The 56,648-nt window shown below is 53.1% G+C and carries 50 protein-coding genes, 1 other RNA gene, 1 pseudogene and 1 riboswitch; of the genes and pseudogenes, 33 read left to right on the top strand and 19 right to left on the bottom strand.

Annotated elements, in window-relative coordinates:
- The first annotated feature begins 395 nt into the window (after positions 1 to 395).
- From ABD892_RS08190 to ABD892_RS08180, 3 genes are all read left to right on the top strand, one after another.
- On the top strand, positions 396 to 1,568 hold the full coding sequence (locus tag ABD892_RS08190) for an efflux RND transporter periplasmic adaptor subunit (protein WP_345194997.1): 1,173 nt from the start codon (positions 396 to 398) through the stop codon (positions 1,566 to 1,568).
- Positions 1,569 to 1,571: 3 nt separating this feature from the next.
- Positions 1,572 to 4,730, top strand: coding sequence for an efflux RND transporter permease subunit (locus tag ABD892_RS08185; RefSeq protein WP_345194996.1), 3,159 nt, complete (start codon positions 1,572 to 1,574; stop codon positions 4,728 to 4,730).
- A gap of 197 nt (positions 4,731 to 4,927) precedes the next feature.
- A complete protein-coding gene (locus tag ABD892_RS08180; RefSeq protein WP_345194994.1) occupies positions 4,928 to 6,424 on the top strand; it encodes a carboxypeptidase M32 in 1,497 nt (498 codons plus the stop codon).
- A 17-nt stretch (positions 6,425 to 6,441) separates the two neighbouring features.
- On the opposite strand, the gene ABD892_RS08175 is transcribed toward ABD892_RS08180, so the two are convergent.
- Positions 6,442 to 6,777, bottom strand: a complete 336-nt coding sequence (locus ABD892_RS08175) for a c-type cytochrome (protein WP_345194993.1) — start codon at positions 6,775 to 6,777, stop codon at positions 6,442 to 6,444.
- Positions 6,778 to 6,877: 100 nt separating this feature from the next.
- Here ABD892_RS08175 and ABD892_RS08170 point away from each other — a divergent pair, with 100 nt between their 5' ends.
- Positions 6,878 to 7,822 carry a TIGR01777 family oxidoreductase gene (locus ABD892_RS08170; RefSeq protein ID WP_345194990.1) on the top strand — a complete coding sequence of 315 codons (945 nt, stop codon included), beginning with the start codon at positions 6,878 to 6,880 and terminating at the stop codon, positions 7,820 to 7,822.
- Between the two features lie 4 nt (positions 7,823 to 7,826).
- Here the strand turns inward: ABD892_RS08170 and ABD892_RS08165 are convergent, their stop codons facing one another.
- A complete protein-coding gene (locus tag ABD892_RS08165) occupies positions 7,827 to 8,510 on the bottom strand; it encodes an NUDIX hydrolase (RefSeq protein WP_345194989.1) in 684 nt (227 codons plus the stop codon).
- A 175-nt stretch (positions 8,511 to 8,685) separates the two neighbouring features.
- Between ABD892_RS08165 and ABD892_RS08160 the strand changes: the two genes are divergently transcribed.
- From ABD892_RS08160 to recR, 7 genes are all read left to right on the top strand, one after another.
- Positions 8,686 to 9,336, top strand: coding sequence for a nicotinamidase (locus ABD892_RS08160; protein WP_345194988.1), 651 nt, complete (start codon positions 8,686 to 8,688; stop codon positions 9,334 to 9,336).
- Between the two features lie 41 nt (positions 9,337 to 9,377).
- Positions 9,378 to 10,556: a nicotinate phosphoribosyltransferase gene (gene pncB / locus ABD892_RS08155; RefSeq protein WP_345194986.1), complete on the top strand. Its 1,179-nt coding sequence runs from the start codon at positions 9,378 to 9,380 to the stop codon at positions 10,554 to 10,556.
- Between the two features lie 30 nt (positions 10,557 to 10,586).
- Positions 10,587 to 10,714, top strand: a riboswitch (yybP-ykoY riboswitch).
- A gap of 6 nt (positions 10,715 to 10,720) precedes the next feature.
- Complete coding sequence (locus ABD892_RS08150; RefSeq protein ID WP_425559204.1) at positions 10,721 to 11,365, top strand: TMEM165/GDT1 family protein; 645 nt, start codon at positions 10,721 to 10,723, stop codon at positions 11,363 to 11,365.
- An 85-nt stretch (positions 11,366 to 11,450) separates the two neighbouring features.
- Positions 11,451 to 11,547: signal recognition particle sRNA small type (ffs, locus tag ABD892_RS08145), an RNA gene on the top strand.
- Between the two features lie 249 nt (positions 11,548 to 11,796).
- Positions 11,797 to 13,728, top strand: coding sequence for a DNA polymerase III subunit gamma/tau (gene dnaX / locus ABD892_RS08140; protein WP_345194985.1), 1,932 nt, complete (start codon positions 11,797 to 11,799; stop codon positions 13,726 to 13,728).
- 74 nt (positions 13,729 to 13,802) lie between these two features.
- Positions 13,803 to 14,129 (top strand): YbaB/EbfC family nucleoid-associated protein, encoded by a 327-nt coding sequence (locus tag ABD892_RS08135; protein ID WP_345194984.1) that lies wholly within the window; start codon positions 13,803 to 13,805, stop codon positions 14,127 to 14,129.
- A gap of 13 nt (positions 14,130 to 14,142) precedes the next feature.
- Complete coding sequence (gene recR / locus ABD892_RS08130) at positions 14,143 to 14,745, top strand: recombination mediator RecR (RefSeq protein WP_345194983.1); 603 nt, start codon at positions 14,143 to 14,145, stop codon at positions 14,743 to 14,745.
- A 50-nt stretch (positions 14,746 to 14,795) separates the two neighbouring features.
- Here the strand turns inward: recR and ABD892_RS08125 are convergent, their stop codons facing one another.
- The 3 genes from ABD892_RS08125 to ABD892_RS08115 form a co-directional block, all read right to left on the bottom strand.
- Positions 14,796 to 15,797, bottom strand: a complete 1,002-nt coding sequence (locus ABD892_RS08125; protein WP_345194981.1) for a hypothetical protein — start codon at positions 15,795 to 15,797, stop codon at positions 14,796 to 14,798.
- 158 nt (positions 15,798 to 15,955) lie between these two features.
- On the bottom strand, positions 15,956 to 16,558 hold the full coding sequence (locus ABD892_RS08120) for a peptidylprolyl isomerase (RefSeq protein WP_345194979.1): 603 nt from the start codon (positions 16,556 to 16,558) through the stop codon (positions 15,956 to 15,958).
- A gap of 68 nt (positions 16,559 to 16,626) precedes the next feature.
- The gene (locus ABD892_RS08115; protein WP_345194978.1) at positions 16,627 to 17,154 is read right to left on the bottom strand and encodes a hypothetical protein; all 528 of its coding nucleotides are present in this window, start codon (positions 17,152 to 17,154) and stop codon (positions 16,627 to 16,629) included.
- Positions 17,155 to 17,285: 131 nt separating this feature from the next.
- Between ABD892_RS08115 and ABD892_RS08110 the strand changes: the two genes are divergently transcribed.
- Positions 17,286 to 18,656: a substrate-binding domain-containing protein gene (locus ABD892_RS08110; RefSeq protein WP_345194977.1), complete on the top strand. Its 1,371-nt coding sequence runs from the start codon at positions 17,286 to 17,288 to the stop codon at positions 18,654 to 18,656.
- A 67-nt stretch (positions 18,657 to 18,723) separates the two neighbouring features.
- On the opposite strand, the gene ABD892_RS08105 is transcribed toward ABD892_RS08110, so the two are convergent.
- A complete protein-coding gene (locus ABD892_RS08105) occupies positions 18,724 to 19,308 on the bottom strand; it encodes a YecA/YgfB family protein (protein WP_345194975.1) in 585 nt (194 codons plus the stop codon).
- 174 nt (positions 19,309 to 19,482) lie between these two features.
- On the opposite strand from ABD892_RS08105, the gene recQ reads away from it, so the two are divergent.
- Entirely contained in the window at positions 19,483 to 21,330 is a 1,848-nt protein-coding gene (gene recQ / locus ABD892_RS08100) for a DNA helicase RecQ (RefSeq protein ID WP_345194973.1), read from the top strand.
- 8 nt (positions 21,331 to 21,338) lie between these two features.
- Here recQ and ABD892_RS08095 read toward each other — a convergent pair whose 3' ends face one another.
- Positions 21,339 to 21,866, bottom strand: a complete 528-nt coding sequence (locus ABD892_RS08095; RefSeq protein ID WP_345194972.1) for a SprT-like domain-containing protein — start codon at positions 21,864 to 21,866, stop codon at positions 21,339 to 21,341.
- Between the two features lie 184 nt (positions 21,867 to 22,050).
- Positions 22,051 to 22,653: a Yip1 family protein gene (locus tag ABD892_RS08090; protein WP_345194971.1), complete on the bottom strand. Its 603-nt coding sequence runs from the start codon at positions 22,651 to 22,653 to the stop codon at positions 22,051 to 22,053.
- Positions 22,654 to 22,844: 191 nt separating this feature from the next.
- Here ABD892_RS08090 and ABD892_RS08085 point away from each other — a divergent pair, with 191 nt between their 5' ends.
- Positions 22,845 to 23,678, top strand: a complete 834-nt coding sequence (locus ABD892_RS08085; RefSeq protein ID WP_345194970.1) for a glucosaminidase domain-containing protein — start codon at positions 22,845 to 22,847, stop codon at positions 23,676 to 23,678.
- Positions 23,679 to 23,722: 44 nt separating this feature from the next.
- Positions 23,723 to 24,535, top strand: coding sequence for a DUF547 domain-containing protein (locus ABD892_RS08080; RefSeq protein ID WP_345194969.1), 813 nt, complete (start codon positions 23,723 to 23,725; stop codon positions 24,533 to 24,535).
- 41 nt (positions 24,536 to 24,576) lie between these two features.
- Here ABD892_RS08080 and ttcA read toward each other — a convergent pair whose 3' ends face one another.
- Complete coding sequence (ttcA, locus tag ABD892_RS08075; RefSeq protein ID WP_345194998.1) at positions 24,577 to 25,509, bottom strand: tRNA 2-thiocytidine(32) synthetase TtcA; 933 nt, start codon at positions 25,507 to 25,509, stop codon at positions 24,577 to 24,579.
- 361 nt (positions 25,510 to 25,870) lie between these two features.
- On the opposite strand from ttcA, the gene ABD892_RS08070 reads away from it, so the two are divergent.
- Positions 25,871 to 26,200, top strand: a complete 330-nt coding sequence (locus ABD892_RS08070) for a TraR/DksA family transcriptional regulator (protein ID WP_345194966.1) — start codon at positions 25,871 to 25,873, stop codon at positions 26,198 to 26,200.
- A gap of 23 nt (positions 26,201 to 26,223) precedes the next feature.
- Here the strand turns inward: ABD892_RS08070 and ABD892_RS08065 are convergent, their stop codons facing one another.
- The 4 genes from ABD892_RS08065 to hemN form a co-directional block, all read right to left on the bottom strand.
- Positions 26,224 to 26,724, bottom strand: a complete 501-nt coding sequence (locus ABD892_RS08065; RefSeq protein ID WP_345194965.1) for a hypothetical protein — start codon at positions 26,722 to 26,724, stop codon at positions 26,224 to 26,226.
- Positions 26,725 to 26,791: 67 nt separating this feature from the next.
- On the bottom strand, positions 26,792 to 27,325 hold the full coding sequence (locus ABD892_RS08060) for an adenine phosphoribosyltransferase (RefSeq protein WP_345194963.1): 534 nt from the start codon (positions 27,323 to 27,325) through the stop codon (positions 26,792 to 26,794).
- Between the two features lie 23 nt (positions 27,326 to 27,348).
- Entirely contained in the window at positions 27,349 to 28,107 is a 759-nt protein-coding gene (gene fnr / locus ABD892_RS08055; RefSeq protein WP_345194962.1) for a fumarate/nitrate reduction transcriptional regulator Fnr, read from the bottom strand.
- A gap of 179 nt (positions 28,108 to 28,286) precedes the next feature.
- Positions 28,287 to 29,669 carry an oxygen-independent coproporphyrinogen III oxidase gene (gene hemN, locus ABD892_RS08050; RefSeq protein ID WP_345194960.1) on the bottom strand — a complete coding sequence of 461 codons (1,383 nt, stop codon included), beginning with the start codon at positions 29,667 to 29,669 and terminating at the stop codon, positions 28,287 to 28,289.
- A 437-nt stretch (positions 29,670 to 30,106) separates the two neighbouring features.
- On the opposite strand from hemN, the gene add reads away from it, so the two are divergent.
- Entirely contained in the window at positions 30,107 to 31,129 is a 1,023-nt protein-coding gene (add, locus tag ABD892_RS08045; protein ID WP_345194959.1) for an adenosine deaminase, read from the top strand.
- A 140-nt stretch (positions 31,130 to 31,269) separates the two neighbouring features.
- Here add and ABD892_RS08040 read toward each other — a convergent pair whose 3' ends face one another.
- A complete protein-coding gene (locus ABD892_RS08040) occupies positions 31,270 to 32,463 on the bottom strand; it encodes an MFS transporter (protein ID WP_345194957.1) in 1,194 nt (397 codons plus the stop codon).
- Between the two features lie 136 nt (positions 32,464 to 32,599).
- Between ABD892_RS08040 and ABD892_RS08035 the strand changes: the two genes are divergently transcribed.
- Both ABD892_RS08035 and ABD892_RS08030 read left to right on the top strand, forming a co-directional pair.
- Positions 32,600 to 33,511: a LysR family transcriptional regulator gene (locus ABD892_RS08035; RefSeq protein WP_345194956.1), complete on the top strand. Its 912-nt coding sequence runs from the start codon at positions 32,600 to 32,602 to the stop codon at positions 33,509 to 33,511.
- Positions 33,512 to 33,605: 94 nt separating this feature from the next.
- Positions 33,606 to 35,306, top strand: coding sequence for a hypothetical protein (locus ABD892_RS08030; protein WP_345194955.1), 1,701 nt, complete (start codon positions 33,606 to 33,608; stop codon positions 35,304 to 35,306).
- A 1-nt stretch (position 35,307) separates the two neighbouring features.
- Here the strand turns inward: ABD892_RS08030 and ABD892_RS08025 are convergent, their stop codons facing one another.
- From ABD892_RS08025 to ABD892_RS08015, 3 genes are read right to left on the bottom strand one after another with little or no spacing between them, the layout of a single operon-like run.
- Positions 35,308 to 35,604 (bottom strand): PAAR domain-containing protein, encoded by a 297-nt coding sequence (locus ABD892_RS08025; protein ID WP_345194954.1) that lies wholly within the window; start codon positions 35,602 to 35,604, stop codon positions 35,308 to 35,310.
- Positions 35,601 to 36,188: a DUF6931 family protein gene (locus ABD892_RS08020; protein WP_345194953.1), complete on the bottom strand. Its 588-nt coding sequence runs from the start codon at positions 36,186 to 36,188 to the stop codon at positions 35,601 to 35,603. The genes ABD892_RS08025 and ABD892_RS08020 overlap by 4 nt, the downstream gene beginning before the upstream one ends.
- 2 nt (positions 36,189 to 36,190) lie before the next feature.
- Complete coding sequence (locus tag ABD892_RS08015; protein ID WP_345194951.1) at positions 36,191 to 38,221, bottom strand: type VI secretion system Vgr family protein; 2,031 nt, start codon at positions 38,219 to 38,221, stop codon at positions 36,191 to 36,193.
- Positions 38,222 to 38,406: 185 nt separating this feature from the next.
- Here ABD892_RS08015 and ABD892_RS08010 point away from each other — a divergent pair, with 185 nt between their 5' ends.
- From ABD892_RS08010 to ABD892_RS07945, 14 genes and pseudogenes are all read left to right on the top strand, one after another.
- The gene (locus ABD892_RS08010; RefSeq protein ID WP_345194950.1) at positions 38,407 to 39,807 is read left to right on the top strand and encodes a type VI secretion system protein TssA; all 1,401 of its coding nucleotides are present in this window, start codon (positions 38,407 to 38,409) and stop codon (positions 39,805 to 39,807) included.
- A 44-nt stretch (positions 39,808 to 39,851) separates the two neighbouring features.
- Positions 39,852 to 40,376, top strand: coding sequence for an Hcp family type VI secretion system effector (locus tag ABD892_RS08005; RefSeq protein ID WP_345194949.1), 525 nt, complete (start codon positions 39,852 to 39,854; stop codon positions 40,374 to 40,376).
- 75 nt (positions 40,377 to 40,451) lie between these two features.
- Positions 40,452 to 40,991, top strand: coding sequence for a type VI secretion system contractile sheath small subunit (gene tssB / locus ABD892_RS08000; RefSeq protein WP_345194948.1), 540 nt, complete (start codon positions 40,452 to 40,454; stop codon positions 40,989 to 40,991).
- On the top strand, positions 40,988 to 42,469 hold the full coding sequence (gene tssC / locus ABD892_RS07995; RefSeq protein ID WP_345194947.1) for a type VI secretion system contractile sheath large subunit: 1,482 nt from the start codon (positions 40,988 to 40,990) through the stop codon (positions 42,467 to 42,469). The genes tssB and tssC overlap by 4 nt, the downstream gene beginning before the upstream one ends.
- 25 nt (positions 42,470 to 42,494) lie before the next feature.
- Positions 42,495 to 43,871 (top strand): type VI secretion system contractile sheath domain-containing protein, encoded by a 1,377-nt coding sequence (locus ABD892_RS07990; protein WP_345194946.1) that lies wholly within the window; start codon positions 42,495 to 42,497, stop codon positions 43,869 to 43,871.
- 43 nt (positions 43,872 to 43,914) lie between these two features.
- Positions 43,915 to 44,322, top strand: coding sequence for a hypothetical protein (locus ABD892_RS07985; RefSeq protein WP_345194945.1), 408 nt, complete (start codon positions 43,915 to 43,917; stop codon positions 44,320 to 44,322).
- Between the two features lie 31 nt (positions 44,323 to 44,353).
- Complete coding sequence (tssF, locus tag ABD892_RS07980) at positions 44,354 to 46,168, top strand: type VI secretion system baseplate subunit TssF (protein ID WP_345194944.1); 1,815 nt, start codon at positions 44,354 to 44,356, stop codon at positions 46,166 to 46,168.
- Positions 46,150 to 47,109 (top strand): type VI secretion system baseplate subunit TssG, encoded by a 960-nt coding sequence (locus tag ABD892_RS07975; protein WP_345194943.1) that lies wholly within the window; start codon positions 46,150 to 46,152, stop codon positions 47,107 to 47,109. The genes tssF and ABD892_RS07975 overlap by 19 nt, the downstream gene beginning before the upstream one ends.
- Positions 47,110 to 47,248: 139 nt before the next feature.
- Complete coding sequence (locus ABD892_RS07970; protein WP_345194942.1) at positions 47,249 to 48,292, top strand: type VI secretion system-associated FHA domain protein; 1,044 nt, start codon at positions 47,249 to 47,251, stop codon at positions 48,290 to 48,292.
- Positions 48,292 to 48,774 (top strand): type VI secretion system lipoprotein TssJ, encoded by a 483-nt coding sequence (gene tssJ / locus ABD892_RS07965; protein ID WP_345194941.1) that lies wholly within the window; start codon positions 48,292 to 48,294, stop codon positions 48,772 to 48,774. The genes ABD892_RS07970 and tssJ overlap by 1 nt, the downstream gene beginning before the upstream one ends.
- Positions 48,775 to 48,828: 54 nt before the next feature.
- Positions 48,829 to 50,151, top strand: coding sequence for a type VI secretion system baseplate subunit TssK (tssK, locus tag ABD892_RS07960; protein WP_345194940.1), 1,323 nt, complete (start codon positions 48,829 to 48,831; stop codon positions 50,149 to 50,151).
- A 43-nt stretch (positions 50,152 to 50,194) separates the two neighbouring features.
- Positions 50,195 to 51,370 carry a type IVB secretion system protein IcmH/DotU gene (gene icmH, locus ABD892_RS07955; protein ID WP_345194939.1) on the top strand — a complete coding sequence of 392 codons (1,176 nt, stop codon included), beginning with the start codon at positions 50,195 to 50,197 and terminating at the stop codon, positions 51,368 to 51,370.
- Complete coding sequence (gene tssM / locus ABD892_RS07950; protein WP_345194938.1) at positions 51,367 to 54,822, top strand: type VI secretion system membrane subunit TssM; 3,456 nt, start codon at positions 51,367 to 51,369, stop codon at positions 54,820 to 54,822. The genes icmH and tssM overlap by 4 nt, the downstream gene beginning before the upstream one ends.
- Positions 54,819 to 55,436 (top strand): annotated as a pseudogene (locus ABD892_RS07945) (protein kinase domain-containing protein); the annotation flags it as partial. The gene tssM and the pseudogene ABD892_RS07945, both read left to right, overlap by 4 nt.
- A gap of 97 nt (positions 55,437 to 55,533) precedes the next feature.
- Here ABD892_RS07945 and ABD892_RS07940 read toward each other — a convergent pair.
- Both ABD892_RS07940 and ccoS read right to left on the bottom strand, forming a co-directional pair.
- Positions 55,534 to 56,289 carry a sulfite exporter TauE/SafE family protein gene (locus ABD892_RS07940; RefSeq protein ID WP_345194937.1) on the bottom strand — a complete coding sequence of 252 codons (756 nt, stop codon included), beginning with the start codon at positions 56,287 to 56,289 and terminating at the stop codon, positions 55,534 to 55,536.
- A gap of 76 nt (positions 56,290 to 56,365) precedes the next feature.
- Positions 56,366 to 56,551: a cbb3-type cytochrome oxidase assembly protein CcoS gene (gene ccoS, locus ABD892_RS07935; RefSeq protein WP_345194936.1), complete on the bottom strand. Its 186-nt coding sequence runs from the start codon at positions 56,549 to 56,551 to the stop codon at positions 56,366 to 56,368.
- Between the last annotated feature and the right edge of the window lie 97 nt (positions 56,552 to 56,648).

The following is a 56,648-nucleotide window of genomic DNA, read 5'->3' as shown; positions in this document are numbered from 1 at the left end:
TATTTTGCCTGAAGAGCACAGGGGACGCTCTCTTCATTCAATTTAGCCTTACTTCTTCAGATCGTTAAGCGGGAGTTAAGGTGTTTTCAGGTGCATCGACTAAATGCATGCCTGGAAACACCGATAAGCCAGAAAAGAGTGCCTTAGTTATTTATCGGACGTCATGATTCCTCCCCTGTCAGTCATAAGACCGACAGGGGAGGAGTATAGATACCATTTGCTATCCCCGGTAAACGCAGGGATACCGAATGTGTATAAGGCATTGGTTAGCTTGCTGGTGATAGTTGATCAAATTGTTGCGGTAATCATCACTGAAGACCGGTATTCTTTAATCACAAAAAACGTCAACGACAATGTGATATTACTGTTCTCCGAGCAGATTGCATGGATTGGTTATGACAATAAAAAAGATCCTGCTGCCGGTCATTATTCTGGCTGTCTTCTTACTTGGCGCGTTGTTGCTGGCGGGGTATCAGCCTGATCGCCAAACTAGGGCCGCTGCTCCTCCGGGTATACTTGTCGAGACACAATCTTTGCAGATTGAAACCGTGTCTGTTCAGATTGAGAGTCAGGGCACTGTACAGCCTTCCACTGAAACCACGCTGGTGTCGGAAGTCTCTGGCCTTGTCACGGGGCTGTCGCCGGTGTTTGTCGCGGGTGGCGTATTTCGTAAGGGGGATGTGTTGATCCGGCTGGATCCCCTCGATTATGCGGTGTCGGTTCGTCAGGCAGAGGCCGCCCTCGCAGCGAGTCAGGCACGCCTCACGGAAGAGCAGGCGCGACGCCAGGCTGAAGCGGTCAACTGGCGGCAATCCGGACGGCCGTTGGCAGACGCACCACCGTTGTTGTTGAGAGAGCCGTTTATTGCGGAGGCAGATGCCAACGTCAAGGCGGCACAGGCCGAGCTGGATAAGGCGCGACTCTATCTTGGAAAAACAGAAATTCGTGCCCCCTATGATGGCATGGTCAAAAGTCGCCAGGCAGATATCGGTCAATATGTTTCTCCGGGTACACCATTGGGAGTCACCTTTGCCACCGAGAGTGCCGAGGTGCGTTTACCAGTGACGGCTAGTAGTTTGCCACTGTTGGATATACCGGCATTTGGTAGTATCGCGAACGGACCTTCGGTCACACTGACTGCGCAGTTCGGTTCCCAGGCAGTCCAGTGGAAAGGCGACATTGTTCGCAGTGAGGGTGTCGTTGAAGGCTCAACCCGCATGCATGTGCTGGTGGCTGAAGTCCATGACCCGTATGGTATGACTCAGAGAGACAGTAGGATGCCGCTGAAAGCGGGACTCTTTGTTCGTGCATCCATTACGGGTATTTCTCTGGACAGTGTGCAGGCGGTTCCCCGTTCCCTGATCCGGCGGAACAATGAAGTGCTGGTGGCTGACAAGGGGGTGATGCGTCTTCGCCAGGTGAACGTGCGTTATGCCTCGGCCGGGATGGCATATGTGGATAGTGGTTTTCAGGCCGGAGACCGCCTGATTACCACAGTACTGGAAGATCCGCTGGAGGGGATACCGATCATCGACCGCAGTCAATCCGATGGAACGGGCGAGGGGTAACCGGTGAGTAGTGAAACCTATGAACGGCAGGGTGTGATTGCCTGGTTTACCCGTAACCCTGTGGCCGCCAATCTGCTGATGTTGATCATTGTGGTCGCAGGGATTGCCGCGGCATTCAGTATTAAGAAGCGCACCTTCCCCGATTTTGAAATCAATAAAATCCAGGTGGTGATTGATTATCCTGGTGCGTCACCGGGGGATGTCGAGCAGGGCATCAGTATCCGGGTAGAGGAAGCGCTGAACGGAATTGCCGGTATCAAGGATATTGAATCCATTGCCCGGGAAGGGAGCGGAGTCACGATTATTGATGTGGAGTCCGGCTTTGAGGTGGATGATATTCTCACCGATGTCGAACAGGCCGTGGATGGCATTACCGGGTTGCCGGAAGAAACGGAAAAGCCGGTGATCAGCAAGGTCGAGAATGACCGGATGAACAATGTCATCTGGCTCTCGGTTTACGGTGATGCCAGTGCCTATTCCCTGCACCAGGTGGCAGTCAGGGTGCGCGATGACCTGTTGGCGCTACCGGAGGTCAGTAAGGTCAAGGTGTTTGGTGATGATGATCTGATTGTCGCCATCGAAGTGTCGGAGCATACCCTGCGTGAGTATCGTCTCACCTTTGCTGAAATTGCCCAGGCTGTGCGCGGTGATTCCGTGGATATTGCCGCCGGTTCCGTAGAAACGCCGGATGGCGATATTGTACTGCGTACCCGCGGACAAGCCTGGTCGCCGACGGATTATGCGCGCATCATCCTGCGTTCAAACCCTGATGGCAGTCGGTTACGACTCGGGGATATTGCCGATATCCGCGAAGAGTTTGACAGTGATGATTCGCTGTCACTGTTCAATGGCAAGCCATCCATCAGTCTGAATGTCCTGTCTGCCGGGGATGGCGATGATATTGCTTCCTCAGCAGCCGTTGCCCAGTGGGTGGATGAACATCGTGACCAGCTGCCCCAGGGTGTTGCTGTCGCAGTATGGGGGGACAGTGCTTACTACCTGCAGGGCCGCCTGGATATGATGTTGGAGAATATGCTGGCGGGTGCCGTGCTGGTCTTTCTGGTATTGAGCCTGTTCTTGCGAATTCGGGTCGCCTTCTGGGTGATTATTGGTATCCCGGTCAGCTTTTTAGGCGCCATATGGTTGATGCCGGTGGGGCCGTTTCCGGTGTTTGTGAATCTGATCAGCCTGTTCGCGTTTATCCTGGTACTGGGGATTGTCGTCGATGACGCCATTATCATCGGAGAGAGTGTTTTCACGGAAATCGGGCAGCAGGGACATACTATCGACAACGTTATCGTTGGCGTGAACCGGGTGGTCGTGCCCGCTATGTTCGGTGTTTTGACGACCATTGCAGCATTTGCCCCTGTATTAACCGTCGGTGGTCAGGCGGGACCATTTTTTGAATCCATTGGTGTTGTTGTCATCTTGTGTTTGTTGTTTTCACTGGTGGAATCCAAGTTGATTCTGCCTGCACATCTTGCCCATATGAAACGTTTACCCGCCGTCGGTGATGAAAAAGGTTGGATCAGTCGTTTGCAGGATCGCTTCAATAAATCTCTTTTGTCGTTTGTTGCAGGGATCTACCGGCCGCTGCTTGAAAGGGCTGTGATACACCGTTACGCCACCATCGCACTGTTCGTCGGTTTGTTGATGTTAACCATGGGTGCGATGAAAGGCGGTTTGGTGCGGTTTGTCTTTTTTCCGGAGGTGCCGAGTGATTTTCTTGAAGTCACGGTAAAAATGAATCCGGGAACAGCGCCTGAGGTCAGGAATCAGACCCTGGAAAAACTGCAAGTTGCTATTCGTGCATTGGATAGCGACTACCGAGAAGAACATCCTGACAGCTTCGGGTTATTGAAGCATGTTCTGATCTTCACGAACGGTGATACCGTCGGGCAGGTTGTTGTGGAAATGACCAAGGCGGAAGGTCGTACGCTGGATGCTTATGAGATTGCCGATCTCTGGCGGCAGCGGGTGGGTGATCTGCCGGGTATTCGAGTGTTGGATATCAAAGCGGGGGAGAATGCCGGTGGAGGCAAGCCCCTGTTTTTCCAGTTGAATGGCGATAATTATCCGCAGCTGCAGGCTGCCGCCCGGGAACTGGAACAGTACCTTCGCATGACGGACGGCGTGCACAGCATTGAAAACTCCTTTGAATCCGGTCGTGATGAAATCATCCTTTCACTGAAACCCGGTGCCCGGGCGTTAGGGTTGAGCCTGGCCGATCTGGGAGGGCAAATTCGTCAGGGGTTTTATGGCGAAGAAGTGGAACGTTTTCAGCGCTACAGTGATGAAATCCGGGTGTTGCTGCGCTATCCGGAGGATGAGCGCAAAACACTGGCCCAGTTGGAATGTGTCCGAATTAGAACGGCCAATGGGGATGCTGTCCCGCTGGAAGAAGTGGCTGAATTGGAACGCGGACAGGGCTATGCGTCGATCCGGCGGTTGGATGGTAAGCGCAGTATTGCCGTCAGTGCTGATGTTGATACGTCCCGTCTGGAACCGACGACAGTGATCGATGATATCAATAACGTGTTTATGCCGGAGATGCTGAAACGCTATCCAGGCATTGAACATGGACTTGAAGGCGCCAGTCTGGAAGAGCAGAAAACGCTGAGTAAACTGTCGCAGGCGGGTCTTTTGGCACTGTTTATGATTTATGCGCTGATTGCCATTCCACTGCGTTCCTATACCCAGCCCTTTATTATCATGTCTATTATCCCGTTTGGTTTGATCGGGGCTGTGTTTGGACATGGTGTATTGGGTCTTAACCTCAGTATGTTATCGATATACGGGCTTATTGCACTGGCGGGAGTGTTGGTGAATGACAGCCTGATTCTCGTCGACTTTATTAACCGGGGGCGCGAAGCGGGCATGCGGTTACGTGATGCTGTGTTGCAGGCGGGGGAAAATCGTTTCCGGGCGATTATCCTGACATCACTGACGACCTTCCTGGGGCTTGTGCCGATTCTTCTGGAAAAGAGTCTGCAGGCACAGTTTGTGATACCGATGGCAGTATCCCTCGGGTTCGGTATTTTGTTTGCGACGGTTATCACTCTTTTCCTGATTCCTGCGTTGTATATGATGCTGGATGATCTGGCTGCTATCAGGCAGCGTGTGTGGCAAGGCGCTGGTCTGGCAGCTCTGGGGAAACGGTGAGTGCTGTCTGGGTGAGATCGGGGTGGGTCGACACCGGTGCTTTCCGTTTTCCGCCGCATCCACAGGACTCCTGTCCTGCGATGCTACCGCGGCATCCCTGCCGCTGCTGCAAACGAAAAGCACCGGTGTCGACCTTCAATATCGAGGATTCAACGGGTAGGTGATGATTCGAGTTGGCTCAATCAAAGGGTGAAACTATGGGCAATGCGCTGGAAAACCTGCAGGAACATTTTCGGAAAATTCATCGCTTAACCCATCTTGCCGCGATGGGACAATGGGATCAGGCCGCCATGATGCCGCCTGGCGGCAATCAGGCGCGCAGTGAAGCTCTGGCCGAGCTGGCCGTCATTATTCATCGGGAAAAAACACACTCTCATGTTGGGGAATGGTTGGATGAGGCTGACAGTGACGCGGCGGATGCTGACAGCAAGGCTTCATTGCGTGAAATGCGCCGTGTCTGGCAACAGGCTACGGTGATTCCCGAGGCGCTGGTGCAGGCCAAGAGCCTGGCAGGCAGTGCCTGTGAGCACGCCTGGCGAACACAGCGTAAGGAAAACGATTGGCAAGGGTTTGCTGTGAATCTGGAAGCCGTTGTCAAACTCTCCAGGGAAGAGGCGCAAATCCGTGCCGAAAGCATGAATTGTTCGCCCTATGATGCCTTGCTGGATCTGTATGAGCCGGGTATGAGCATTGCAGAACTGGATCGCATTTTTGCTGACGTGAAATCCTGGTTGCCGTCATTGATTCAGACCGTGTGTGAACAGCAGAAGCAGGATGCAGTATTGACGCCCAAAGGGCCTTTCGCAATTGAAAAGCAGGCGGCGCTGGGGCGCAAGATCATGACGTTGTTGGGATTTGATTTTGATCACGGACGCCTGGATGTCAGCGTGCACCCCTTTTGTGGTGGTGTACCGGAAGATGTGCGTATTACCACCCGCTACAACGAGGATGACTTTACCCAAGCGTTAATGGGGATTATCCATGAAACCGGTCATGCCCGCTATGAACAGAATAGGCCGGCGGCAATGTTGGGTTTGCCGGTGAGCGAGTCACGCTCAATGGGAATTCATGAAAGCCAAAGCCTGTTTTTTGAAATGCAGTTGGGGCGCAGCCCGGCATTTTTATCGTTGATCGCACCGTGGATTGTTGAGTCACTTGCTTTGGGTGATGATCCGGCGCTTGAGCTGGATAACCTTTGTCGTATCTATGATCGGGTCAGCCCTGGCTTTATCCGTGTTGATGCTGATGAGGTGACCTATCCTGCCCACATCATTCTTCGCTATGAGATAGAGCGCGACCTGGTTGAAGGGCGGATTGAAGTAGCTGATATCCCTGCGCTCTGGGATGAGAAAATGCAGGCTTCGCTGGGGTTGAATACACAGGGCAATTACCGCGATGGCTGTATGCAGGATATTCACTGGACTGACGGTTCTTTTGGTTACTTCCCCAGTTATACCCTGGGTGCCATGGTCGCTGCGCAGCTATTTTCCGCACTGCGTAAGGAACAGCCGGATGTTGATGCGCAGATTCGTGCGGGGAATCTTCAGGGAATATTTGACTGGTTGCGTAACGGAATATGGCAGCAGGGTTCCCGGCTGGAAACGGATGCACTGATTCAGTCTGCAACGGGAGAAACGCTCAATCCAGCGTATTTCCGTCAGCATCTCGAGCAACGTTATTTAAAGGGTGCCTAAAAGTCTGTTTAAAGCGGTTATTGGAATCGACTGAAATAGCCTGACAGCTCAACGATGTCCTGATCGGAAAGCCGATAGGCCATAACATTCATGGTCGGGTTTTTAATTTCGCCATTGCGATAGTCGCGCAGTTTACTGGCCAGCGCGTCTGCTGTCTGGCCGGCCAGTCTGGGTCCTTTCATGGCGGGGTTGCCCTGGCCACGGGTTCCGTGGCAGCTGGCACAGCCTTTCGCTTGTACAACTGCTTGTAATTTTTCCAGTGGTATTTTGTTTGTGGAGACGTTGTCTGCGAAGGCCTGGCCTATCAGGGTTATGAGCAGAAGGCTGGTGACGGCGTGTCGGCTGGATTTCATAATGTCTCCGGGTGCTGTCCTTGCTATTGCAAAGGGATAACCGTTTGCTGGCATTATACTGGAAGAACATGATCGACTAATCCCCACAAGGGTGGATGCCATGAGTGACAGTGTTGCAGGGAAGAATGGAGCTGAAAAGACGGTTCTGGTGACTGGGGCAACGGGGTTTATAGGACGGTTCCTGGTGCCTGAGTTGCTGGCGGATGGCTGGCGGGTCATTGTGTATGCGCGCCCGCCGCTGGATCGGGTCATCAACATACTGGGGCCATCAGTCAGCGTCGTCTTGTCACTGGAAGAGTTACAGGATCAGCCCGGGATTGATGCCTGTATCAATCTTGCAGGCGAGGGGCTTTTCAATAAGCGTTGGACAACCGCACGCAAACAGGTATTGATGGACAGCCGTATCGGTGTCACCCGGCAATTGCGTGAATGCTTTGAACGACTGGATACCCGGCCTGGGGTACTGATCAGCGGTTCTGCTATCGGCTATTACGGGATGCATGGCGGTGATGTCAATCTCGCGGAACAGGATACGTCGGGTGACGACTTTGCGGCAGACCTCTGTCGTCGTTGGGAAAAGGAAGCCAGGGATATGGAGGCGTTGGGCATGCGGGTCTGCCTGCTGCGCACGGGGATTGTTCTGCACCCGGGCTACGGTGCGTTATCCAAAATGTTGCCGCCGTTTCGTTTTGGACTGGGTGGGCGAATGGGGGATGGTCATCAGGTGGTTTCTTGGATCCATATCCGCGATATGGTCAGTATTATCCTGTTTCTCCTCAGGGATTCGTCGTTATCAGGGGCATTCAATGTCACGGCACCTCATGCCGTGACCAACGATCAGCTATCACAGGCACTGGCATCAACCCTTCATCGGCCCTGCCTTTTGCCGATGCCGGGCCTAGCATTGCGCATGCTGTTGGGGGAGTCCGCTTCATTGCTGCTGAGTGGGCAACGTGTGATCCCGACCAGGGTGGTGGAGCATGGTTTTTCTTTCGCTTTCCCCAAACTGGACGATGCGCTAAAGGATCTGTTGGCGGCTCGCTAACCTGTTATTCAGATTGTGTCGTATGGTAAAGCCGATTGAAGAGGCGTGTGCAGTTTCGGTCAGCGAGACGATAGAGGCTTGCAGGTCGATTGCTGCCGCGGCGCTTCTGGCCACTGTCTTCTAGTAGATTGCCCGCCAGAAAGCGGTTACGGATAGAGCGCATGGGAGGTGCTTTGCCAAGGATGATGCGAAAGGCATCCCGGATATCCGCAAGCGTGAAGAGTTCAGGCAGGAGATAAAGAGGAATTGTTGTGTATTGGATCTTGCTTTGCAGTCGTCTGATCGCTTCTTCTACCAATGCGGTGTGATCGTAAGATAACGCGCATACAGGGCTGCCATCCTGAATATCACACCAGCATGCCAACGGACTATCGGAGATAGCCAGATCTGCACCGAGCAGGGCGCAGTAGACAACCGTCAGTGACCAGCCCCGGGAATCCCGGTAATGGTTGCCAATAGAAGCGACCTGCTCAAGATAGCCCGGTTCGGCATCGATTAATGTGCGTACCTGCCGGCGTGCCGCATCATCCAGTTCATTATCCAGTTCGGGTTTGATTCTGCCTGCCGGCAGGGCCGGTTTGACGGTAGTCGCTTGTGCATCCGGCAGACGAGTCAAGACCTGGAGTTTTCCTTCGTGTATCCGAAATGCCGCCACATCAACGGAAATCAGTGCCGTTGACACTGACATGGCGGTGGTTGTCCTTTCTGTTGGCATGAATCTCTCTAAAAGCCGTTGTTTGCGCTGCTTGCCAGTAACCGGCTGAAACCCTTTCGTCAGTATACCTGTACTGTGTTATCTTGACAGGTTAGTGAACTATATTCACTATGTTAATGAATATAGTTCATTATGTGGTCAGTTGGTTATGCGGAAGCTGGCAAGTAGAGAGCGGACGGCAGCGTTTGATGTCGATGCACAGAAGTGTTTCACACCACTTTGCCCGCAGGAATTACCGGTTCCGGAAGGCCACTTGATTGTGGAGGAGTTGAACCGTCAGGCCGCCTGTGCCCGTTATCGCATTGGCTCCAAAGATGCCCATCCGCCATCGGCGGTATGGATTGCTGATGCAGAACGGCCAGTATTGTCTCCGGTTGCCGGGGAGAATGTCGATGTCCGATGGCCGATTCACGCAGTGCCGGGTACGCAGGGTTTTGAGTTGCTGGATGGGTTGCCCGAGATTGCTGCGTACGACTACTTCGTCTGGAAGGGCGTTGAACCCGATATACACCCTTATGGTGCCTGTTACCACGACCTGGCAGAGCAGCGCAGTACGGGGGTCATAGAATTCCTTCGGCAGCAGGACGTTGATACGGTGTTGGTCGGTGGGTTGGCGCTTGATTACTGTGTCCGGACCACTGTGCTGCAATTGTTGAGGGCTGGCTTTCGGGTGGTTGTGAACTGGGCTGCCTGTCGTGGGTTGGCGCCGGATTCATCGCAGTCTGCCTGCCGGGAAATGGCTGAGGCGGGTGCTGAATTTGTTGATTCTGTCAGTGATTTTGATGGTGTTGATGACTGACGGTATCGGTTTTTTGTGATTATAAAAGAGCAGATCGTTGTATGACCGGACCGGTTATTTCGTCGTTACTGGATACGGATTTTTACAAGTTCACCATGCAGCAGGCGATTTTTCATCATTATCCTGATGCAGTGGTGGAAGCCCGCTTTCATTGCCGGACGAACACAAACCTGGCACCACTGGCGGAGCGTATTCGTGAGGAAGTCGTTGCCCTGGCAAACCTGCGTCTTTCCCTGGATGAGCGACAATGGATGGAAACGACGGGCCTGTTCCGTAAGGATTACCTCGACTATCTGCAGGCCTCGCGCCTGGATCCGGACTGCGTCACCATCCGTGCCGGTGCGCAGGGGTTGGAAATTGATATCCGTGGCAGCTGGCTGGAAATCACCCTGTTTGAAATCTACATTCTGGCGATCGTCAGTGAGTTGTATGGCCGTTATCTTGATCCGGTCATGAGTCTGGACGAAGGGCGCCGTCGGTTGTCCGATAAACTGGATCAGCTCCGTGGCGCCGCCAGTCAGCGGATGTACGACGGGTTTAGTTTTGTGGATTTTGGTACCCGCCGGCGTTTCAGTGGTGCCTGGCAGCGTGAGTTGATCGCTTGCCTGGCTGAGTCCGTGCCGACCCAGTTTACCGGAACAAGCAATGTCATGCTGGCTCGAGAGTTTGGTCTGAGGCCTGTAGGAACCATGGCCCATGAATGGCTGCAGGCGCATCAGGCGCTCGCGCCCGATCTGGGTTCCAGCCAGAAGCAGGCACTTAAGGTCTGGCTTGAGGAGTATGGCGGTGAGTTGGGTATCGCCTTGACGGATACCATTAATATGGATGCCTTCCTGAATGATTTTAATCGGGGCCTGGCTCAGGCTTATCAGGGCATGCGTCATGATTCAGGTGATCCCATTGTCTGGGGGGAAAAAGCAGTTTCCCATTATGAATCACTGGGTGTTGATCCATTAACACGAACACTGGTCTTCAGTGATGGGTTAAACCTTGATATGGCGCTACGCATCTTCCGTCATTTCCGTGATCGCATCCGTGTCAGTTTCGGGATTGGTACCTGGCTGACCAATGATGTTGGCGCCTCACCCCTGAGTATCGTGTTGAAACTGGTGAGCTGTAACGGCCAGCCAGTGGCGAAGATTTCTGATGCGCCCGGTAAGACGCTGTGCTTAGACAAGGGCTACATTGCCCAGTTGCGCCACGTCTACGGGTTGTGCTGATTTGTAACTTCAGCTGTATCCCGCTAGGATACGGCCCTGTTACCGGGGAGTAGCCTGCTCCCGGGAGTCGTCTGTCGGCTCCCTTGTAGCGTGATCATCAACACACTTGGCCCTCATGGTCATGGTGATCGCGACCTGCCGGAACCTGTCACGGGTTCCCGGGTTTGGCAAGACCGGAACGCAGTATCCTGACACCTAGGGCGGGCAGGGTAGTGTGTTCCGACGTTGTCAGACCCGCCCTTCTGGATATTTTCTTGGATGCATTGCTTGTCTCGACACTGACTGTCGCTATCGCAGAAATTGGTGATAAAACCCAGTTGCTGGCGTTACTCCTGGCCTGCCGCTATCGACGTTTCTGGCCGCTGTTCTGGGGTATCTTGATTGCTACGCTGGCGAACCATGGGCTGGCCGGATTAGTCGGGCAGTGGCTGGCGGGTGTTTTCTCGCCGGACACCCTGCAACTGCTGGTGGCGCTTTCCTTCATCGGGGTCGGGTTGTGGACGCTGATCCCCGATAAGATGGATGAAGAGGGTGACAACAGAAAACAAGTCGGGCCATTTCTGGCAACGTTGGTGGCTTTCTTTCTGGCAGAAATCGGCGACAAAACCCAGGTGGCAACGGTGATCCTGGCAGCGCGTTATGATGCACTGCTGATGGTGGTGGCTGGTTCAACACTGGGAATGATGCTGGCCAATATACCGGCGGTATGGATAGGTTGTCGTGCCGGTGATCGCTTCAAGTTGCAATGGGTGCGTTTTGTGGCGGCTGCACTCTTTATTGGTCTCGGTATTTTCAGCCTGTTTGGCTGAGAAACGGGTTGCAAACGGGCGTGCTTTCGGGGAGAATGCACCCCGCTGCCGACGAGCTCTCAGTCGGCATCTTTATGGCGGACCTTGCCGGTCCCCCCGCAATGAGCAGCTGTGAACTCCGCCAGGCCCGGAAGGGAGCAACGGTAGCAGTGCGCGCATGTGCCGGGGTGTGGCTGGTAGGGGACGCCTCCATTCTATTCTGCTCAATTCATTACTTGGATTTGTGTCTATCAAGGCGATTTCATGCAGTGGTTTCGTGCATTGCTGGTGTGATTTCAGTTAGCATATAACGTTGTAATTGCCTGAGTGTCTTCCTGTAACTGTTGTGGAATGACCTGCCGTCTGTTGCGGTTTCCCGGCTTGAGCGGGGCTGCAGATTGGCTGGCACTTGATTTCGTGTCCGGAATTGTCCCTGGAGTAATGAACAGCCAATGAGTTATCAGGTACTTGCCCGAAAGTGGCGTCCCCGTACCTTCAAGGAGCTGGTAGGACAGGTGCATGTCCTGCAGGCGCTGATCAATGCCCTTGATAGCGGCCGGCTTCATCACGCCTATCTATTCACGGGTACCCGGGGGGTTGGTAAAACGACCATTGCCCGTATCCTGGCCAAGTGCCTGAACTGCGAAACCGGTGTCACGTCGGAACCCTGTGGGCAGTGTTCCGCCTGCCAGGAAATTGATGAGGGGCGTTTTGTAGATCTCATCGAAGTCGACGCTGCTTCCCGAACCAAGGTGGAAGATACTCGCGAACTGCTGGATAACGTCCAGTACGCGCCCACCCGGGGCCGCTTCAAGATCTACCTGATCGACGAAGTGCATATGTTGTCCCCGCACAGTTTCAATGCGCTGCTGAAAACGCTGGAAGAGCCGCCACCCCATGTGAAGTTCCTGCTGGCCACTACCGATCCGCAGAAACTGCCGATCACCATCTTGTCTCGCTGCCTGCAGTTTAGTCTGAAGAACATGTCGCCGGAAAAGGTCGTGGGGCATCTGCAGGATGTCTTGGATAAGGAAGGCATTCAGTACGAATCCAGTGCCCTCTGGCAGTTGGGGCGAGCGGCGGATGGCAGTATGCGTGATGCGCTCAGCCTGACCGACCAGGCGATTGCTTTCTGTGATAACACGATTACCGAGCAGGGTGTCAGCGCCATGCTCGGTACCATTGATCGAAGCCAGGTGCTGAATGTGGTGTCGGCACTGGCGACCGGTGATGCATCCAACGTGTTGAATACTGTTGCGGGGCTGGCGGAACATGGGCCTGACTATGCCTCGGTATTGGCGGATATGCTGTCGGTCCTGCACCGGGTCGCCATTGCGCAGGCTGTTCCCGATGCCGTGGATAACAGCCAGGGGGATCGGGAAAACGTACTTTCTCTGGCGCGGCAGATGACGTCTGAAGATGTGCAGCTTTACTATCAGTCGGGCCTGATTGGTCGACGTGATCTGCCGCTCTCACCTGATCCGCGCACCGGTTTTGAGATGGTTATGCTGCGTATGCTGGCTTTCCGTCCCGACGGTGTGCCGGTGGCGCCGGTACAACCGCTGCAGCAGGGAAGAGCACCGGCAGGGCAAATGGATAGTAGTCCTGCTGTATCGACGCCGGAACAAAGCGAGCGTGAAGAACCTGAGCCTGCAGTTGGAATGGCTCAGGAGGTGCCGGAACCTGTTCAACAGGAACCGGTGCAGCAGGAATCTGCGCCTTCACACGTAGTCGATCCTGATGCGTTCAATGCTTTGGCTGCAGAATCGATAGAGCAGGAGTCTTCGCTGCAAGAGTCTGTTGTTCTGGCTGAGCCGGTAACAGTGCCTCCAGAACCTGGGTTTGTGCGACCAGAGCCCGAGGTCGCAGTCATCTTGCCTGAGGTTGTGGCGCCTGAGTTCCCCGTGACTCCTGATGCCACAGTGCCAGAGAATGTCGTTCCTGAGCCCGCGGCTGAAGAAGTATTGCCGCCGTCAACAGAGCGGCTGCCGTTATCTGCGTTAACACAGGATAGCTGGATTGCGGTATTTCAGGAGCTGCCATTGGCTGGTGTTACCCGTACAATTGCCTCCTATTGCCTGCTGGAAGCTGTCGACGGTCATCGTTTGACCATGGTGCTTGACCAGAATCACGATACCTTATACAACGACACTCATCGTCTACGTATGGAGACGGCGCTCAGTGAATATTTTGGCACGTCGGTGACGTTGGCAGTGGCGCCCGGCGTCGCTGAGCGGGAAACCCCCGCGGCCTGGCGTGAAAGGCGTCGACAGGAGCGGCAGCAGGAAGCTGTAAACAGTATTTATGCCGATGAGCGGGTACGGACACTGGTCAGCACATTCTCCGGCACCATTCTTGATCATACAATTGAGCCGGTCGACTGATCGTCGGCCGTTGAACGACGAAATACCAATATCAGACCTGCCATACAGGGCGGGTCGGTCATTATGAGGTGGATATGTTGAAAGGTGGTATGGGCAACCTGATGAAGCAGGCTCAGCAGATGCAGGAGCAGATGCAGAAAATGCAGGAAGAGCTGGCCAATGCCGAAGTGCAGGGTGAGTCCGGTGCCGGTCTGGTACAGGTGGTCATGAACGGGCGTCACGATGTCCGCCGTGTCACCATCGACCCCAGCCTGATGACTGAAGAGAAGGAAATGCTGGAAGATCTGCTGGCTGCGGCAGTGAACGACGCTGTGCGCAAGCTGGAAAAGAACCAGCAGGAACGTATGGCTGAGTTGACCGGTGGCATGGGTTTGCCTGCCGGCTTCAAGATGCCTTTCTGAGACACTACAAGCTATGTCATTCAGTCCGCTAATTGTTCGCCTGATGGAGACCCTGCGCTGTTTGCCGGGTGTCGGACCCAAGAGCGCCCAGCGCATGGCCATGCACCTGCTGGAGCGTGACCGGGAAGGGGCGCTTGCGCTCGCAGAGACCCTTCAGGCTGCCATGGAAGGGGTAGGACGCTGCAAGCGGTGTCGTACGCTAACTGAGACTGAACTCTGTGCGATCTGCTCCAGCCATACGCGGGATCAGCGATTGCTCTGTGTCGTTGAAACACCTGCAGATGTGCTGGCTATCGAACAGGCGGGGAGTTACCGCGGTTACTACTTTGTTCTGATGGGACACTTGTCGCCTATCGATGGTATTGGTCCGAATGATATCGGTGCGCCTGAGTTGCTCCGTCTTCTGGATGAGATTGAGGCTGAGGAAGTGATTCTGGCGACCAATCCTACTGTGGAAGGGGAGGCGACGGCCCATTATCTGGCGGATCAGGTACGTCGTCGTGGGTTAAAGGTTTCACGTATTGCCCACGGTGTGCCACTGGGTGGTGAGTTAGAGTACGTCGATGGCGGTACACTGGCTCATGCCTTTGCCGGGCGCCGGGAGGTCACTGCCTGACTGTGAGTCCGGCTATCTATTGTTACGGGATAGCCGGATTTATTTCGATATCAGTTGTTATTGCCTGTCTCGATCTCTTTCAACATGGCTCGCACCTTGGTCATTTCCAGACTTTCTTCAGCACTGACAGGAACGGTAGTCTTTGCTTTTGTCAGCAGTTGCTTAATTTTTTCAGCTTCTTTGCTTCCATGCAGACGATTCAGGGCGATACTGTATTCCAGCGGGATGACCGGTGGTAGAGGGGTGTGATTCATCGCCTGCTCAAACCATTTTCGCATGCTTTTCTCATTAGCGCCGTAGGTCATCCTGGCAACCAGTTTTCCTGCCTTCTCGATAATTCCTGCGTGTACACCGCCCAGTGCTGCGGCTCCGAACAGGTGGTTGGGTTGCAGGGACATTAACTGTTCAAGATCTGATTTCATTGGCCTGGTGTAACCGGTTGCCAGGGCTTCGCTGAGGCTGAGATCTTCGGCAATGCGGGCTTTGGCGTAAGCATTGCTGAACAGGACGTAATGGGTTGCTGGCTGATAATCTCGCATGCTGTCAGAGAGTGTAATCACCTCCCGTAGAAGATCGTGCTTTTCCTGGGGAGATCGCGCCAAATGCTGGGCGTAAATGCATTGTGCATAGAGCGCCGGGATATAGCCGGCGGGCCCCAATCGTATCCCGAGCTGTTTGGCTTCCTGGAATCGTCCCTCGAACAGGGCGCGCCAGGACTCCTGTAGTTGTAATGCGTAACGTTGATAGTGTGCATCATTGATAGCCTCGTGGGTGAGGGGCTGGGCGTCAGAGGTGTTGGCTTTGTTAAGTGCGTCAGTGATGATCCTGGTCAGTTCGGGATGGCGGCTCACCATGCTTTTCAAATAGGTGACATCGGGAAACGGTTCATTAATACCGGTGGTGAGACGATCCCAGTGCTTTTTCAGTTTATCGCTACTGTAATCATATTGCGGTAACGTTTCAGGATAAGCAGCCCATACATCATTTGCCTGTGTGAGGCGCGACAGTGTGGCCAGGATAAATATCAGCAGGAGAAGTGGTAATTTACGCATTACCCGTCCTTTGTCTTTTGAAAAGTTTTTTTATGGAAAACAACTGGGCTTGCTTTGCTTGTTGAGGGGAATAGTAACAAAGCGTTAAATGTTTGGGTTGGCCTCCCTGACAGGCCATGACCGGTTACAGGTCATGGCGAATATGGGGCGGTTGGCCGTTACTGGCGTACAGTGACGCTTGTAATAGTAATGGTTTCTGATGGAACATCCGCATGGGGTCCTTTACGGGTTGTACGGGTTTTACCGATCTTCTCCACCACGTTCATGCCGTCGATGACCTCGCCAAAAACGGTGTAGCCGGGTTGCGATTGCGAGCCGTCAAGGTAATTGTTATCAACCAGGTTGATAAAGAATTGGCTGGTTGCGCTGTCCGGGTTATTGGTTCTGGCCATGGCGATGGTGCCTCGCCGATTGGTCAGGCCGTTACCTGACTCGTTCCGAATCGGCTGGTGCGTCTGTTTGCGGTCCATGTCCGGCGTCATGCCGCCACCTTGTATCATGAAGTTGGCGATAACCCGGTGGAAGATGGTGCCGTCGTAAAATCCTTCGTTGGCATACTGGAGGAAGTTGCGAACGGTTTCAGGGGAGTGTTTCTTATCAAGGTTGAGGGTGATCGTACCCTGGCTGGTGTTGATATCAACGACCACGTTGTCCGTTTGAGGTTTCGGTGAGCTGGTGACCGGCTCCGGCGAGCTGGCATGACTGATACCCGTGATCAGTAACAGTAATGCGCCAACGAAAGTGAGTATGCGACTGTGCATGGTAGGTTTCCATCGCTGTTGAGTGGATAGTGTGTGTCCCCGCCTTAATCGACAGGGGCAGTAACGGATTAATCCTGTGAGTCGAGTGTAATGTGGCTGGTGTCAGGTGCTGGCGGTGGCTCATCCTGTGAGGGGTCAACCAGATAACCCGATTGAGGGCGCAGGCTAATGCTGCTGGTGTCTGGTACGTCGTAGTGAGGCTCCGGTTTCTTGTCCTGAACGTCAGCGCCGGCAGGTGCCACGGTGATACCTGTATCAGGGGTGTCGATTTGTGTTTTGTCACTGGTCGAAGGTTTTGGTGACGCTTTGGGGTCTGGTGCCGCTTTCGGAGAGGGTTTGGGGTGCGGTGCGGCTTCGTTTTCGGTCTGTTTGGGTCTCAGCTGGCAGATGGCACCGGCTTTTTTTAAGGCGGCCTGGTACTTTTTCGCTGTCGCTTCATCCAATCCGTTTTTTAGAACCACGGTTTTGCCGGAAAACAGCTTCTCAACCTGTGCCGGGCTTGCCTTGAACAGTGCGGCGACGTTTTTCCGCACCTGCGTTTCTTCCACATTGTCGTTGATCTCTCCGGAGAAAATCAGGTCGTAAGTGGCTGTCATACAGATATCCGTTGTTTGGTGCGGCTGATACCGCAGACCCCGTGTCATGTTTTCGCAATATTGTACTGCTAATTTTCTTATCAGCTAAAACGAATGATTGCAATAAAACGGACGAGGGGGAGTACGGATACATGGTACGTTTACTGCTGGTTGTCATGCTGATGGCAGGCGTCACATCACTGCGGGCCAGTGAGCAAATTGCGTCGAACCTGTTTGTTGACCCGCCTGAGGTGCTGTTCACGATACAGGGATCCAATACTATTGGCGCGCGCCTGGCACCAGAGCTGGTGAGGGACTGGTTGATGGTGCGTGGCTTTCAGCAGGTGCAAATACAGACAACGGCCGTGGAAAATGAACTGCAGGTTGTGGCCCTTCATTCCAGTGGTCGCCATGTGACCGTAAACGTCAAGGCGCATGGCAGTTCCAGCGGTTTCAGGGCATTACTGAATGATGAGGCGGATATGGCGGCGTCATCACGCCCGATTCGCAAGCGGGAGCGGTTGGCGCTGGTGCGGTATGGTGACTTGATGTCGGCCTCGTCGGAGTTTGTGGTTGGTATTGATGGTATCGCGGTTGTTGTACACCCGGACAACCCGTTGCAACAGCTGACGATTGATCAGGTGGCGCGGATTTTTGCCGGTGAAGTGTCGAACTGGTCAGAACTCGGTGGTGAAGATCATCCTATAGTGGTCCATGCACGGGACGAACGGTCAGGCACTTGGGATACGTTTCGAAAGCTGGTATTAGGTAAGGCCTACCCGTTGACACCGTCTGCTATCCGGTTTGAGTCCAATGCGGTGCTATCCGGACGCGTGGCAGCCGAGCGTGGAGCTATCGGCTTTGTGAGCCTGAATACGATCGGGCAGGCCAGAGCGCTGGCCATTGCCAGTGGCGAGGCCCGTGCATTGCAGCCTGGCAGGCTGACGGTGGCGACGGAAGATTACGCATTGGCGCGTCGTCTTTTCCTTTATCTTCCCTCGGTTCACCCCAATGCATATGCGCAGGATTTTATGGGCTTTGCCGTGAGTCAGCAGGGGCAGAGTATGGTCGATCACGTGGGATATATATCCCAGAATGTAAAGCCGCTGTCGCCGGTATTGAATGATGAGCCGATAGTCTATCGTGAACAGGTCGACCGCCACTATCGATTGTCGGTGAATTTCCGTTTTTACGAAGGCAAGGCCAGGCTGGACAATAAGGCGCTTAAAGATATTGAACGACTCGCATTGTTCCTGAAAGAGCAACCCGGTCGACTGCTTCTGGTCGGTTTTGCGGAAAACAAAGGCTATAATCCCAATGCCAGGCTACTTTCCCGGTTACGGGCGCGCGTAGTGCGTCAGGCCTTAATCCGTGAGGGGGTCCCCCGGGCTCAGGTTGATGTTTTGGGGTTTGGCGCTTATCTGGCTTTGACGGATCAACAAACCGATTCAGGGAAGATGAAAAACCGTCGGGTGGAGGTCTGGTATCGTCCTGAGGCCGGGACGGTCGCGGAGACTTTATAAGATGCTTCTTTAGACTGGTTGAGAGGGTATTGGCCTCGTGCTGACACGTAACCAATACCCATTTTCGTTATTGTCTGCCGCCTTTCTTCTCGTCCGCACTATGGAATAGCAGGTACATTTCGACCAGGATGTCGGGCAGTTGCTCGCACATATCAATGACCAGGTCGGCATTGGCGCTGATCTCGCGGAACTCCGGTTCATCACTGAAGACGCCGGAAATGGTCATCACCGGGAGCAGTAGTTCGGCGACTTCCTGCTCATGAGTATCCAGCCAGTGTTCTTCATGTTCAAAATGGGCTTCAACGAAACCGGTGCACCAGTCTGCCAGAGGGGAATCCATCGGGGACTCGTTGGCTTCGACATCAGCGGGGATTTCCAGTTCATCTTCATCGCTGTTGAGCTGGCGGTCAATCTCTGAGCGGATGATCCGGATGCTGTTGAGGGCGTTGTTTCGCGCGTCCGGGGAGGCTTTGTCCGTTAAACCCGCTGTCATGTAATCCAGTGCGGTGAGATCGTCCACAGTTACCGGGCCGACAACCAGGCCGGTGAGAAAACCGTGGGCGGAACGGTAATCCATGACATCTTCCTGCTGTTCGGTCTCGCGGTCGCCGGCCAGCTCGGTCAGGAAATCGGCAAGGTGCTGATGGTGCATATCCAAGGGAATAACCTCAAAAAATAAGACGGCAATCGGTTTGCCGGATGGGCGCATTCTAGGGCAGCACGTCGCTCAAGCAAAGTGTATACTGCCAAGCTTGTTAAACCGTCTGACAGATTGCATTGCTGCGGGTCTTACGGTCATGGTTCTGATCCTGGTGTAAGGTACTGAATGTCCGACAAGGCGCTTGAAGTTCTCCATAATACCTTTGGTTTTACGGCATTTCGTGGTCAGCAGGAACCTGTGATCCGGCGCGTACTGGCCGGTGGGGATGCGCTGGTACTGATGCCGACCGGTGGCGGCAAGAGCCTTTGTTACCAGGTGCCGGCCTTGATACGTCCAGGCACTGCGGTTGTGGTTTCGCCCTTGATCGCCCTGATGGAAGACCAGGTAAGAAGCCTGAATCAGTTGGGCGTACGGGTCGGCTGCCTGAACTCGGCGATGCCTGTGCAGGACCAGATGCAGACGGAAGAGGATCTTGTTCGTGGTGAGCTGGATCTGCTCTATGTGGCGCCTGAGCGTCTGCTGATGCCACGCATGATGGCGATCCTGGAGCAGATTACGGTCGCGCTTTTTGCCATTGATGAAGCCCATTGTGTGTCACAATGGGGGCATGACTTCCGGCCGGAATACCTTCAGCTCGCCGTGCTGGGGCAGCGTTTCCCCGGTGTGCCTCGAGTGGCATTGACCGCCACGGCAGACAGGCGCACCCGGAAGGAAATCATTGAGCGCCTGGCGCTGAACCAGGCAGAGTCATTCGTAGGCAGTTTTGATCGTCCCAATATCTTTTACCGGATTTCCCAGAAGCGTCAGGCCAAGCAGCAGTTGCATGCGTTTATTCTGAAGGATCACCCCGGGGAGTCCGGCATTGTTTACTGCATTTCCCGGAAAAAGGTTGAAGAGCTGTCAGAATGGCTGAATAACCACGGTATTCGCGCATTGCCTTACCATGCCGGTATGTCACCGGAAACGCGTTCCCGCAATCAGCATCTTTTCCATAATGAGGAAGGGTTGATTATGGTGGCGACAGTGGCCTTTGGTATGGGGGTGGACAAGCCGGATGTCCGCTTTGTCGCGCACATGGATCTGCCTCGCAGTATCGAGGCCTATTACCAGGAAACCGGCCGTGCCGGGCGTGACGGTTTGCCGGCAACGGCGTGGCTGGCTTATGGATTGCAGGATGTCATTATCCTGGGACAGATGCTGTCCCAGTCCAGTGCAGATGTTTCTGTTCGCAATGTTGAGAAGCAGAAGCTGGAGTCCATGCTGGCGTTCTGTGAAATCAGTGGTTGTCGCCGACAGGCACTTCTGGCCTATTTTGACGAGGCGCTGGATGAACCCTGTGGGCATTGTGACTTGTGTGCGGAACCGGTCGTGACCTGGGATGCCACCGATGCGGCCAGGAAAGCCCTGTCGAATGTTTATCGAACCGGTCAGCGCTATGGAGTTACCCATCTGGTGGATGTGCTGATGGGGAGGGAGAATGCCCGTGTAAAACAGTTAGGGCATGGCCAGTTGTCGACCTTTGGTATTGGTCGTGACCTCAGCCAGAAGCAGTGGCGATCTGTGTATCGCCAGCTGGTGGCGCGTGGTTTTCTCAATGTTATTGAGGAGCATGGTGGTTTGCAGTTGTCAGGAACGAGCCGTCCACTCCTGCGCGGCGATGAAGTGTTGATGCTGCGACGGGATCGCTATGAGGTGCAGGAGGCCCGTGAAACCCGCGATAGCATTGGGAAAGTGGTTGAAGTCCATCCGGAGGATGAGCCACTCTGGGATGCGTTGCGGGAAGTGCGCCGGGAACTTGCCAAAGCACAGGGTATTCCCCCCTATATGATTTTCCATGATTCGACGCTACTGGAAATGATTCGCCGTCGTCCCGCGAGTCTTAGCGAGATGGAGCAGGTGTCTGGTGTTGGTCAGCGTAAGTTGCTGGCTTATGGCGATGAATTCCTGACAGTGTTAAGAGTGTTTGAAGGTTCTTCCGTTAGTGTTGACCAGACCGAGGATGCCCTCGTTTGAGGGGCTCCTCAGGCTGTCTTTGGTATTGGCTGTTGCCTGGGATTACGGGCGTCAAAGCGGAACGTCAACACCGATCCGCAGTGTCGGCAGTGGTATTTAACACCGCGTTGAATCCGGTTGTGGCGAATAGCGGTTAGTGGAATTTCCCGCTCTGGGCAGCCACAGCCATAGATGAAATGGTGCCGACCGGCATGACGTATATCGTAGCTGTGGCAGCGTTCGGGGGGCACCTGAAACAACGCCATGACGGCCTGCCACTCCTTTCCGTGGGGCTTTATCCGGTGGCCGTAAACCTTGACTGCGATCAGGTGTGCCACCTCATGAGCAACGATATGATGGACAAAATGGGTAGGATTTTGCCGGTAGAGGGCGGGGTTGAATCTTAGCCGGTTCTTGCCAGGGAGTGCCTGCCCAGCGTCGCTACCGAGTAAATCCATCAGAATCACCGGGGGAGGAAAAGGGATATCGTAATAGTGGGACGCTTTGCGGATAAGCTGTTGAATGCGTCTGTTGATGTCCTGTTCAATCTGGCTCACAGCGACTGCCCTTAGTACCGGTAAACGATAAACCTTTCTCATGTTGATACGATCATGCCTTGCGTAAGGCCATGGATACTAGCCGTAATTGGACGTATCGTCCGGTCGAGGCAACTGTACGTAGCAGAAATGCAGATTAATGGCGGGTTGGGGAGGCGGCCATGCAGCCTGCCTCCCGACTGGCTCAGCTGGTGTAGATCGGACCGACCCCGATACTCCACAGAACAACGGTGATGGCAAGAATTGCTACCAGTACCACCAGGGCAATACAGAGTACTGAGCTGGAAAAGACAAACCCCTGTTCTTTGCTGATATTCATAAAGACCGGCAGGCCGGTATAGAGAAGGTAAGTGGACCAGCTGGCGGCCGTCAGTCCAATCAGCATCATCAGCCAGAGGGACGGGTAGAGGCCGATCAATCCGGCGAGAAACAGGGGGGTGGTGGTATAGGACGCAAAGGTGACGCACTGGCTGATGGTGGGGAAACAGTCATAGGTCTGTGCCATCCAGTGAATCGCCCGTCCCATCACGTAAACACCTGACAGCATGGCCAGGTAAGCCAGCAGGGCCATGGAGGCGGCACTGTCTGATGTCAGCCGGACAACCTCCTCGCTGCCCGCCAGGGACCAGCCGGTCACCGTTGTGCCAAAATAGGTGCATATGGCGGGAATCGCCGCCAGAACAACTACGTTGGACATATAGGTTTTGATCACAGAGGATTTTTCCTCACGGATACTGCGCCATTCCTGGTCAGGATGCGTGAATAATCCCCAAACATGAAGCGCCATGATTCTGCCTCCTTGCCAGTCGATCAGGAAACTCCTGGACTGCTCATGAGCTGGCTTGTCTGTTTTGGTTGTGGGTCAATTGTCAATACTGCTAACAAACAGTAGAACAGGCGACGCTCCGGATGGCAATAGTCAGCATTGTATGAAAAACTGTTTTATCTCGTTAAATTAGCTAAAAGGCATGAGGTGCTATGTCGGCGAAGCAGGGATTAGGCAAGATGGTAGCGGTATTACTGCTGTTACTGGTATTGACGGCTTTACTGGTGAATTCTGTTCTTGATCAAAAGGCGGAAAGCACAGTGACGGAGCCGGTTGTGACCAGCTCGCCGGTGTTTGGCAGTGAAATGCCCGATTTTGGCAGTATTCAGGATGTCAAAGCGAAAAAGGCAGCATTTTTTGGGTATATGAAGCCTATCGTTGATGCTGAAAACCAGAAAATAGCGACTGATCGTACCCGTATCGAGCAGCTATCCAGTCAACCCGCATTGAGTGAAACAGATAAGGCGTGGCTAACTTCTGTAGTGAAAAAATACCGGTTGTCTCTGGTGGATGAATTAACGCCACAATGGTATGCAGCCTTGCTGGAGCGTGTCGATACGCTGCCTGTCTCGCTGGCGTTGGCTCAGGCCGCGAATGAGTCCGCCTGGGGTACATCCCGTTTTGCCCGGGAAGGGAATAACCTGTTTGGACAGTGGTGTTTCAGCAAGGGCTGTGGTCTGGTGCCCACGCAGCGTAGTGAAGGGGCCGACCATGAAGTCAGAAAATTTGACTCTGTCGCTGGTTCTGTGGCCGCCTATCTCCTGAATATCAATACGCATGCACAGTATGCGGATCTGAGGGCCTTGCGTGCTGAGGCGCGTCGTGAGGATCAGCCAGTGACCGGTATTTACCTGTCACCCGGTCTTGTACGCTATTCCCAGCGGGGGGAAGCCTATGTTCATGAATTGATGGCGATGATCACGGGCAACGGTCTTGAAAAATACGATGTCGCGCTCGCGGCACCCGCCAGTCCTGGGGCTGGATAATTTAATTGGATCAAGTAAGTCGAATCCAAGGTGGAGGGGTGCCCATGTGGCGTAACTGGTTGTCAGGGATAATCATCTGGTGTTTGGCAGGTGTGGCTGTCGCGGCCCCGAAAAGTGAGTATTGGGCGCTGTGGGACCGGAGTCATGAGAAGAGCACGGAAGCGATTTCACATGTTGAATGGCAGCGCTTACTGGATGCCTATCTGATTGAAAGGCCTGACGTGCGCCTGTTTGATTATGGTCGTGTGTCTGCGGAAGATCGTGTCAGTCTTGACCATTATCTGGCGTATCTGGCAGGTCTTGATCCCCGTGCCTACAACCGTCGAGAGCAGATGGCGTACTGGATTAACCTCTACAACGCCCTGACGGTTCGGCTAATTCTTGACCATTATCCCGTAAAGTCCATCCGAAAACTGGGTGAAGGTTTTTTCAGTTTTGATCCCTGGGATGACGACCTCATCACTGTCGCGGGGCAGCGGTTGACCCTGAATGATATCGAGCACCGCATTTTGCGTCCGATCTGGAAAGATAAACGGATTCATTACGCAGTGAACTGCGCCAGTATGGGATGTCCAGATCTGGCGGCCTCCGCTTACACCGGTAAAAATGTTGATATACAGCTTGAAAAGGCTGCCAGCCGATTTATCAATCAGGCTAAAGGTGTCAGGTTTGAGGGGGAAACGCTGTATCTTTCCAGGATTTATGACTGGTATGCGGTTGATTTCGGGGACTATCAGTCATTGATGGTGCATTTGCAGCAATATGCGGCAGCGAAATCCAATAATAAACTGGTGACCTTCAAGGGGCGCGTTCGTTACGACTATGACTGGGATCTTAATGATGCTGGTGATCAATAGTTCAATGTAAAAAAAAGGGGCGTCAATGCCCCTTTTTTCTTTTAAGCCGGTAGGTCCATAATGTTAACCGGTTTTATTATCGCGTCTTCAGTGTTCGTCTCTTCATCATTGTCCGCAGTAAACTGGAGCGGAAATGTTTCCCGGTCAAACGCTGTGTCGCCATCCTCGACAGGTGTGCCCCGTGGCACCAGTTTGCTGAAATCGTAGAGCCTGTTATCGGCAAGGTGAGAGGGCGCGACATTGGTCACTGCCCGGAACATGCTTTCAATCCGGCCGGGGAAGCGTTTATCCCATTCGGTCATCATGCCCTTGATGGTCTGGCGCTGGAGATTGGGCTGGGAGCCGCACAGGTTGCAGGGGATGATCGGAAATTCCTTCAGTTCGGCAAATCTGGCGATATCCTTTTCCCGGCAAAACGCGAGTGGGCGAATGACAATGTGCTTGCCGTCATCGCTGATAAGTTTGGGCGGCATGGCCTTGAGCTTGCCACCGTAGAACATGTTCAGGAACAGGGTTTCGAGGATGTCTTCCCGGTGGTGCCCCAGGGCAATCTTGGTGGCGCCGAGTTCGGTGGCGGTGCGGTACAGGATGCCCCGGCGCAGACGTGAGCAGAGTGCGCAGGTGGTTTTGCCTTCAGGAACCTTGTCCTTGACGATGCTGTACGTATCTTCTTCAATAATCCGGTATTCCACACCCAGACTGGCCAGGTATTCTGGCAGCACGTGCTCTGGGAAACCGGGCTGTTTCTGATCCAGGTTGACGGCGACCAGTTCAAACCTGACTGGGGCGTATTTCTGCAGGTTGAGCAGGATGTCGAGCATGGCATAGCTGTCTTTGCCGCCGGACAGGCAGCACATGATGCGGTCGCCATCCTCAATCATGTTGTAGGCAGCTATAGCCTGACCGGTCAGGCGGCGCAGGCGCTTCTGCAGCTTGTTGAAATTGACTTTTTCGCTTCGGGTCTCAATCTGCATACAGTCAGGATACTTGGTTATGTCTTTGGGCACACCGTGATGAACAGGAATGCCGTTCTCGTTAACCACAGTGATGAAAGTTCGCAGCATTATAAAGACCCGGGCGCAAATAATCAGGTATTCATGACCGCAAGCGTGCGCGGTTAATACATAGATTTTTCATGGCAGAAATGTCTCTGGAGATTTTCTGGCATGAAAGCCTGTGGCAGGATAGGGCTTTGCTAGACTATTTGGCTGATTGGATGGGGCGATGAGTCCGCAGTATTGATCATTCCGGCCATGATTCAGATCAACCGCGCTGACCGGTCCTCTGGCTAGAATAGGGCATGGGCGGGATCTTGTTAGCTACAGAGGGAGTCGAATGAATAAAGAATACGAAGTGTTTTGCCAGCGGCTGAAAACCCGGCAGGATGAGCTGGAGCGGCGTGTCGCCAACATTACCCGGGATGTGACCCGTAAGGCCAGTGCAGACTGGTCCGAGCAGGCCCAGGAGCGTGAAAATGACGAAGTACTGGATGCCTTGGGTAATGAGGCGGTGGCTGAATTGCGACTGATCCAGAAAGCGCTGGAGCGAATAGAGGAGGGCGATTACGGGCTTTGTACCGGGTGCGGCGGTGATATTCCAATGGCGCGCCTCGAAATCATGCCCTATACCGATCTCTGCGTGAAATGTGCGGAAAGCCAGGAATAAGCAGAGGCGGGCACTAGCTGGTGTCAGGCCGCGACTGTCTTGCCGAGGATAAGTTGGTTGTAGTGTTCGACAAACACTTCCGGTGAGTGACTGTTTTCGCTCTGGTAATGTTGTTGCCAGAGGGTAGCAAGCTGTTGTGGGTCATTGGCGACTGTCGGGTCGTCACACATTGGGGCGGCGCTCAGGTACACCATCCAGGCAATGGCGGTTGCATAGGAGAGGTTGGTGGCGAGTTCTGCGTGTGGGTGTAGCAGAAATTCCCGTTGGCTGGCCAGCCCCCTGACCTTGCTGGCCAGTTCGTGTTGATTGTAGAGAAAGGTGTCCCAGATTCTGCGATGGGTTGCCGGGCTGATCTGGTAAATGCCGAGTGAGGTATGATTGGCAAGGTGAAGGTGGGAGCCGAGCCCGGATTCGACGGCTGCTGTTCCCAGAAGCAGGTTTTCTGCTAATGGTGAGCGCATGTCGAGATGGTCTAACGTGGGTTGGACGACATACTCCCTGAATTCGTCTGCGCAGATTCCCATGGTCTTCAGGCTTCCCTGCCTTAAAGGTTCTATAAACGGGGAATCGGCGGTAATGCCAATAGCTTGATCAATAGCTGCAAAGGCTGAAGCTGGGGATGCCTTCCGAGTCGAGGCGTTTAGACCCGCCTAGTGCTGGAAGGTCAATGATGGCAGTGGCTTCGACAGGTTCAGCGCCCAGTCGGCGGCACAGTTTGGCTGCGGCGCAAAGGGTTCCGCCGGTAGCAATCAGGTCATCGGCTAACAGCAGGCGATCGCCCTTTTTCAGTGCGTCTGTGTGCACTTCGAGGGCGGCAGAGCCGTACTCCAGTGCATACTCTTCGCGAATCACATCATAGGGCAGTTTGCCAGGCTTTCTAAAAATGACCAGTGGCAGTCCCAGTTTGCAGGCCAGTGGAGAGCCAACCAGAAAGCCGCGAGCGTCCAGTGCGCCGATATGGGTGATATCCCTCTCGCGATAGCGCTCGGCCAGGGTGTTGATGATCATTTCTGTCCCTTTCGGGGACTGGAATAGCGGCGTGATATCGCGAAATGTCACGCCGGGTTCAGGCCAGTTAGGTATGGCCCGAATCAGGGAGTGGAGCAGTTGCTGGTCAAAAACCATCAGAGCGTGAGTCCTGCGCTGCGTTACTGAATGTTGACAATGTCCTGGTGTTCAACAAGCTTGCCACCGGCCAGGGCGCACAACTCCATGGCGTTGGTGATCTCAATCTCTTTGCCGTTGGCGTTGATCAGGCCGTTTTTCTGGAAACGGGTGAACACACGGCTGACGGTTTCGACCGCCAGACCCAAGTAGTTGCCCATTTCATTGCGGGACATCGACAGGCGGAAAGATTGTGATGAAAAGCCACGACGACGGAACCGGCTGGCCAGGTTGATCAGGAATGTGGCGATCCGTTCGTCCGCGTTTTTCTTCGACAGCAGCAGTTTCATCTGCTGATCTTCGCGAATTTTACGACACATGACGCGCATCAGTTGACGACGCAGCTCCGGATAGTCGTCGGAGAGCTTTTCCAGACGATCAAACGGGATCTCGCAGACCATCGTGGTTTCAATCGCTTGGGCAGACACCGGATAAGCTTCTGTATCGAGACCGCTCAGTCCCACCAGTTCACTGGGCAGGTAAAAGCCCGTGATCTGTTCTTCACCTTCGTTGGTGGCCGTGTAGGTTTTCAGTGCGCCGGAGCGTACTGCATAGACACTGTGAAAAGGATCGCCTTCAAGGAACAGGTGCTCGCCTTTTTTCAGCGGACGTCCTCGCTTGATGATCCTGTCGAGTTCATCAATATCTTCAATTTTAAGCGCCAGTGGCAGGCAGAGCTGACTCAGGCTGCAGTCTCTGCAGGCCACATGAGTCACTTGCCGCACATTCAGCTTGGACACCATACAGAAGAACCCCTGTGAACCGGTGGGTGTAAAAGTCGTTGCGGCCGTATTGTAGGGGATTCTCCTGACAAGTTTAAGACTGTGAGGATACGTATCTGAATGTTTCATGAAAAAAAGCCGGTTTCAATGTCAGAAAAAGGCGTGAAACCGGCGTTCTTTCAGGGCTTAAGGCGAGAGGGCTAGATAACCCGTGAGAAGCGCTGGACTTCTGCCACCTGCTGATAGACGTCGAACTGCATGCAGATATTGCGTATCAACAGTCTGCCGCGGGGTTCGACGACAATGCTTTGGCTGTCCATCCGGATCAGTCCATCGGCAGCCATGGTGCTCAGTTTCTTGAGGGCATCTGCGAAATAGTCTTGGAAGTGAATGCCGAACGTTTCTTCAATGGGTTTGATATCCAGTCGGAAGTGACAAATCAACTGATTGATAACGGCACTGCGGATACGGTCATCCTCATTCATCAATAAACCGCGACGAATGGCCAGTTTGCCGTTATTGACCCGGCTGGCGTATTCCTCCATGTTTGCGTGGTTCTGTGCGTAAACGTTGCCAACGCGGCTGATCGAAGAAACGCCCATGCCAATGAGGTCGCACTGGCTGTGTGTCGTGTATCCCTGGAAATTTCTGTGCAGGGTGCCTCCTTCCTGGGCAAGAGCCAGATCGTCATCGGGCAGGGCAAAGTGATCCATACCGATATACACATAACCGGCATCCAGCAGGCGCGTGATCGTGTTTTCAAGAATAGTCAGTTTTTCCTGTGGACTGGGCAGGTCTTCGCTGTTGATGCGCCGCTGAGGCATGAAGCGGTTGGGCATGTGAGCATAGTTGAAGACAGACAGTCGATCAGGGCGAATTTCAATCACTTTATCAACGGTTTCCATGAAGCTGGCGCAGCTCTGGAAGGGCAGACCATAGATGAGGTCGATGTTAATGGACTTAAATGTCAGTGCTCGGGCAGCATCAATAACATCGCGGGTTTCTTCTTCACTCTGAACCCGGTTGACAGCCTGCTGCACGGTGGGGTTGAAATCCTGCACGCCGATACTGATCCGGTTGAAACCGAGCGAGCGCAGGTGGCCAATGGTGCTCCAGTCCGCCTCCCGGGGGTCAAGTTCTATGGAGTAATCGCCAAAATCACCGCTGACCAGGTTGAAGTGTTTGGCGGTTTTATCCATCAGCGCCTGCATCTGGGTCGGGTTCAGGAAGGTTGGCGTGCCGCCGCCCCAGTGAAGTTGTTCAACGGTCTGGTTGTGTCCCATCAGGGCAGACTGCATTTCAATTTCATGGAACAGTGTCTGCAGATAGGGCTCAGCATGTTCGCGGCGTTTGGTGACGACCTTGTTGCAACCGCAGTAGTAGCAGACCCGGGCGCAAAACGGAATGTGGAAGTAGAGTGACAGTGGGCGCCGGGCGGTGGCGCTGTCGGCAGCAGCAGCATGGTAGGCAGCAACACCGAAGTTGTCCGAAAACTGCAGCGCAGTCGGATAGGATGTGTAGCGAGGTCCCGTCTGATCGTAACGTTTGATCAGCTCAAGATCCCATATCAGTTCGGTTGCCATGCTCTTTACCCTGATCTTGTAATGGTATCCGGCCCTATCCTCTGGTTGTCGTATAGAATAGGCGTGTGATTGACGGTTGCCGGTTATTTTGCGCAGCCATATTGCACAAAATACTGATTGACAATTTTAGTCGGATGCTGAAATTTCGAGTTGATATGTATCAAGAAGGCATCAAATAATGTTTCGTTAGTGCGAGTGAAGGGCGGAAAAAAACCTGTTAGATGCCTTTTATTCATGCAAATAACATCTTTTTCCATAGTTTACGGTTGGATGAGTAGTATCGTCTATGAGGGAAAACCTGTGAGAGTAAAGCTGCAATAGTCAGATTAATCAAATAGTTAACTGCTACGCTTGTGTGACAGGGTATCTTCATGCCACTTGCTCGAAGTGGCATTCGCACTGATTTTGTTCATTAGAGCGTCTAAGGGTAATTGTTTATGCATCAATTCATTGCTGGCTTACCCAAAGCTGAGCTGCATGTCCACCTTGAAGGGACGCTGGAGCCTGAGCATTGTCTTGCATTAGCGCAGCGGAACGGTATTTCCCTTGAGCACAAAACGCCGGAATCGTTAATTCGATCCTATGACTTCTGTGATTTATCCTCTTTCCTCAAAGTGTATTATTCGGGAATACGCGTCCTCGTCACAGAACAGGATTTTTTTGAGCTGGCATTCCGCTATTTTCAACGGGCGGCTTCCGATGGGGTTGTTTATGTTGAGGTGTTTTTTGATCCGCAAGCCCACACTATGCGCGGTATTCCTTTTGATGTGATTATTCAGGGTATTCACCGAGCACAATGTGAAGCACGAACGGCATTAGGCTTGGAATCCAACCTGATCATGTGTTTTCTCCGAGATCAGAGCGCAGAAAGTGCCTCAGAGCATCTGACGATGAGCATGCCATTTAATGATTGGATTGTGGGTGTCGGATTGGATTCGGATGAAAAAAATAACCCACCATCGAAATTTGCAAAGGTCTTTTCGGATGCGCGTGATCAGGGCTACCAGTTAACGATGCACTGTGATGTCAATCAGGTGAATACCCTCGACCATATCCGGGAATGCCTGGATCTGATCAAGGTTGATCGTATTGATCATGGATTAAACTGCCTGGAAGATGATCAACTTTGCAGTGCACTCGTTGAACGCGGAATTGGTTTGACGATTTGCCCGGTCTCAAACCGGTTTGTCGTGCAATCATTGACCAGTGATGCAATCAGAAGCCTGTTGCAGAAAGGGGTAAAGGTTACAGTGAATTCTGATGATCCTGCCTATTTTCGTGCATATATTAATGAGAATTTAATGGCCCTGATTGATGAAGGTGGTTTTACAAAAGAAGACATCAAGCGGTTAATGACGAATGCTTTTGAGATTGCGTGGTTGCCAGGCAGACTTAAAGCCAAGTATCTACAGCAGCTTGAGCAATATACCGCCAAATACGCGTTAACGGATTGTCATTGATTGTTTGATCTGTGCTACCGAGGCATTCTGAGCTCCGTGAAGAACTCAGAATGCCATGGGTTGAATCAAGAACGATATAGGGCAGTGGCTAGTGGGCTTGGTGTACGATGTCTGTTAATCACAAATAGGGCGCAGCTCTTTCAGTGAGTCGCAGGTGCGGTCTGCGAGACAGACCGGCTGCTATTGCGTTCCTGCATCAATATAAACATAAAACCCAGGGTGGGGATCAGTGCTGCAGCGTAAGGAATAAATGCTGCTCCGAGCGTGCTGTCGACCACGGCGCCACCAATAATTCCTCCCAGTGCATTGGCCAGATTAAAGGCTGAAATATTGGCCGTCGCGGCCAGTTCTGGCGCTGCTTGACCGTATTTCATGACACGCATTTGCATCGGTGGCACGTTGGCAAACGAAACAACCCCGAATACAAAGGCAGCGATGGGGAATGCCCAATGGATCGGCGATACAACGCCCAGTACCAGAAGTGACAGGATCATTGCAGCAGGCCAGCCTTTCAGTGCCTGACTGAGATTCGTGTCCGCAGACTTCCCTCCCAGGTTGTTACCCAGAACGAGGCCGAAACCTATCAGAACCAGCAGCCAGGTCAAAGATGAACGCTCATACCCGGCGACCTGTTCTGCGACAGGCGCCACATAGCCGTAGAATGTCATGAACCCAACCCAGCCCAATACGGTGATGGTAAGGCTCGCCAGCAGATTTTTGTCTCTGAACAGGGTCAGTTGGTGACGTATGTCAGCGTGAGTCTCAGACTGTGGCTGTCGTGGAATCGCAAGCCACATCGCGAAGGTTGCCAGTACGCCAAGCATTGCAACAATAATAAATGTGGTATTCCAGCCAAACTGATGGCCGATAAAGGCGCCTGCAGGCACACCGAGAACATTGGCCAATGTCAGGCCGGCAAACATCTGGCCGACCGCGCGCCCCGCCAGTGCGTCATCCACCAGGCGCGTGGCGACAACAGCGCCGATACCGTAAAAAGGTCCCTGGGTTAAACCCGACAAAATACGACTGACCATGAGCATGGCATAGTTAGAGCTGAACGCTGCAAGCAGGTTGCCGGCAATAAATAGCCCCATTAAACCCAGTAATATATTACGTTTTTCAAAACGCGCGAGCCATAATGAGAGAATGGGCCCACCGATGACAATGGCCATGGCATAAGCTGTGATCAGGTTACCTGCCTGGCCGGCAGTGATTGAGAGGCTGTCTGCGACATCGGTTAAAATGCCGACTATTACAAATTCTGCTGTACCAATCGCAAAGGCTGAGAGCGTTAATATCCAGACCTGCAGCGGCATCTGTTGAGAACGAGACATAAAGTACCTATGCGTAAGAACAATAATGGATGCAGTGGGTCTACGCCCCCTGATGTGATAGAGGCAGTATGATATTTCATGGTGGGCTTTATAATTGGTCTCTTTGTGAAATTGTTTTTCAGTATTTGTGAATAATATGGCGCAGATTGATGATATGGCGTTATTCGTACAGGTGGTTCAGTCGGATGGGCTGGCTGCGGCCGGGCGAAAGCTGGGGTTGTCGCCAGCCAGCATGACGGCTCGGGTCAACAAGCTGGAGCAACGCTATCAGGTACGGCTGTTGAGCCGGAATACACGCAGTATTGCCCTGACCGAACAAGGTCAACGCTTTTATCAGGGATGTTTGCGTATTCTGGAGGAAATGTCGGCCATTGAAGCGAGCCTTAAGGGGGAAGGAAGTCTGCTCGCTGGCTCTCTGCGTATTACTGCGGCATCCGATTTTGGCAGACATTATGTCGCGCCGGCATTGGCGGAATTTGTGAGGCGTCATCCTGCCGTGAATCCCTGCCTGTATTTAACGGACGGATTGTCCAAACTGGTTGAGGATGGGCTGGATCTTGCGATTCGTTTTGGCAACCTGCCGGATAGTAACCTGATTGCAAAGCCTTTAATGGAAAATCGACGTGTATTGTGCGCTGCCCCTGAATATATCGCCCAATATGGCTTACCGGAGAAACCGGATGATTTATTGAAACACCGTTGCCTGGTGATGGAACGGATGGGGCAGCCACTGAATGAATGGTATTTTCATGATGAAACGGATTTCTCTCTCAAGGTTCAACCTGCGATGGTCTGTTCCGATGGTGCAATGATTCGCCAGTGGGTGCTGGAGGGTTGTGGGATTGCTTTGAAATCCTATATCGACGTCATGCGTGACATCAAAATGGGGAAGCTTATCCCGGTACTGGAGGGAAAAGTCAGAGGCTTCAGTCCTAATGATACTGACACTATTGGCCTGCAAATAATCTATCCCAGTCGTAAGTATCAACCCCGGCAGGTAAAAGCATTTATTGAATATCTGGAAGAGTGGCTCAAAAAAGCATTATAAGATTAGCGACTGATACTGACTCCGTACTATATAGAACAACTGCCTTTAACGATGTTTTCTTAAAGCTGTGTTCTTATTGTCTGGAGATGATGCCATGCAGTTCCAGAACGAGTGGTTGGCGTTACCCTTGCCGGCCTATCGGGCCAGGCTGAATGAGTGGGTTCGCGCTTTGGCCAGTTGGCGCTACCGCAAGGAAACTCCCATCCAGCATTTTCAGCAGGCGCTGGATATGGTTTACACCTTTTGTGAAAAAAAATACAACAGTACCAATCCCTCGTTACTTCTGGGCACACCGGAATATGCTGCCATAGCAGCCATCGGTTCCCGGCATTTTCGTGAGAACATGGCGATCTACCAGCCCACCGATGTCATGCCTCAGCGCATCGAACGGCTGTTGATGAACGGAAGAACGGAAGCTGCGTTACGCAATAAGCTAGACCTGCTCAAATACTGGAAGCATGGCGGCAACGAGAAATTCGATCTTTACTCGCCCCTGGTCAGAGCACGAATGACATTGTTGCAGGCCTCGGCCCAACAGGTGGCAAATGATTATTTTAACCGCGTGACACGCCCGGTCTGGTACCACACCGTCAAGCTGGATACGAATTTTTCCCGAACAGCGCCAACCCGTGATGAGCAGACCGCCAGTTTCAGTGCTGGCCTGGAGGCCCATATCCAGAAAACGGTTGAGTATGAGTACCAGATTAATCTGAAAGGTGTCTTGACCGGAGAAGCCAAGGCACGACTCCAGGCGCTGGCGGGTGTCAAACTGGGCGCTAAGGGAAGTATTGGCAATACCGGCTTCAATCCTATGGAGCTGGCTAAAAAGGAGTTCTATACGGGTAAGGCAAAGGATGCAGCGAAATCCATTGTTAAGGGGGAAAACGTAGGAGAGAGCATTAAGTCTGCGATTGGCAAGGCAGAGGACTATAAACCGGCGCTGGGCGCAGAATTGTCGGCTGAAGCGGAAGTCAAAGTCGGATTGATGGTGTCAGGTTCAGTTGCACTGGCCTACAAGGATATTGTTGAAAGTAATCTTGAGTTTGAGGGGCTGGCGGGAGCCGTGGCCTCTGGCAGTGGCAAGCTGACTGCAAACCTGGACGGCGTCAACGTGGATTTGTACGCCAGTGCCTTTGTCGGTCTCAAGGGCAGCTTTACCCAGGAAGTGAAAATCAAGCACAAGGGAGTCAGTGTTGCCAGTTGTTCGTTTACGGGGGAAGGGCGGTTAGGGGTTGGAGCCAGCGCGAATGTGTGTGTTGCGTTCAGTCGTTATGAAGGCTTCAAGTTCCAGTCTGCGGCTTCGGCTACGGTCGCCGTCGGTGGTGGTGTGGATTTTAGTATGGGATTGAATCCGGTCGGCCTGCACCTGGTGTGTTATGACAACATCTACCGCCATGTCATTGTCGAGCTGGCATCCGGACACCCGGGATTACTGGCGGAAGCGGATCGCCGCCATGAGTATATTGCCTCCTGGGCTAATTACGGCTCCATCAAGGGGCAGATCGCCGCACTGCTCGGCCAGGTGGAGGTAGACCGTGAAACACTGCAGCGGGCAGCCCTCAGGCAGCCAGGCGTCCAGTATGGCAAGTATGATTTCAGCAAGGTGGAAGACCTGCATATTGCCGGTCGGAGCCAGTTCAGTATTGATAAGCCGACACTGTCTGAAGAAGAGAAAATCAGACTGTCAGAGCAGGCGCTGGAGGCGACAAAGATGCGGGAAGCAGATCAAAATACTCGCCAGCATCCCGCATTTGCCCAGCGCTCAGGTGTGTTTGTGATGACGACGCCGCTTTAGCTTAACCGCCGATCAGCACCGTCGGAAAACCCATGACAATGGTACCACCATGAGCAGTGGGATCTCCCATGCGTGCAGCGGGCTTGTTATTAATCAGTACGGTACAGCTGCCCATGATCACCGAATCCGGTGGACCCACACAGACGCAAAGTTGGCCCAGGGTTGCTGCCGGCAGGCCCCCAATCAATACAGTGCAGGGCATGGGGAGCAAGGGGCCGCCCACATGGGGAATCGGGGGAACGGCCGGAGTCTGCATCGGGCAGATATGCATGTCACCGGCTCGTGCAGCGGGTCTCATACTGTATTTCCCTCATCGATTAGACGGCCATTGCCGCCGGAGGCGATATCCAGGCCAATACGGACAAAGTCTGGGTAACGGTGTTCTGACTCAGCCCCGTCCGGCAATACCGCACAGAGGTTAATGGCCCCGGCAACGGCATGGGCGTAAAGGTTGGGTGGCGGCTGTACAGCAGGCTGTCCTTTTTCAGTGAGGCTGCCGCCGCTCCAGAACGCTGCCTGGGAGACCCATCCGGGGGCCGTTTCCAGGCCTGCCGCATGGGCCATGGCTTCTGCATGACGCCGGTTAGTTTCATCGGGCACTGTCACCCAGGCGCAGGCGGCCTGTATTGCCCGTGTTTCCGCTTCATTCCAGTCTGAACGGTGGTCGGTGCAGCAGCAGGCCCACCAGATGGCTTCTCGTACTGGCAATGCATGAGCGAGGAAGATAACGAGATCCGGATAATGGCCGGCATTTTTCAGTGCATCGATAAAGGTCGCAGGCGATTGTCCATCCTCGCGACAGGCAAGGGTGTTATCTGAGGGTTGGTAAAGTGCGAGAATGTCATCCGCCAGCGCGTGGGGTATTTTCAGGTAGGCTGCCATGGTCAGTTGATCTTGGTGATGGCTCCCTGCACCTGCACCATGGCGCCGGCACTGACTTTGGTCATGGCGTCACCGCTGACGTTGACGATAGGACCTTTCAGATCGGCTTTTGCCTGTCCCTGAACGGTGGTTGTCGCACCTTTCAATACGGCAGTGGCTGATGCTTTTATCTCAATAGTGGGGGCTGACAGGGATATGCTCGATGGAGAAACCACAATCTTGCTGGCACCGACTTTCAGCTCAATGGACGATTTCCCCGTGATGGTCACGGTATTGCCATCCACTGTGATGGCTGACGGGGCCTCCAGGGCCATGTCAACACCGGCTTTACCATGAATGTTCTGGTCACTGGACAGTGTCATCGTATCGGTACTGTTGAAGTGTGCGGTTTTTTTTGCGTCAACGTTTAATGCGTCTTCTGTCTTGCACGTCATACCTTCCCGTGACAACCAGTCTGCGGTTTTTTCGACCGTTGTTGTCTGCTTGCCCTTAATGGTCTGGTTCCAGTCATTCTTGACCAGACTGTTCCAGTCCCGTTCTGCCTGTACCCAGAGTTCTTCCTTGCCGGTGTGATCGTTAAAGCGCAGTTCATTGCAGTTGCTGATATTACCGTTCGGTGTCGAATGGGTGCGAATGCCGAATTGCGTTGTCACCGGATACGGTGGTACATGCCGCCCGTTGTACACGGAGGCCAGTACCACGGGGCGGTCTGGGTCGCCATCCAGAAAACTGACGAGCACTTCATCCCCTACGCGGGGAATAAACTGCGCGCCAAATTCATTGCCTGCCAGCGACTGGGCAACCCGTAGCCAGCAGCTGCTGGTATCGTCATTTTTACCGGCTCTATCCCAGTGGAAAAGCACCTTGATACGGCCCTGCTTATCGTGGTGAATACAGGTGTTGGCGGGCCCGGTGACCGTTGCGCTTTGCAGACCCTGAATATTGGGCTTCGGCTGGGTGGCACAGTGGTAAGGCATATTGGAGGGAATGCAGGTGAAACAGCATTGGTATTCCTGTTCCCGCAATGCTTCGGTAGCGCGTAAATGATGCTCAATGCTGACAATAAGGTATTCATCATTCATGCGGCCTTCCTGGTGGTCAGTCAGCTTGAAGCGCTGGCCAACGACCAGAGACGTTACATGCGAGGCGCCGTGGTAATAGTGGAACTGGCTATCCAGCCTTTCTGTGAGCTGGCGGCCTGTCGATCGCATCAGGGAGCGTTCGACGCGATACGCTGGATAGTGATACCGCTCCAGTTGTGATCGCATGCCCTTGCCACGGCAGAGACGGGCGTCATGTTGGCCGCCATCAATGGGTTGCGCAAGGGTTTCGTTGTAGTCCCTGAGGTATACCCGCGTGCTGTTGATCTGATTGACTTCGCGCCATTCGGTTATCGCGAACTGCCTTTGTCCGCTTTCCCGGACAAAAGGCAGTGTATAGTCGGGCGATTTAGGAAAAGCCTGATTGCTGTCACCGATCAGCAGTATCGCTCTATTACCCTGCACGACCGGATGGAAGTGCCAGCCTTCATCGGCAATTAAACGACGGATGAAGTCAGCATCCGACTCATTAAATTGGACGCAATACTCCCGCTGGTGAGCCTGTCCGCTGAGATTGAACCGATAGGCACCACGAAACCCTGCGTCATCCAGCACCTTACTGATAATGGCCCGGCTGTTACTGTTTTGAAAAACACGGCACTGCATGCGGAAGCGGAGCAGATCAAGCCAGTGTTCACCGAAGAGCTGGTAAACCCAGGTTTTGCTGTGACTGTGATAATCCAGTTCTTCCAGTCCGGCTATCGTAGTGACATAGCGGGACGCCTCTTTACGGTGCTTGCCGGATCCCGGGCGATAGACGATCGTAATGTCCTGCCCCAACAGGTCTGAAGGCAGGCGGGTAGGGCATTCCAGTGTCGCCTCAAGGCGACAGGTGCCAGAGACTGTGTCGTAGACAGTCAGTGCGGATATGACGACATCAATGCCGTCTATCTGTGTAGAGACAGGACGAACATCACTGTAAACACCCGACATAGTCAATCTCGATTCCTGTGATGTCTCAGGCAAAACGTACGATGGACGCAATGATCAAGCCTCAACTATAGAGCATGGGCTAAAAAGGGGCAGAAGTTCGCAAGCGATAGTTGCTATTCAACCTGTCGATTGATCGTAAAACAGCTATAACTCATAGATCGTTGAATCAGGTGGCGGAAGCCTTTGTGTCTGAAACAGCTGTTCTTGATGAAATCTCGGTTGGGCAGTTATTGCAAGCGATCAGTGATACAGCACCGTGTGGTACGTCACTGAAATCGGATCGTCGTCTATTTCGTCCGTTGAGAAACAGTTTCAATCTTGCACAGACGGCACTGCGCCAGTTGAGCCAGGAACCGGATCCTGCTGAGATTGAAAAACGACAGGATGAATGCCTGCAGCACTGGCGACAGTTGGCTGAACAGATTATTCAAGCACTCAGCACGCAATCCAAGGATATTGAACTGACCGGCTGGTTGGTTGCTGCGCAGGTGGTGCTTGATCCCACCCTGTCAGGTATGGCGAATGCGCTGTCGTTGTTGTCTGGTTTGTTTGAGCAGTTCAGTGACCAGCTTTTTCCTCAACTGCCTGAGGAAAAACTGACAGGGATGGCTGAAGAGGAAGCCTCGAAAGCACAGCTCAGCTGTCGTCTGGATGCCCTGGTTCCGCTGCTGGGTGAAACGGAAGGCAGCGGGTTGCTCTATATGCCGCTCTGCTTGACACCACTGATTGGCGATATCACCTATGCACGGTACCTGAGTGATGAGCGTACCGGAAAATTACCCGCAGTGAAGCAGCAAGTCTCTTCTTATCAGGAGGTAGAACGTGGCATTGCCCGGTTAAAGCTGACGAATATTCGTTCGTCACTCAATGTGCTGACTGCACTGGATAAGGCACTGATGTCGCAGGTGCATGCATTGGGTATCCGGTTTCCCGGGTTTCGCTTCATGACAGATTTACTGGAAGGTTATGCCCGTGCTGTTTCAGTGATAACGGGGATCACCCTGCCTGCGGCCCCGGTCGATGTGGCAGAGCAGGTTGAGAAACCCGATCAGGCGTCAACATCATCGTGCGACCAGGGACAGCAGCCGGAAATCATGAAACCCGACAAAAAAACGGGTAATACACAAACGTCCCTGGGTGACCCGGAAACCTACACCCGCGACCATGCCTTCCGGCAGTTGCGTGCATTGGCTGATTATTTTCGTCGTACAGAACCGCACAGTGTTGTGCCTTACCTGCTGGAAAAAGCCATTCGTTGGGGCTATACCCCTTTGCCAGAGTTATTGGATGAATTACTGCTGGGACATCAAAATCTGAAGCAGCAGATTTTTGTCCAGACAGGGCTGGATGTGGATGCGCTTGCGCCGCTGCCTGAACCTGAGACGATCGCTCCCATTTCCAGCCCGGTAGAGGAAACGGGGAGGGAAGGTGAGGCAGGTATGAGTGAGTCCCCGGTGAAACAGGAAAACGCGGCGGTGACAACCCCGGGGGTTGTTAACGGTCATGTGTCGTCTGAGCAGGCGCCCGAAAAGAATACTGAAAATACGGCAGAGCCAACGGATGACAGCAGTGGTCTGTCTTGGTAGCACCAAGGCCGATGTGAACGTGATGTTTCTGACAGGTATTCGATATGGCCAGTATTTATATGCGAGTCGATGGTCTGGATGTACAGGGTGTCGCCACCATAGAAGGACTTGAGAACCTCGGGAAGGGGTGGTTTGCCATCAAGTCATTTAACTGGGGCGGCGTCCGGTCTGTCACCATGGATATTGGTAATGCCAATAATGCAGATTCTGGAATGGTGGCCATGAGTGAGGTCAATGTAACAAAACAGGTGGATGGCGCTTCTGAAGGACTGCTCTCGTTTCTGTATATGCCCGGTGATGAAGGCAAGGTAGTGGAAGTGGTGTTTACCAAACCGCATCGGTCTGGTCAGGGTGCGGAAGTCTATTTCCAGATCAAAATGGATAAGGCGCGACTGGTGACCTATAACGTCAGTGGCACAGATGGTGGCGAGCCCTACGAAAGCCTGGCCTTTTCCTATATTACGTTACACCAGAAACACTGGCATGAATCGGCGGGTGGTAAGCTGGAGGCTGGTGGTCTTGTGTCGTATGACCTTGCAACCGGTAAAGTCATTTCCGGCAAGAAATAAGCGGATATGTGATCAGTGATGGTGGTTGGTCAATCGTGTTCGCTCTGAGCGAGCGCCGAAGCGAGGTGAGTTGTCATGGCACTGCACTCCCAGCACAAGCGGGTTCGTAAAAACCGCGTCAGTATTACCTATGATGTTGAGACGAACGGTGCGGTTGAAACCCGTGAATTGCCGTTTGTCGTGGGGGTGATCGGTGATTTTTCCGGCCACAAACCGGAGAGTGAAAAAACGGATCTTGAAGAGAGGGAGTTTATCCAGATTGACAAGGATAATTTCGATGGAGTCATGAAACAGGTTGGGCCGAGACTCTCTTTCAAGGTTGATAATCGCCTCAATCCTGATGACGATTCCCAGTTTGAGGTAAACCTTCGCTTTAATGCGATGAAAGACTTTCATCCTGAAAGCCTTGTCGAACAGATTGAACCCCTCAAGAAACTGGTTGAGGCGCGTAACCAGCTCAAAGTGCTGCTGAGTAAGGCTGATCGTTCCCGAGATCTGGAACGGTTGCTGAAAGAGGTGTTGCAGAATACTGAGTCTATTCAGTCTCTCGCCGCTGAGCTGGGTGTGAATGTTTCAGGCGATGATGCTGGCAGCGGAGGAGATGAAACCTCATGAGTACTGAAGCAGACGTACAGGAACAGGGCGCAGAAACTACGACAGAATCCGTTAGCATTCTGGATCGTGCCATTGGTGCGACCAGTCAGACGTCACCCGATACGACCAAAGAACTGATGGCAGAACTGACCCGTCAGGCGCTGGAAGGCACTGTGACGTGGGATAAGAATCTGACCCTCACCATGGAAAAGGCCATTACCGCCATAGATGCGAAAATTTCGGAACAGCTGGCGGCGGTATTGCATGACGCCTCTTTCCAGAAGCTCGAAGGGAGCTGGCGTGGGTTGCAGAAACTGGTCAGGAACAGTGAGCTGGGTCCAGACCTGAAAATCCGGATCAGTGACTACACACGGGATGAGCTGCTGGAACAATTTGAGGATGCGCCTGCTATCGACCGGAGTCGTTTTTTTAACATGGTCTATCAGGAAGAGTTCGGTACGGCGGGTGGGGAACCTTTCGGTGCCCTGTTGGGTGATTACGCCTTTTCATACGGTGATGAAGATGTTGCCCTGCTTCGCTATATGGGGGAGGTTGCTGCTGCAGCCCATGCGCCATTTATTGCCGCTACCAGTCCTGCCATGTTTGATTTTGCCGGGTTTGAGACCTTCTACGAAGGTAAACCCGTTGCAGCAGGCTTTGATGCGCCGGCCTATGGTGCCTGGAATGCCTTTCGTGACAGTGACGATGCCCGTTATGTCGGCTTGACCCTACCGAGAACCATGGCTCGGTTGCCCTACGGTGCTGAGACGATGCCGGTGAAGGCGTTTGCGTTTGAGGAGTTTGCTTCTGATGCTGAAGGGCATCGCCATCCGGACGGTGGTAAAAGCTTTGTATGGAGTAATGCCTGCTATGAATACGGCCTTCTATTGACCCAGGCATTTACCCGGTTTGGCTGGTGTACGGCTGTTCGCGGGATGGAGAACGGTGGCAAGGTGGAGAACCTGCCCCTGTACAGCTATACGACGCCTGCCGGGGAACGGGTGGTCTGGAGTCCGACTGAAATCAATTTTACCGATGAGCGGGAGAAAGAGTTGAGTGATCTTGGCTTTTTACCGCTGGTGCATTACAAGAATACGAACTTTGCCGTTTTCATGGGGGGGCAAACAGCGCAACGACCGAAAACCTACACCGATCCTGACGCAACATCCAACGCTGCTATCTCAGCACGTTTACCCTATATCATGGCCAGCAGTCGCATTGCCCACTATCTCAAAATGATCGGGCGTGATCGTATTGGTTCCCATATGGAACCAGAGGATGTTGAGAAACAGTTGAACGAATGGATTGGGCAGTATGTTAATCCCAATGCCATCGGTAATGAGGCCAAGGCAAAACACCCCTTGCGCGAAGCAGCCATCAAGGTGCAGGAGCAAACAGGTCGACCAGGTTGTTATTCTGCAGTCGCCTATATGCGCCCATGGTTGCAGATGGAAGAGCTGACAACGTCATTGCGCATGGTGGCTCGGATTCCCGGATAATACATAGCTATTTGTCGCACATTTCATGTCGTCAGCTGACCCCGTCACGGGAAATGCGTTTGTCTGTGAGGATTGTCAAGGTGATCTCGGTACCGAGGATCATGCAAGGGCTATCATTGCCTGCCTGATGGCTGAACTGGATGCTCTGCTTAGCGAGCAGTTAACGCTGATTGTCCGTCATGAGCGACTTCAGGCGCTGGAGGCCTCCTGGAGAAGCCTGGAAGGTACGGTGTTGGCCCAGGGTAGTAAAGGTGGCCAGCGCCTGAAACTACTGGATTGCACTTGGGCAGAATTATCTGCGGATCTCAATCTTGCCTCTGACATACGGCGCAGCGGACTGTTTCGAAAAGTATATTCACGTGAACTGGATACAGCCGGTGGAGAACCCTTTGGGCTGCTACTGGTTGATCACCGGGTGTCAGCAGGGGCTTCCTCGGCGACAGGATTTGATGATCTTTATACACTGCAGCTGCTGGCTGACCTCGGGGCAAGGGCGCTATGCCCTGTCATCAGTGGAGTGGATCGGTATTTCTTTGGGGATGATCCGTTGCGCATACTGCACGATCGATCCCGGGTGAGCAGAATCCTGGACAGTGAGGATATGGCATCCTGGCAATTACTGCGCACGATTGAGTCGACCCGCTTCCTGGGGCTGGTGTTGCCCGGTATACGACTCCGTACTCGCTGGCAGGACTGTTTTCCCGGCTTTGTGTTCAGTGAGCCGGCAGATAATGACGGGGAGTTGTGGGGGAGCGCGTCCTGGGCCTTTGTTGCGAATGTGATGGGGGAATTTAACCGAATCAGTTGGTTTGGTTTTCTCCGGAGCTGTGATGAAAGCGGTACATCAGGGGCGATTGTCAACCATCCTTTCGCAGCCGGGCGCAGTGGGCAAGGGGTCCAAAACCACCTCTGTTCGCCGGTTGCCGACATAGACGTGCCTGCCGAGCAGGATGCGTTTTGGGCTGAGCTGGGTTTTATTCCTCTGTGCAGTATTTATCTGAGCGGCCAGCTTGGCTTTTTCAGTAATCAATCTGTTTACCGGGCAGACAGTCATCACAATGAACAGGTCAAGACCATGATTCAGACGACACTGATGGCCTGCAGGTTTGCGCATTACGTCAAGGTTCTGGCCCGTGACCTTGTGGGTAGCTGGGACAGTGCCGATGAATGCCGCCAGTTGCTGCAGAACTGGATACAGGATTATGTCAGCGAGGTTGATTATGGTGAGGATGTTGTTATGGCTCGCTATCCGCTGAGAGCGGCCAAAGTGGTCCTGACGACGGATCCGGAGGATCAGACCCGTTATCGCTGTGAAATCAGCCTGCTACCACAGTATCAATATGATTACCTTGACAGCTATATCCAGCTCGCTACCGATGTGGTGTCGGGCAAGTCACCGTGATGGAAATACGATGTAGATTGACGGCGTCAGCCAGGAGCGTGATATGGGGTTGGCAGCGCGCTTTGAGCAGGAGCGGCAAGCGAGTGATGAGGCACTTCGTGCTGACATTATTCACCACATCATAACACTGTTATCGAGCCGGCGCCCTGTCTGGGGGCGCGTGTTGGACAACGAGATTCTCATGACGTCCATTGCCGGTTTAGGCATGCTGGATCCTCCGCGCCGTGTCTCGGATTGGCAGGGGCGTCAACTGGCCGAGGATGCCAGTGACCTTCTCCAGCGCTTTGAACATCGTCTGCGTCATATCCGTGTCGGGGTCATTGAGGCAAACCGAACCAGTAATAGGGTTCAACTCCACATTGAAGCCAGCCTTGGTGCGTCGTCCATGAAACATAAGGTGGGGCATGATGGTGACGTATTTGATACCCGTCTTGAAGTGAAAGGGTTTTGATCATCAGGATGGACCACGGGAGGCCGCTAAGGTGCCTGAGTCACTGTTAAGCTATTTTGAACGTGAGCTGGTGTTCCTGCGGCATACGGCGTCTGATTTTGCCCGGTTACACCCTAAGGCTGCACGGAATCTGGACATCAGCGTTGAGAGTATTGAGGATCCTGACCTTATTCGTCTGACCGAAAGTGTGGCGTTATTGAATGCCAGGTTACAGCAGCGCCTGGATGACCGTTATCCTGAACTGGTTCATCAATTACTGCAACTGCTGTTTCCGCATTTTCTCCGACCGGTTCCTGCGTGGATTATGATGGTCTGCGAACCGGATGAGGATCTTGGCGCACCGCAGAAAATTCCCCGTCATTCCACGTTTGAAGCGTTAACCCGAAATAATGAACGCTGTCTCTTTCGAACCTGCCGTGATCAGACGGTTTATCCTTTTCGAATAAGGCATGCTGAAGCGCAGCTGGCGCCTTTTGATTGCGAGCGTCCCGTTGGTGCGGAAGAGGCACGTGCAGCTATTACCCTTCGTATTGAGGCCAACGACCCGGATATTAACCTTAATGAGCTGGGGCTCGATTGTCTGAATGTGCACCTGTGCGGTGAGGGTAAGTTTGTTTTGCAGCTGTATGATGCGCTGATTCACGATCTGAAACAAATTACGATAACTCTGGGCGGTGTCGTCAATCGTTTGCCGCCATCCAGTCTTTACGGCGCAGGCTTTGAGGATGAGTGCAATCTGTTGCCCTACAATGCCAAAACCTTTGTCGGCTTTCGTCTTTTGAGTGAACTATTCCTTTATCAGGAAAAGTTCAATACGCTCACGCTGGATTGTTCGAGTATCACTGGTACCGGGTCGGTGATGGAGATTGTACTGTTTCTGGATGATTTGCCGGCCAATATTGTTCGCCTTTTGTCAGGGGATAATTTCAGGTTGTTTTGTATCCCTGCCGTTAACCTGTTTCCGGTGATGTCCGAACCGATAAACATTGACCATAAGCGCCGTCACTATCCAGTGATCATGACCAGTGCCTCTGCTGACAGGGAGCCTGGAACGTACGATGGGAATCTCGTCGGCAAAGAGGGATTGGAAGTGTTTTCGATCGAGCGAATGCTGGATGTTACCGGTGGCGAGAGCCGTTATGTTCCACCATTGTTCGGAGAAAATTACCGCCCAACACAGTCTTCCATGCGCTGGTGCCTCCACCAAACGCAACAGGATGACGGCACCTTGCTCACTACCGTGTCTGTTGCGGATATGGGGAGTGAACCCATTCGGCAGGAATCGGTCTGGATGGCTGAGACGTTGTGCAGTAATGGCCGACGGGTGAATCAACTTCCCCCCGCCGTTTCTATGACCAGTCTTGATACCTTGTCCCTGTCCGGTACCGTCCGACTGTTACAGCGGCCGCATGTCCCCGTAAGAAACTTTGATCGAAAAGAAGCGCCCTGGCAGTTACTGGCGCATCTGCACTTTAACTTCAACGCGCTGTTTGAAGCAGAGAATCCGGCTGCTGCGTTACGTTCATTGCTGTCGCTGTACAATTTTGGCGCCAGCCGAAAAAACCAGTTTTATATTGATGCGATCATCGGGCTGGACGCCCGACAGGTGGTGGAACCCTTTCGTCTCAATCGACGAAGTTGCCTGGTGACGGGGACGCGCATCCAGGTCACGCTGAACATCCGTCCCATCGATGGTGGGATCTGTCTGCTGACGGGCTTCCTGGATCGCTTTTTTGCGGGTTTTGCCGGATTTAACAGCTTTACCCAGGTGGTGATTCAACTGGAAGGGATGGAAGAGCATTACCAGGTGTTTCCGAAGAGGGCTGGATGCAAGGTCATGATCTGATGCATTCACTGGTCGATACGCCTGTCAGCTTTTCTCCGTGTCAGGTTGTCAGGTTGCTGTTGAAGAACCATCTGGCAGCTGAATCGGACATACACTACAAAACCGACCTCTTGGCGGGCTATAAACCGATGGCGGTTGTCAACCTGCAACGGATCAATCAGACCCACTGGCAGATGACACTGCATCAGGACGCGCTGGGGGGGGCACTGGGGGTGATGCCCCGCTATCTCTGGGATGATGTGTTGCGTCTCTGGCTGGAGCAGGGGCAGGGCGCGGGGATTGCGTTTCTCGACATATTCAATCAACGCAGTCACCAGCTGAGCTACCGGGTGGGGTACAAGTATGATTTTGCGCAGCAGGCTGAGAACGCTGAATGTCAATACCAACCGTCTCTTGGTTCTCTATATCATTATCTTTCCGCCATGGCCGGAACGACAGGCATACGGTGCCTGAAGTCTACACACCTGTTTCAGTATGGTGCACTGCTGGGAATGCATATGACCAATCCAGATGCCTTATCGGGCATTCTGGAAGATTATTTTGGTTGGCAATTTCGTGTCATTCCATCGGATCAGGGCTATGAGCCCCTCTCACGCCATAGCCTGACATCGCTGGGCAGGGGCGGGATGAATCAACAATTGGGCAGGGATGTCCTGATCGGTCGCAGTGCCACGATCCCGTTTGCTCACCTGGATATCAGGATGTTGGCGGATAAACCCTGTGCGTTGCGTCATATACAGGATCAGGGTTTGTTTGATGCCGTTATGGAGCTGGCCAAGCGATTTGTCGGCCACCAGGTGAAGGTTCATCTGCAACTCGAAATTGATAACGATTACCTGCCGCCGTTACAGCTGACAGAAGGCTTTCAGCTCGGGCTCAATACCTATATGCCTGTGCAGGAAGAGGGCGATAGAAAGGTGATCCTGCCATTGAAGCGGTAGATGAAGCGAGAAATCTAAAGCAACCTTTCCCGGGTCAACTATTCTCTCTGAACTTGAATGCAGAGACTGCAGCTACCCTGAACGGCTTGCTTCATGAGCGCATCAGCGCTTCTCTGAACATCCGGTATTGGCGTGATGTATGGGATTGGTTATCAGAATTATCGCATCACCGGAAGGTGAATCCGTCACTGACTGGAGTGTGACGTTTCCCGAAGGTGGAGGCAGTATCGGGAGAGTGCCCGGTGTTACCCTTCAGCTATCGGACAATCGACGTATTGTTTCGGGTACCCATGCGATTATCAGCAGGTATCAGCAGGGTTATCGCATTACCGATGTGAGTACGAATGGTCTTTATATCAATGGCAGTACACGACCCTTGGGGCGTGACTGTCACCAGCCCTTGAACGATGGTGACATTCTTGATGTGGGGGAATACCGTCTCCAGGTAAGTTGTTTCCGTCCCGGGCAATCGACGCTTCAGGACCCTCAACACAGTGGGGCAATAGCGGCTTACGATGTCGTAGATGACCCTCTCCTGGGCAAGACGACGGATAGTCAGCAGGTATTAACGCCAGAGACTTGTGCTACAGATGTGCCTGAAAGGATTGATAGGCAGGCAGACAGATATACGACTACTCATAACAATGATCCTGGTTCTTCGCTGGAACCTGACCCTTTTATCGAATTTGATACTCATCAGCCGCCGTCAACAGGAATAAACCTGAACGAGCAAGTCGACGCTATTGCTGATCCTGACGTGTCGTTTTGTCAGGAAGACAACAAGCGATTGCTGACAGATTTCAGTGAGCCTGCCCCGTTGTTGTTTGCCGGCGGGCAAGCAGATTCAACTTCCCATAGAGGTGCAGAGCAACAGGAGTTGGCCTTTGTTCTTGGCCAGATGCAATGGTTTGAACAACGAAACCGGGTGAGGGAAATGGATTTTTATGATTGTCTGGAAACGGCCTTTAGCCAGGTGATTGAAGAGCTTGACCCTGTCCAGCTGGCGGCAACATTTGATGAGTATGCACCACATGCCCGGTGGTGGCCTGGAAGAAAGGCATTTTATTGGCGGATGTATTGTCGGTATTTTCAGAAGTCAGTCAGCAGCCGGGACCTCTTGCTGAAATTCCGAGGCTGTTTTGATGAGCTGTATCAGCGTAAGAACTGGCAGGGTAAAGGGTGATGCATCGTCACCCCGTTGCAGTAAGGATGGTACTGGGGCTGTTGCTCTTGTTAGACGGTTGCAGCTTTTTCAGTGGCTGGTTTGGGCAGCACCAACCGACAGTAACCATTGACGTGTATGTCTCACCACAGATCAACCCAAACGCACAGGAACAAGCGACACCGGTTGAATGGCGTATTTATCAATTATCGCGTCGGGATTTTTTTGATCAAGCTGACTTTCTGCTGTTGTTTGATGATGACCTCTCCGTTTTGAAAGGTAGCCTGCTTAACCGTCGGTTACCGGGTAGTGTTCTGCCAGGTAGCCAGGAGACCGTCACGCTGCCCCTGGCACAGGGGGCGCAGTATCTGGCAGTGATGGTGGCCTTTGCCAACTACCCGGATGCGACGAATAAAGGCGTTGTTGTTCTCCGGCCTGATCATGATAACCGGGTTCGCCTTGATATTGAGAATATCTCGGCCAGACTCACGACAGTGAAATAAACGCCTCAGGGCAGGGTTCTGTACATGGGTTGGACAGGGTATAGGGCATAGGATATGGACAGGAAAAAAGTGGTCTGGAGTGAAGGAATGTTTCTCTGCCCGCAACATTTCCAGCAGCAGGAACGGTATCTTGAAGACTATGCCCGCCGCTATCTCGAACAGTTACAGCCAGGGCGTTATGGTTTGACGGATCTTGCACTGGATGAACATTTGCTGGCGATAGGTAAAGTGGGGGTCAGGCAAGCCAGTGGCCTGTTTCCGGATGGAACACCGTTTAACCTGAGAACCGCCGTGGCGACCGAAGTGCCCGAGGATACCCGCGACAAAATGGTCTATCTGGCACTGCCCGTCTATAAGACGGGCAGTGTCGAAGTTGGGGATCACACGTCTGACAACCGACGTTACCATCTGATCAGCTATCAGGCCTTTGATGCCTGTCGTGAAGACAGTGACAGCATTCAGCTTGATGTGGCGGAACTGAATATTCGGCTCAAGCTGGAAGGCGAGGATATCCAGGATCTGACCGTGATTCCGGTCGCGCGCGTCCATGAGCGTAAACCGGATGGGGTGGTTGAATTAAACAAGGCAGTCATACCCGTGTGCCTGCACTTTGGTGTTTCGGATTACCTGGTGGATCATGTCAGTGACCTTTACACCCAGATGTTGTCCCGTGCAAGGGATATCGCACACCGCATCCGTGCAGACAAAAGTAACAAGAGCCCGCAGGCGTTAATGGAAGATCATTTATGGCTGCAAACGCTGGGTCGGTGGTTACCGTTACTCCAGTCATGGCTGAATGATCGACGGGTGCATCCCGAAGAAATCTATCGTTGGTTGTTAGTGATTCAGGGGGATTTTTGTGCGCTTGAGGGCAGGTTGCAGGATGAACCGGACACTTTCCAGGTGAACAGGTTGTACGTCTTGTTTTCTACCCTGTTCGCTACGTTACGCACCCAGTTACAACAGGTGCGTGTTGATGCTGTTGTGCAATTGCCTTGGGATGATTCTCTGTTGGCCCGACGGCGGTTATTGCGTACCAGTATTCAGGATCGTTCCCTGTACTCTGCGAGCCGATTCATTCTGTCGGTGACAGCATCTATGGGAACCCAGGAACTCAGCCGTCAGTTTCCACTGCTGTGTAAACTCGGAGGCAACAGCCGTATTGCAGAGCTGGTTCGTCATGCTTTGTCAGGTATTCCTCTTCAGGTATTGCCAGTACCGCCGGTTGAGCTGAAGGTCAAGACGGATGCCGCCTATTTTGAACTTGATACCTGTTCTCCCCTTTGGCTGGAAATGTTGCAGAAGGAAGAGTCGCTTGCCTTGCATATGGATGAGCAATTGGGCGATGTGACGGTTGAGCTGTTCGCTATTCGCTGATGGGCGAGTGCAGTGCCATCAGGGGGCGTTTCGGAGACGATGAGTGACTTCGCTGTTTGTTGATGAAGAGACTATAGACATCCGGGCCGTGGACAAAGAGCCATCATCGGCTCCTGATCAGGAGCCTTCCCCGGGCGCGTCTGACGGAGCCGATCTCTGGGAGTTGTCGAGCCTGCCTGAACGTTTTGATCTTCACCCCAACCCCCTGATCAATATTTCCCATGAGGTGATTGCGGTGCTTGCTGCATTGCCGCGCCTCGGTTACCCGCAGGATATCCGACAGTTTCGCCTGTTATTACTCGACCTGGTTGCTGAAGTGCGCAATCGAGGCCTGTTCCTGGATTACCATGCCAGCGTTATCGACAAAACCTGTTTTGTCCTCTGTGCGGCTCTGGATGAAACGATCATGAATACAGACTGGGGTGAGGCTGCGAACTGGGGAAGTAATACGTTGGTCAGTAGTGTTTTTAACCAGCGTAACGGTGGAGAAGTGTTTTTTGATCTGCTTGACCAGGCTTTACGGCAGCAAATGCGTCTGGTGGATTTTCTGGAAGTTCAGTACTGCCTGTTACAGCTGGGGTTCAGGGGACGGTATCGGGATATGGCTAATAGCCCGGTCAGTGAATTCAGCGCCAGTATTCTGAAGCTGCTGTTCCGTCACCATAAGGACACAATGCTACCTGAAAAGTCGCGCGAGAAACCCGTCAGTCACGGCAGGCCATTCCGTTTTATCCCATTCTCGTGGCTATTGCTGGGCGCAGCAACTCTGATGGCGATTACGGTAATGATTTCCGAACTCTGGTATGGCAGTCAGTCGGCTGTTCTATTGTCCCAGTATGAACGACTGGCCATGGAAGTCTTCTATACCGATACCGGTCAGGATGAGGCGGCCAGTTCCGTTCAGGATGATGAAACGTCACGTTTGCTGCGCTCTGCCGGTGTCTTGACTGGCCAGCTGTTTGAACGTGTCTGGTCAGTCACACTGACGCCATTCGAACGTGAGAGTCGTGCCCGCGCGATCAGTAATGAACTGACCCATGCTGGCTACCTGGCAACAGTCACACAGGTTCGGGATAAATGGGTGGTTAAAATTCCAGCAACAAGCCGCCAGAAAGCGGAGTTACTCAAAAATGAGCTGGGCATACGCTATAACCTGACGGGAGCGGTAGAGCTGGATCTGTTACCGGAATCCGGCACTGAATGGGTACCGGGCGAATGAAACGCGTACTGCTGGTGGCATTGCGGCCGTTGTTGCTGATCACCGGGATCAGCATGTTGTCGGTTGTCAGTGTTGTCTGGCTCCTGAGCAGTTTTGTGGCGCCAGGATCGGGCATGTTGTTGCGTTTGCTGCTGATTCCATTGCTGCTGACCGGTATCGCCGGCATTGCCTGGTGGTATCACCGACGAAAGACCAGCCGGCGTACAGTTCAGGAAAAAAAGACAGCATTCACCGATCTGGAACGCGATAAAACAGCCTTGGCCAGCCTGTTTGGGGATGCCATCAAACAGTTAAAAAACCGTCAGCGTCTTGCGACACGAAGCCTCTATGAGCAGGCGTGGTATGTGGCACTGGGTGACGGCCGTAGCGGTAAAAGCACACTGTTGTTCTGCAATAATCTTGAGCCATTGTTTCTGTATTCAGAGGATGAAGAAACGTCTGCCAACTGGTTGTGTCGGTTCTGGGTAGGGAAGCGCGTCGTGGTGATTGAGACCGGGCCAGGACTGGTGGGGGCCAGTGTCAATGAGGCGCTGTGGCACTATTTTTCTGATTTGTTAATGAAATATCGGCCAAGGCAGGCATTGAATGGCCTGATCATGGTGGTCAGTTGTGCTGATCTGCTGCATGGCAGTCGCGATGCCCGCCGTAATCTTGGCAGTCGTATCCGTGAGGCCATTTTAACGCTGAATAATCGTATCGGTATTCAGCTGCCGGTTTATGCGGCATTCAGCTGTGTGGATGCTATCTGTGATTTTTTACCGGCGTTCAGCAGTCGGCGTGAGGGCGGAGCCGATGCACCGTTTGGCGATCTGGTTGAGGGGTATGACAACCGACACTTCGATGTGGAATGGTTCCGGCATTCACTGCAGACCTTATTGTTGGGGCTGGTCGACAAGCAGTTAAGATCCATGCAGCAGGGACGTCGTCCGGAAAGCTGGCAATCACTGATTGCCTTGCCGTTCCAGTTGCAACTATTCGGACGGGTCATGGAAAACTTCTGCAAGGATCTATGTACAGAATCCCTGCTGCGGGAGTATGTCTGGCTGCGGGGTTATTTTCTGTTTACCTCCGAACAGCAGGGAGCCCAGTATGATTTATTAACACAGGCGGTCTCCAATTTTGGTGGCTGTGCCAGCACGACAGTTTACGATCAGGTGCCCGGGCGGATGACGCTGTTTGCCAGCCGATTGCTGCAACAGGTCATATTACCGGAATCAGGGATTGCCGGGCGGAACCGGCAACAGGAGAGTCGCGACCTGTTTGCCCATCTGCTAGTGATACTGGTACTGGTGTTGTCGCTGGGAGTGTTTATTTACCAGATGCGTGCGAATTGGATCAGGGATGAATCCTACTTTCACAGTATGCAATCGCGCCTGGCGCTTTATCACTCAGAAATATTTCGCCTTGAGCGACAGGAGAGAACCACAGACCTTGCTTATGTGCTCCCTGTTTTGACTGATCTGAGGCAGCTCTATCAGGAGGGGAACCGTAAGAAACCTTGGTATCTGCGCAGTAGCCTGTTTGAGGGAAACCTGTCGAAGGCCGTAACCCAGGCATACCACAATCATCTCCAGCAATTACTGTTACCCCGGCTGATAGACCTGACGGCGACGGCCTTACAGCAAAGCCTTGATGACGATGATACCGGACAGGTTTTCGAACATCTTCGTTTTTACTTGATGCTGTTTAACAAACGCCTTTTGAATACCAGTGGCCTGGAGCGTTTTCTGCTTGGACGCATGGCTGTTGTTGTCCCGCAACTGAATGGGCATCAGGCAGAGCAATTGGTCAGCGACCTGCTGGATTCCGAGTATGCCACCGTCTACAGACCCCGAGAACAACTGGTTGAAATGGCACGTCAGAGTCTCGCCGGGGTGCCTGTTGATCAGCTCATTTATGGGCGGCTCAAGGCGCTGCCGGATAACCGTGAAACACTGGATGTCCGTCACTTCATGGGCAAATATTTTCCATTGATGGCCCGTTTCCGGCCCGGATTTAAGGCGTTCACCATGCCTGTGATGTATACGGCCATGGGCTACGCCAATCTGGATCTCTCCGTGAAGTCACCGCTTCTGCGACAGCTTTTGACGGAATACCGCTTGATCATGGGCGACTTACAGGGACCCTTTAACATTGACCTGTTGGCGCTCAGTACCAATATCCAGAACCTGTATTTTTCAGATTACATTTATCGCTGGAAAAACCTGTATGACAATATTGAGGTTGCCCACTTCGGTACGCTGATCGAGCTGGGCGCCTCACTGGAAGTCTTGCGGGCACCGTCCATCAGCCCTCTCTTGGATGCGTTGAATTTTCTTGTCGCGAATACCCAGCTGGTACAAACCAGAGAACCGTCAGAGACATCAGTCGTCGAAAAAGCAGCAGGCAAGGCGGCGGGGCAAGGGGCGAAGTGGCTGGCATCGGAACAGTATCGTCTGAACCCTGCCTATGTGGTTGATGAACAGTTTCAGCAGTATGCCGACTTTGTCGAAACCCGTCACGAGCAGGGTTCAGCCTTTGAGCGGCTGGAACAGTGTGTGTCGAATCTGGATGTCTACCTGCAGGATGCGCTGACGGCACCTGATCAGGGCGAGGTATTTTTTACGTATGCGCTGGCCCATGCCGCCGGGAACAATGATCCTATCCGCTGCATTGATACGGTGTCGACACTGGCGCCGCCGGCTGTGGCCGGTATCGGTCAGGCGCTGTCTCAGCAGATCTGGAAACTGGTTCTCATGGAGGCGTATCGCCATATCGACAAGCAATGGCGTCAGAATGTACTGCCGGTCTACAAAGCGACATTAGCGGGACGTTTTCCGTTTGCAGCCAGTGAAGGGTGGGAATCTTCCCTGGCGGCATTTGTCACGTTTTTCCGTCCGGAAGGTGTGTGGGACGGGTTCGTGACAACCTATCTGGCCCCTTTCGTCGATTGGCAGGGGGCGAAACCGGTGCTGAAATCGATTGATGGTTTCCGGCTACCGCTGAAACCCCAGGTGTTGGATTTGATGATCAAGGCAAAACGCATTCGTTATGTTTACCTGGATGCCAATGGCCAGCAGTTGTCCCTGGATTTGACCGTCCGGGCACTGGGTATGAGTCCTGATGTGACGGATTTCGTCCTGTCAGCCGCGCGGCCGATATTCAAGTACCAGCATGGTCCCAGGGTCTGGGGCTCATTGCACTGGCCAACGGATGATACGCCGGATACCGGTGTAACAGCGCAGTTCTACCGCAGTGGCGTCTTACTGGCAGAAAAGCAATATAACGGTCCCTGGGCGCTGCTGCGTTTTTTCTGGGATGCGCGGATGAAAACCGACACCATGGGTGTCATCTTCGAATACCCACTGGGTGACCGATCCATCAAATTACATGGGGCGGCGATTGATGAGTACCCGGGGCCTCGGGCCCAGGAGCTGTTTCTGAATTTCAATCTGCCGGAAACGTTGCTATGAAAGTCAGTGATGCATTCCTGTCTCGGCAGGCGAAACATCGGCTGGCAGGACGCTTCACACTCGCCAGCCCGTTTAGTGATAGGCGACGTGTCGTACAGGCCTATGATCATGAGAGAGGGTCGCAGGTTGCACTCAAGCAGGGATCGCCGGAACAACTGGGAAGGGAGTGGACAAGGTTAAGTACTCTTTCTGTAAGGGGGATTTTACAGCCGACGTTGTTGCTTCCTGCCATGGGATTGATGGTGTTTCCCTGGCTGAAATCAGATAATTTTGCCCTAAGGTTGCGGGCCGATGATATTTCATTACTAGAAGGATTAGCCCTTTTAAGGCAAGTCGGGCAAGCCGTGTGTCATTGTCACCGACAAGGGTTTATTCATGGTGATATAAAGCCGGCTAACATCATGCCGTTATTAGGCGGTGTGCTCATTGATTTTACGGGGGCCTCTGATATTGGTATGCCGGTTTCCCAGGTTATCCCGTGTTACCTGTCGCCCACCTTTGCGGCACCAGGGATATTACGAAACCAGGGGGTGATGCGTGAGTCCTTCGACTGGTTTTCACTGGCTGTAGCTCTGGAATTGCTGATATGCCGGCAGCACCCATTTGCAGGTAAAAGCATCATCGACATGTCTGAACATGCCGGGAGGTCAGGGGATCATTGTTTTGACTGGCAAGCCTGCTGCAAAGGACATGAGATCACACAGGCGGAATTCATGGGTGTACTGGATTACTGTTACCATGCGGCTGAGCAGCGCTATGCTGAGATCCACCCAACTGAAGATGGGTCATTACCCAGTGCTGATGTGGGCCGGGAATGGTCCAGAGCCCGAACAGCATAACCAGTATGCCGGCACTGGCTCTGACCCCCCTATGTTGCAGAACCCCTTTTATCTGGTCTGCCAGTAGACCGGTCGCCAGCAAAACCGGGATAGTGCCAATGCCAAAGCAAAGCATCAGTATCGCTGCGTTCCAGCTGCTGGCGCTGGACGCTGCCCAGATCAGCGTACTGTAAACAAGGCCGCAGGGTAACCAGCCCCAGAGCATGCCAACACCAAAAGCGCGAGATGGGGTGGTGATCGGCAGCAACGCTGCAGCTCGTGGCTGTATATGTCGCCAGAGTCGATGACCGGCCTGTTCGAGTTTGGTGAGGCCAAACCACCACCCGGAAAGGTACAGACCCATGGCAATCAACATCAATCCCGCCAACCAGCGAATAGCCAGACTGGTTTCACGACTGAACCCGCCCAGAAACCAGCCTAATGTTCCCATCAGGAAGCCTGCGATGGCATAACTGATAATCCGGCCGGAATTATAAGCCAGCAGTAAATAAAGACGCCGTGGCAGGGTATTGCCTGCAGGCGTCGACAGTGTCAGGGCGGACATGATTCCCCCGCACATCCCAATACAATGTGCACCGCCAAGCAGGCCAAGAATAATGGCGGTCGTATACTGCAGTGTTTCAGGCATAAAAGGGTGTTAACTAATAAGGTTGGCAGTCTGTATACCGCCAGACTGCAACGATTGTTGTGATAGAGGTCAGTATCTATTCCTTTTTTTCCTGTTTGTCAGTGTGCGTTGGCTTTTTCCGGGGGGTATCATCAAACAGGATACTGTGTGCAGGTCCTTCCATGTCATCAAACTGGCCATTATCAACGGCCCAGAAAAACAGGGCGACAGCAATGATCACAAAGATCACCGCCAGGGGAATCAGCAGATATAAACTGGCCATGGTATCAGGCTCCCTGGAACCTTAACTCCCGCTTAACGATCTGAAGAAGTAAGGCTAAATTGAATGAAGAGAGCGTCCCCTGTGCTCTTCAGGCAAA

It is taken from the genome of Kistimonas scapharcae, assembly GCF_039540975.1.
GTDB classification, from domain to species: Bacteria; Pseudomonadota; Gammaproteobacteria; order Pseudomonadales; family Endozoicomonadaceae; genus Kistimonas; species Kistimonas scapharcae.
Note: the sequence above shows the minus strand (reverse complement) of the source record. Positions and strands in the feature narration are given on the sequence as shown.

Excerpts from the sequence above, each read along its gene's own strand:
- ABD892_RS08190 (WP_345194997.1), top strand. The coding sequence starts at position 396 with ATGACAATAAAAAAGATCCTGCTGCCGGTCATTATTCTGGCTGTCTTC.
- ABD892_RS08180 (WP_345194994.1), top strand. The coding sequence starts at position 4,928 with ATGGGCAATGCGCTGGAAAACCTGCAGGAACATTTTCGGAAAATTCAT.
- ABD892_RS08175 (WP_345194993.1), bottom strand. The coding sequence starts at position 6,777 with ATGAAATCCAGCCGACACGCCGTCACCAGCCTTCTGCTCATAACCCTG.
- ABD892_RS08170 (WP_345194990.1), top strand. The coding sequence starts at position 6,878 with ATGAGTGACAGTGTTGCAGGGAAGAATGGAGCTGAAAAGACGGTTCTG.
- ABD892_RS08165 (WP_345194989.1), bottom strand. The coding sequence starts at position 8,510 with ATGTCAGTGTCAACGGCACTGATTTCCGTTGATGTGGCGGCATTTCGG.
- ABD892_RS08160 (WP_345194988.1), top strand. The coding sequence starts at position 8,686 with ATGCGGAAGCTGGCAAGTAGAGAGCGGACGGCAGCGTTTGATGTCGAT.
- pncB (WP_345194986.1), top strand. The coding sequence starts at position 9,378 with ATGACCGGACCGGTTATTTCGTCGTTACTGGATACGGATTTTTACAAG.
- dnaX (WP_345194985.1), top strand. The coding sequence starts at position 11,797 with ATGAGTTATCAGGTACTTGCCCGAAAGTGGCGTCCCCGTACCTTCAAG.
- ABD892_RS08135 (WP_345194984.1), top strand. The coding sequence starts at position 13,803 with ATGTTGAAAGGTGGTATGGGCAACCTGATGAAGCAGGCTCAGCAGATG.
- recR (WP_345194983.1), top strand. The coding sequence starts at position 14,143 with ATGTCATTCAGTCCGCTAATTGTTCGCCTGATGGAGACCCTGCGCTGT.
- ABD892_RS08125 (WP_345194981.1), bottom strand. The coding sequence starts at position 15,797 with ATGCGTAAATTACCACTTCTCCTGCTGATATTTATCCTGGCCACACTG.
- ABD892_RS08120 (WP_345194979.1), bottom strand. The coding sequence starts at position 16,558 with ATGCACAGTCGCATACTCACTTTCGTTGGCGCATTACTGTTACTGATC.
- ABD892_RS08115 (WP_345194978.1), bottom strand. The coding sequence starts at position 17,154 with ATGACAGCCACTTACGACCTGATTTTCTCCGGAGAGATCAACGACAAT.
- ABD892_RS08110 (WP_345194977.1), top strand. The coding sequence starts at position 17,286 with ATGGTACGTTTACTGCTGGTTGTCATGCTGATGGCAGGCGTCACATCA.
- ABD892_RS08105 (WP_345194975.1), bottom strand. The coding sequence starts at position 19,308 with ATGCACCATCAGCACCTTGCCGATTTCCTGACCGAGCTGGCCGGCGAC.
- recQ (WP_345194973.1), top strand. The coding sequence starts at position 19,483 with ATGTCCGACAAGGCGCTTGAAGTTCTCCATAATACCTTTGGTTTTACG.
- ABD892_RS08090 (WP_345194971.1), bottom strand. The coding sequence starts at position 22,653 with ATGGCGCTTCATGTTTGGGGATTATTCACGCATCCTGACCAGGAATGG.
- ABD892_RS08085 (WP_345194970.1), top strand. The coding sequence starts at position 22,845 with ATGTCGGCGAAGCAGGGATTAGGCAAGATGGTAGCGGTATTACTGCTG.
- ABD892_RS08080 (WP_345194969.1), top strand. The coding sequence starts at position 23,723 with ATGTGGCGTAACTGGTTGTCAGGGATAATCATCTGGTGTTTGGCAGGT.
- ttcA (WP_345194998.1), bottom strand. The coding sequence starts at position 25,509 with ATGCAGATTGAGACCCGAAGCGAAAAAGTCAATTTCAACAAGCTGCAG.
- ABD892_RS08070 (WP_345194966.1), top strand. The coding sequence starts at position 25,871 with ATGAATAAAGAATACGAAGTGTTTTGCCAGCGGCTGAAAACCCGGCAG.
- ABD892_RS08065 (WP_345194965.1), bottom strand. The coding sequence starts at position 26,724 with ATGGGAATCTGCGCAGACGAATTCAGGGAGTATGTCGTCCAACCCACG.
- ABD892_RS08060 (WP_345194963.1), bottom strand. The coding sequence starts at position 27,325 with ATGGTTTTTGACCAGCAACTGCTCCACTCCCTGATTCGGGCCATACCT.
- fnr (WP_345194962.1), bottom strand. The coding sequence starts at position 28,107 with ATGGTGTCCAAGCTGAATGTGCGGCAAGTGACTCATGTGGCCTGCAGA.
- hemN (WP_345194960.1), bottom strand. The coding sequence starts at position 29,669 with ATGGCAACCGAACTGATATGGGATCTTGAGCTGATCAAACGTTACGAT.
- add (WP_345194959.1), top strand. The coding sequence starts at position 30,107 with ATGCATCAATTCATTGCTGGCTTACCCAAAGCTGAGCTGCATGTCCAC.
- ABD892_RS08040 (WP_345194957.1), bottom strand. The coding sequence starts at position 32,463 with ATGTCTCGTTCTCAACAGATGCCGCTGCAGGTCTGGATATTAACGCTC.
- ABD892_RS08035 (WP_345194956.1), top strand. The coding sequence starts at position 32,600 with ATGGCGCAGATTGATGATATGGCGTTATTCGTACAGGTGGTTCAGTCG.
- ABD892_RS08030 (WP_345194955.1), top strand. The coding sequence starts at position 33,606 with ATGCAGTTCCAGAACGAGTGGTTGGCGTTACCCTTGCCGGCCTATCGG.
- ABD892_RS08025 (WP_345194954.1), bottom strand. The coding sequence starts at position 35,604 with ATGAGACCCGCTGCACGAGCCGGTGACATGCATATCTGCCCGATGCAG.
- ABD892_RS08020 (WP_345194953.1), bottom strand. The coding sequence starts at position 36,188 with ATGGCAGCCTACCTGAAAATACCCCACGCGCTGGCGGATGACATTCTC.
- ABD892_RS08015 (WP_345194951.1), bottom strand. The coding sequence starts at position 38,221 with ATGTCGGGTGTTTACAGTGATGTTCGTCCTGTCTCTACACAGATAGAC.
- ABD892_RS08005 (WP_345194949.1), top strand. The coding sequence starts at position 39,852 with ATGGCCAGTATTTATATGCGAGTCGATGGTCTGGATGTACAGGGTGTC.
- tssB (WP_345194948.1), top strand. The coding sequence starts at position 40,452 with ATGGCACTGCACTCCCAGCACAAGCGGGTTCGTAAAAACCGCGTCAGT.
- tssC (WP_345194947.1), top strand. The coding sequence starts at position 40,988 with ATGAGTACTGAAGCAGACGTACAGGAACAGGGCGCAGAAACTACGACA.
- ABD892_RS07990 (WP_345194946.1), top strand. The coding sequence starts at position 42,495 with ATGTCGTCAGCTGACCCCGTCACGGGAAATGCGTTTGTCTGTGAGGAT.
- ABD892_RS07985 (WP_345194945.1), top strand. The coding sequence starts at position 43,915 with ATGGGGTTGGCAGCGCGCTTTGAGCAGGAGCGGCAAGCGAGTGATGAG.
- ABD892_RS07975 (WP_345194943.1), top strand. The coding sequence starts at position 46,150 with ATGCAAGGTCATGATCTGATGCATTCACTGGTCGATACGCCTGTCAGC.
- ABD892_RS07970 (WP_345194942.1), top strand. The coding sequence starts at position 47,249 with ATGGGATTGGTTATCAGAATTATCGCATCACCGGAAGGTGAATCCGTC.
- tssJ (WP_345194941.1), top strand. The coding sequence starts at position 48,292 with ATGCATCGTCACCCCGTTGCAGTAAGGATGGTACTGGGGCTGTTGCTC.
- tssK (WP_345194940.1), top strand. The coding sequence starts at position 48,829 with ATGGACAGGAAAAAAGTGGTCTGGAGTGAAGGAATGTTTCTCTGCCCG.
- tssM (WP_345194938.1), top strand. The coding sequence starts at position 51,367 with ATGAAACGCGTACTGCTGGTGGCATTGCGGCCGTTGTTGCTGATCACC.
- ABD892_RS07940 (WP_345194937.1), bottom strand. The coding sequence starts at position 56,289 with ATGCCTGAAACACTGCAGTATACGACCGCCATTATTCTTGGCCTGCTT.
- ccoS (WP_345194936.1), bottom strand. The coding sequence starts at position 56,551 with ATGGCCAGTTTATATCTGCTGATTCCCCTGGCGGTGATCTTTGTGATC.